The 56,625-nt window shown below is 48.7% G+C and carries 51 protein-coding genes (1 of these 51 only partly in view); 18 read left to right on the top strand and 33 right to left on the bottom strand.

Translation table 11 applies throughout. From position 1 onward, the window contains the following. Positions 1-469: 469 nt before the first annotated feature. The gene (locus tag JTN23_RS18640) at positions 470-2,758 is read left to right on the top strand and encodes a PAS domain-containing sensor histidine kinase (protein ID WP_247236540.1); all 2,289 of its coding nucleotides are present in this window, start codon (positions 470-472) and stop codon (positions 2,756-2,758) included. Positions 2,759-2,832: 74 nt separating this feature from the next. Here the strand turns inward: JTN23_RS18640 and JTN23_RS18635 are convergent, their stop codons facing one another. From JTN23_RS18635 to JTN23_RS18625, 3 genes are all read right to left on the bottom strand, one after another. Then, positions 2,833-3,453 (bottom strand): TlpA family protein disulfide reductase, encoded by a 621-nt coding sequence (locus tag JTN23_RS18635; RefSeq protein WP_247236539.1) that lies wholly within the window; start codon positions 3,451-3,453, stop codon positions 2,833-2,835. Between the two features lie 164 nt (positions 3,454-3,617). Then, positions 3,618-4,217 carry a methyltransferase family protein gene (locus JTN23_RS18630; RefSeq protein ID WP_247236538.1) on the bottom strand — a complete coding sequence of 200 codons (600 nt, stop codon included), beginning with the start codon at positions 4,215-4,217 and terminating at the stop codon, positions 3,618-3,620. Positions 4,218-4,410: 193 nt separating this feature from the next. Beyond that, the gene (locus JTN23_RS18625; protein WP_247236537.1) at positions 4,411-5,136 is read right to left on the bottom strand and encodes an NUDIX hydrolase; all 726 of its coding nucleotides are present in this window, start codon (positions 5,134-5,136) and stop codon (positions 4,411-4,413) included. Between the two features lie 394 nt (positions 5,137-5,530). Here JTN23_RS18625 and JTN23_RS18620 point away from each other — a divergent pair, with 394 nt between their 5' ends. The 3 genes from JTN23_RS18620 to JTN23_RS18610 all read left to right on the top strand — a co-directional run bounded on the left by JTN23_RS18620 (position 5,531) and on the right by JTN23_RS18610 (position 10,748). Continuing rightward, entirely contained in the window at positions 5,531-9,319 is a 3,789-nt protein-coding gene (locus tag JTN23_RS18620) for a ThuA domain-containing protein (protein ID WP_247236536.1), read from the top strand. A 30-nt stretch (positions 9,320-9,349) separates the two neighbouring features. Continuing rightward, positions 9,350-9,730 carry a hypothetical protein gene (locus tag JTN23_RS18615; protein ID WP_247236535.1) on the top strand — a complete coding sequence of 127 codons (381 nt, stop codon included), beginning with the start codon at positions 9,350-9,352 and terminating at the stop codon, positions 9,728-9,730. A gap of 211 nt (positions 9,731-9,941) precedes the next feature. Next, a complete protein-coding gene (locus tag JTN23_RS18610) occupies positions 9,942-10,748 on the top strand; it encodes an SDR family NAD(P)-dependent oxidoreductase (protein WP_247236534.1) in 807 nt (268 codons plus the stop codon). A 128-nt stretch (positions 10,749-10,876) separates the two neighbouring features. On the opposite strand, the gene JTN23_RS18605 is transcribed toward JTN23_RS18610, so the two are convergent. The 4 genes from JTN23_RS18605 to JTN23_RS18590 all read right to left on the bottom strand — a co-directional run bounded on the left by JTN23_RS18605 (position 10,877) and on the right by JTN23_RS18590 (position 15,892). Then, the gene (locus tag JTN23_RS18605) at positions 10,877-11,404 is read right to left on the bottom strand and encodes a hypothetical protein (RefSeq protein ID WP_247236533.1); all 528 of its coding nucleotides are present in this window, start codon (positions 11,402-11,404) and stop codon (positions 10,877-10,879) included. 71 nt (positions 11,405-11,475) lie between these two features. Continuing rightward, positions 11,476-11,970, bottom strand: a complete 495-nt coding sequence (locus JTN23_RS18600) for an RNA polymerase sigma factor (RefSeq protein ID WP_247236532.1) — start codon at positions 11,968-11,970, stop codon at positions 11,476-11,478. Positions 11,971-12,136: 166 nt separating this feature from the next. After that, positions 12,137-14,518 carry an ABC transporter permease gene (locus JTN23_RS18595; protein ID WP_247236531.1) on the bottom strand — a complete coding sequence of 794 codons (2,382 nt, stop codon included), beginning with the start codon at positions 14,516-14,518 and terminating at the stop codon, positions 12,137-12,139. A 624-nt stretch (positions 14,519-15,142) separates the two neighbouring features. Continuing rightward, positions 15,143-15,892 carry a DeoR/GlpR family DNA-binding transcription regulator gene (locus JTN23_RS18590; protein WP_247236530.1) on the bottom strand — a complete coding sequence of 250 codons (750 nt, stop codon included), beginning with the start codon at positions 15,890-15,892 and terminating at the stop codon, positions 15,143-15,145. 95 nt (positions 15,893-15,987) lie between these two features. Between JTN23_RS18590 and JTN23_RS18585 the strand changes: the two genes are divergently transcribed. After that, positions 15,988-17,202 (top strand): MFS transporter, encoded by a 1,215-nt coding sequence (locus JTN23_RS18585; protein ID WP_247236529.1) that lies wholly within the window; start codon positions 15,988-15,990, stop codon positions 17,200-17,202. Here JTN23_RS18585 and JTN23_RS18580 read toward each other — a convergent pair. Continuing rightward, positions 17,177-17,950, bottom strand: a complete 774-nt coding sequence (locus JTN23_RS18580) for a hypothetical protein (protein WP_247236528.1) — start codon at positions 17,948-17,950, stop codon at positions 17,177-17,179. The genes JTN23_RS18585 and JTN23_RS18580 overlap by 26 nt on opposite strands. Before the next feature lie 645 nt (positions 17,951-18,595). On the opposite strand from JTN23_RS18580, the gene JTN23_RS18575 reads away from it, so the two are divergent. Further along, entirely contained in the window at positions 18,596-19,306 is a 711-nt protein-coding gene (locus JTN23_RS18575) for a DUF421 domain-containing protein (protein WP_247236527.1), read from the top strand. Then, complete coding sequence (locus JTN23_RS18570) at positions 19,303-20,004, top strand: YetF domain-containing protein (RefSeq protein ID WP_247236526.1); 702 nt, start codon at positions 19,303-19,305, stop codon at positions 20,002-20,004. Before JTN23_RS18575 ends, JTN23_RS18570 begins: the two co-directional genes overlap by 4 nt. Positions 20,005-20,052: 48 nt before the next feature. Here the strand turns inward: JTN23_RS18570 and JTN23_RS18565 are convergent, their stop codons facing one another. Continuing rightward, positions 20,053-20,385 carry a DMT family transporter gene (locus JTN23_RS18565; protein ID WP_247236525.1) on the bottom strand — a complete coding sequence of 111 codons (333 nt, stop codon included), beginning with the start codon at positions 20,383-20,385 and terminating at the stop codon, positions 20,053-20,055. 292 nt (positions 20,386-20,677) lie between these two features. Here JTN23_RS18565 and JTN23_RS18560 point away from each other — a divergent pair, with 292 nt between their 5' ends. From JTN23_RS18560 to JTN23_RS18550, 3 genes are all read left to right on the top strand, one after another. Next, entirely contained in the window at positions 20,678-22,033 is a 1,356-nt protein-coding gene (locus JTN23_RS18560) for a peroxiredoxin family protein (protein WP_247236524.1), read from the top strand. Between the two features lie 485 nt (positions 22,034-22,518). Continuing rightward, entirely contained in the window at positions 22,519-22,944 is a 426-nt protein-coding gene (locus JTN23_RS18555) for a response regulator transcription factor (protein ID WP_247236523.1), read from the top strand. 161 nt (positions 22,945-23,105) lie between these two features. Continuing rightward, positions 23,106-23,603, top strand: a complete 498-nt coding sequence (locus JTN23_RS18550; protein ID WP_247236522.1) for a hypothetical protein — start codon at positions 23,106-23,108, stop codon at positions 23,601-23,603. A gap of 31 nt (positions 23,604-23,634) precedes the next feature. Here the strand turns inward: JTN23_RS18550 and JTN23_RS18545 are convergent, their stop codons facing one another. From JTN23_RS18545 to JTN23_RS18535, 3 genes are all read right to left on the bottom strand, one after another. Next, complete coding sequence (locus JTN23_RS18545) at positions 23,635-23,997, bottom strand: hypothetical protein (protein ID WP_247236521.1); 363 nt, start codon at positions 23,995-23,997, stop codon at positions 23,635-23,637. A gap of 61 nt (positions 23,998-24,058) precedes the next feature. Further along, positions 24,059-25,111 (bottom strand): L-rhamnose/proton symporter RhaT, encoded by a 1,053-nt coding sequence (rhaT, locus tag JTN23_RS18540; protein WP_247236520.1) that lies wholly within the window; start codon positions 25,109-25,111, stop codon positions 24,059-24,061. Positions 25,112-25,310: 199 nt separating this feature from the next. Next, positions 25,311-26,771: a potassium/proton antiporter gene (locus JTN23_RS18535; protein WP_247236519.1), complete on the bottom strand. Its 1,461-nt coding sequence runs from the start codon at positions 26,769-26,771 to the stop codon at positions 25,311-25,313. A 459-nt stretch (positions 26,772-27,230) separates the two neighbouring features. Here JTN23_RS18535 and JTN23_RS18530 point away from each other — a divergent pair, with 459 nt between their 5' ends. The 4 genes from JTN23_RS18530 (at position 27,231) to JTN23_RS18515 (ending at position 32,190) form a co-directional block, all read left to right on the top strand. After that, positions 27,231-28,730 carry a BCCT family transporter gene (locus tag JTN23_RS18530; protein WP_247236518.1) on the top strand — a complete coding sequence of 500 codons (1,500 nt, stop codon included), beginning with the start codon at positions 27,231-27,233 and terminating at the stop codon, positions 28,728-28,730. Positions 28,731-29,254: 524 nt separating this feature from the next. Further along, on the top strand, positions 29,255-29,821 hold the full coding sequence (locus JTN23_RS18525) for a peroxiredoxin family protein (protein WP_247236517.1): 567 nt from the start codon (positions 29,255-29,257) through the stop codon (positions 29,819-29,821). 37 nt (positions 29,822-29,858) lie between these two features. Next, on the top strand, positions 29,859-30,119 hold the full coding sequence (locus JTN23_RS18520; RefSeq protein WP_247236516.1) for an ACT domain-containing protein: 261 nt from the start codon (positions 29,859-29,861) through the stop codon (positions 30,117-30,119). Positions 30,120-30,372: 253 nt separating this feature from the next. Next, positions 30,373-32,190, top strand: a complete 1,818-nt coding sequence (locus tag JTN23_RS18515) for a mechanosensitive ion channel family protein (protein ID WP_247236515.1) — start codon at positions 30,373-30,375, stop codon at positions 32,188-32,190. A gap of 473 nt (positions 32,191-32,663) precedes the next feature. On the opposite strand, the gene JTN23_RS18510 is transcribed toward JTN23_RS18515, so the two are convergent. Then, a complete protein-coding gene (locus JTN23_RS18510) occupies positions 32,664-33,533 on the bottom strand; it encodes a LysR family transcriptional regulator (RefSeq protein ID WP_247236514.1) in 870 nt (289 codons plus the stop codon). Positions 33,534-33,654: 121 nt separating this feature from the next. On the opposite strand from JTN23_RS18510, the gene JTN23_RS18505 reads away from it, so the two are divergent. After that, positions 33,655-34,152: an ester cyclase gene (locus JTN23_RS18505; protein ID WP_247236513.1), complete on the top strand. Its 498-nt coding sequence runs from the start codon at positions 33,655-33,657 to the stop codon at positions 34,150-34,152. 82 nt (positions 34,153-34,234) lie between these two features. Next, on the top strand, positions 34,235-35,623 hold the full coding sequence (locus JTN23_RS18500) for an aldehyde dehydrogenase (RefSeq protein ID WP_247236512.1): 1,389 nt from the start codon (positions 34,235-34,237) through the stop codon (positions 35,621-35,623). Positions 35,624-35,688: 65 nt separating this feature from the next. On the opposite strand, the gene JTN23_RS18495 is transcribed toward JTN23_RS18500, so the two are convergent. From JTN23_RS18495 to JTN23_RS18415, 17 genes are all read right to left on the bottom strand, one after another. Next, entirely contained in the window at positions 35,689-36,144 is a 456-nt protein-coding gene (locus JTN23_RS18495) for an acyl-CoA thioesterase (protein WP_247236511.1), read from the bottom strand. A gap of 135 nt (positions 36,145-36,279) precedes the next feature. Beyond that, a complete protein-coding gene (locus tag JTN23_RS18490; protein WP_247236510.1) occupies positions 36,280-36,726 on the bottom strand; it encodes a hypothetical protein in 447 nt (148 codons plus the stop codon). Positions 36,727-36,736: 10 nt separating this feature from the next. Then, complete coding sequence (locus JTN23_RS18485; protein WP_247236509.1) at positions 36,737-37,609, bottom strand: hypothetical protein; 873 nt, start codon at positions 37,607-37,609, stop codon at positions 36,737-36,739. A 110-nt stretch (positions 37,610-37,719) separates the two neighbouring features. Beyond that, positions 37,720-38,571 carry a hypothetical protein gene (locus JTN23_RS18480; RefSeq protein ID WP_247236508.1) on the bottom strand — a complete coding sequence of 284 codons (852 nt, stop codon included), beginning with the start codon at positions 38,569-38,571 and terminating at the stop codon, positions 37,720-37,722. A 401-nt stretch (positions 38,572-38,972) separates the two neighbouring features. Next, positions 38,973-39,788, bottom strand: coding sequence for a sugar phosphate isomerase/epimerase family protein (locus JTN23_RS18475; protein ID WP_247236507.1), 816 nt, complete (start codon positions 39,786-39,788; stop codon positions 38,973-38,975). Positions 39,789-39,795: 7 nt separating this feature from the next. Next, positions 39,796-40,827, bottom strand: a complete 1,032-nt coding sequence (locus JTN23_RS18470) for a zinc-binding alcohol dehydrogenase family protein (RefSeq protein ID WP_247236506.1) — start codon at positions 40,825-40,827, stop codon at positions 39,796-39,798. A 1-nt stretch (position 40,828) separates the two neighbouring features. Next, complete coding sequence (locus tag JTN23_RS18465) at positions 40,829-41,776, bottom strand: aldo/keto reductase (RefSeq protein ID WP_247236505.1); 948 nt, start codon at positions 41,774-41,776, stop codon at positions 40,829-40,831. 36 nt (positions 41,777-41,812) lie between these two features. Next, positions 41,813-42,160 carry an L-rhamnose mutarotase gene (locus JTN23_RS18460; protein WP_247236504.1) on the bottom strand — a complete coding sequence of 116 codons (348 nt, stop codon included), beginning with the start codon at positions 42,158-42,160 and terminating at the stop codon, positions 41,813-41,815. 18 nt (positions 42,161-42,178) lie between these two features. Next, complete coding sequence (locus tag JTN23_RS18455; protein WP_247236503.1) at positions 42,179-42,961, bottom strand: DeoR/GlpR family DNA-binding transcription regulator; 783 nt, start codon at positions 42,959-42,961, stop codon at positions 42,179-42,181. Between the two features lie 222 nt (positions 42,962-43,183). Beyond that, positions 43,184-43,912 carry an NUDIX hydrolase gene (locus tag JTN23_RS18450; RefSeq protein WP_247236502.1) on the bottom strand — a complete coding sequence of 243 codons (729 nt, stop codon included), beginning with the start codon at positions 43,910-43,912 and terminating at the stop codon, positions 43,184-43,186. Positions 43,913-44,011: 99 nt separating this feature from the next. Then, positions 44,012-45,946, bottom strand: coding sequence for a beta-glucuronidase (gene uidA, locus JTN23_RS18445; RefSeq protein ID WP_247236501.1), 1,935 nt, complete (start codon positions 45,944-45,946; stop codon positions 44,012-44,014). A gap of 566 nt (positions 45,947-46,512) precedes the next feature. Next, on the bottom strand, positions 46,513-47,118 hold the full coding sequence (locus JTN23_RS18440) for a c-type cytochrome (RefSeq protein ID WP_247236500.1): 606 nt from the start codon (positions 47,116-47,118) through the stop codon (positions 46,513-46,515). A gap of 20 nt (positions 47,119-47,138) precedes the next feature. Continuing rightward, a complete protein-coding gene (locus JTN23_RS18435; protein ID WP_247236499.1) occupies positions 47,139-48,020 on the bottom strand; it encodes an SDR family oxidoreductase in 882 nt (293 codons plus the stop codon). Positions 48,021-48,150: 130 nt separating this feature from the next. Beyond that, a complete protein-coding gene (locus JTN23_RS18430) occupies positions 48,151-49,476 on the bottom strand; it encodes a GAF domain-containing sensor histidine kinase (RefSeq protein WP_247236498.1) in 1,326 nt (441 codons plus the stop codon). 3 nt (positions 49,477-49,479) lie between these two features. Further along, positions 49,480-49,902 carry a pyridoxamine 5'-phosphate oxidase family protein gene (locus tag JTN23_RS18425; protein WP_247236497.1) on the bottom strand — a complete coding sequence of 141 codons (423 nt, stop codon included), beginning with the start codon at positions 49,900-49,902 and terminating at the stop codon, positions 49,480-49,482. Between the two features lie 18 nt (positions 49,903-49,920). After that, the gene (locus tag JTN23_RS18420; RefSeq protein ID WP_247236496.1) at positions 49,921-50,391 is read right to left on the bottom strand and encodes a hypothetical protein; all 471 of its coding nucleotides are present in this window, start codon (positions 50,389-50,391) and stop codon (positions 49,921-49,923) included. Positions 50,392-50,423: 32 nt separating this feature from the next. Next, complete coding sequence (locus JTN23_RS18415) at positions 50,424-51,158, bottom strand: LytR/AlgR family response regulator transcription factor (protein WP_247236495.1); 735 nt, start codon at positions 51,156-51,158, stop codon at positions 50,424-50,426. Positions 51,159-51,998: 840 nt separating this feature from the next. On the opposite strand from JTN23_RS18415, the gene JTN23_RS18410 reads away from it, so the two are divergent. Both JTN23_RS18410 and JTN23_RS18405 read left to right on the top strand, forming a co-directional pair. Beyond that, positions 51,999-53,411, top strand: coding sequence for a sugar MFS transporter (locus JTN23_RS18410; protein WP_247236494.1), 1,413 nt, complete (start codon positions 51,999-52,001; stop codon positions 53,409-53,411). Between the two features lie 37 nt (positions 53,412-53,448). Continuing rightward, positions 53,449-53,856: a GNAT family N-acetyltransferase gene (locus tag JTN23_RS18405; RefSeq protein ID WP_247236493.1), complete on the top strand. Its 408-nt coding sequence runs from the start codon at positions 53,449-53,451 to the stop codon at positions 53,854-53,856. Positions 53,857-53,926: 70 nt separating this feature from the next. On the opposite strand, the gene JTN23_RS18400 is transcribed toward JTN23_RS18405, so the two are convergent. The 3 genes from JTN23_RS18400 to JTN23_RS18390 all read right to left on the bottom strand — a co-directional run. Then, positions 53,927-54,709, bottom strand: a complete 783-nt coding sequence (locus tag JTN23_RS18400; protein ID WP_247236492.1) for a sulfite exporter TauE/SafE family protein — start codon at positions 54,707-54,709, stop codon at positions 53,927-53,929. Between the two features lie 110 nt (positions 54,710-54,819). After that, the gene (locus JTN23_RS18395) at positions 54,820-55,491 is read right to left on the bottom strand and encodes a Rossmann-fold NAD(P)-binding domain-containing protein (protein WP_247236491.1); all 672 of its coding nucleotides are present in this window, start codon (positions 55,489-55,491) and stop codon (positions 54,820-54,822) included. A gap of 248 nt (positions 55,492-55,739) precedes the next feature. Next, positions 55,740-56,625: the 3' portion of an SDR family NAD(P)-dependent oxidoreductase gene (locus JTN23_RS18390; RefSeq protein WP_247236490.1), read on the bottom strand. Its footprint extends 164 nt past the window's final position; 886 of the gene's 1,050 nt are visible here — the last part of the coding sequence; its start codon lies off the right edge, out of view; its stop codon occupies positions 55,740-55,742.

Here is a 56,625-nt window from a genome sequence, read left to right as displayed (position 1 = left end):
CGCCCGGTAAAGTAGGTAGCCGCCACACCCTATCAAGCACAAGGAGTCGCAGCACACGCTGTGGCTCCTTTGCTGTTTATACCTACCACTGCACTTCGTCAACAGCAATAGAGGGCTCTTCCTACAGGGAGGAGCCCTTTTTCTTTATACTTCCTAGCTTCTGGAATAGCCACAAATAGAATGGGTACCAAAATTCTAGAGCCTATACTTTTATAGGATCAGAGATCTTAAAGCTCTGCCTAAGATAAGTTAATTTGTCTTCTCTTTTTGGAATAAGCCCATACTCAACGAATCCCTTATAGCCCGTATCTGCAATCTTCTTCAAATTAGTCGGCTTTGTCTCATCGATTTTATTTCTTCCTGGTACGCCGTACTATAAGGCTACTTAGAGTACATAAAAATTAGTTTTGGCATATAAGTTGCGCGAAAAAGGGGAGTTACTATTGCCTTACCTAACCCTTTATCTGACTTGAATAAGTTAAGCGCATATCTTTCGGCAGCCTCACAAGATACTGAAATAGATACTCCTCACTCTGCTAGTAACCTCAATGAATTAGTCCTGGATGGTTTGCCTGTGGCCATTGGGGTAGTTGACAGAGATGGTAATCTGATCTATATCAATGACACCTGGAGCAGGTATATTGCTCATTATGATATCTCCAGACACCAATTAGTAGGAGCTGAATATCCTCGCCTATGTCGTATATCGGATGAGACGGAAGCCAAGCAGGCCAAAGACGGGGTTGAGGCTGTGCTACAGGGAGACCTACCTGAGTTTGCCTTTGAGTACTTGTGCCCGATTTCTAAGCAGGAGCGTTGGCTCAGGGCTCGTATAGCTCCCCTGGTACATCATGGATCTATCAAGGCTGCTACTGTCATGCATGTAGATATTACTAAAAGGAAACTTGCTGAGCTGAAAATGCAGGTTGTCTTACAGGAAAAGCAGGATGTAATTGATGAAAATCAAAAGATTCTGGATATGTCCCTGGATCTGATTTGTACTTTCGATGCGGAAGGCCGGTTCGTCCAGGTCAATAGTGCCTGCAGGGATATTCTGGGTTATGAGCCTGAGGAACTCCTGGGGGTGAAATTCATGGATCTGGTTTATGAAGAGGATCATGCTAAAGTCAGAGCTATCCGCATGGAAGTAGGGAGGGACCTGAAGAATTTTGAGAATCGTTATATCCGAAAAGACGGGAGCCTGGTACACCTGGTATGGTGTGCCCGCTGGGATGAAGAAGACCAGAAGTTGTTCTGCATAGGTCGTGATAACTCAGAGAAGAAAAGAGCCGAAGATCAGCAAGTGGCTTATAATAAAAAGGTAGCCACTATACTCGATAGTATCACCGATGGGTTTTATATACTAAATAAGGAGTGGGTAGTTACCTACTGGAACCGTGAGGCGGAGCGAATAACAGGATTGTCTAAGAAGGATGCATTGGGCAGGAACATATGGCAGCTGTTTCCGGGGGCGGTAGCGTTGAGGTACTATCCCGAATATCATCGGGCGCTTAACGAGCAGATTCCGGTACATTTTGAGGAGCGGGCCTCTGTAAAGGCACTTTGGCTGGATGTCAATGTGTATCCCTCCGAAGAGGGGCTCTCAGTATACTGCAAAGATATAACTGACCGTAAGCAGGCAGAAGAACAGCTTCGCCTAGCTAATGAACGTTATGAAATAGTTACCAGTGTGACGCAGGACGCCATCTGGGAGTATGATGGCGTTATTGATCAGTTTTATTGGCGGGATGGTCACGAAGCGCTATTTGGACCTAATGCCACTCATAAGATCAACACCCTGGAAGATTGGCTGGCTCTGATTCATCCGGAGGATGTAGATCGTGTATTTGAAGGAATACAACAACGTATACCTGCTGCGGACGTTTTACATTGGCTGGAAAACTATCGTCTTCTCAAAGAAGACGGCAGTTATGTGCATGTAATAGTACGAGCCCAATTGATTCGGGATCACGAAGGGAAATTCTTAAAAGCCATAGGAGCCACCCAGGATGTTACATTACAAAAAGAAAGAGAGCGGGAAAGGGAACAATTGATCAAAGAGTTGATGCGTACGAATGAGGACCTTCAACAGTTTACTTACATTACTTCCCACAACTTTCGGGCTCCGTTGTCAAACCTACTGGGTCTGCTGCACCTGATGAAGGACATTCCTCTGGAAGATCCTCTCCTTAAGGAGCTCATGGAAGGCTTTCATAAATCCACTACCGCTCTTCATGAGACGGTAAATGATCTCATTCATGTACTTATTACCAAAGGCAATCCCTCCCAAAGCAGAGAGCAGATCAGGCTACGGGAGATTTATGACAAAGTAACCCAGCAGATTCAGGTATCGTTAGGAGAAGCCAGCGCTGTCATAGACTATGACGACCAACTGGCGCCGATTGTCTATTTTGACCGCTCCTATCTGGAAAGCATCCTGCTTAATCTGCTGACTAACTCCCTGAAGTACCGATCTTACGAGAGAACGCCACATATCAGTATCACTACCCGCGAAACTGCGGATTCGGTACAACTGCTATATAGTGACAATGGCATTGGCATGGACCTGAAGCGGTACGGCGACCGGCTGTTTGGCCTTTACCAGCGCTTCCACGACCGGCCCGATAGCAAAGGGCTGGGGCTGTACCTGGTCAAGTCACAGATTGAAGCTTTGGGAGGTACTATCCAGGTGGAAAGCCAGGTTGATCGGGGTACTCGTTTTACTATTACTTTGAAGAAGGGGCAGCAGTCGTTATAAATGCTATTTGAAGTTTATTGCTTCTGCCGGCTGAGTACCCGATGACTGCCAATGCCAAAGTACAGTATGAATAGTTACCGGTAAAGGTCTTTCAGGTACTGACGAAACTCATCAGTATCGTAGTTAGCCATTCCCTCAATGCGATGGACCAGTTGCCCGCGGGGATCCAGAATCAGGGTAGTGGGAATCGCCTGCGACCTGAATTCTGGAGGAATAGTACTGGCTGGAACATAAACGGGAAACGAAAATTCAGCCTGCCTGATGTACCGCTCAGCTTTGGCAGGATCTTCATCCAGGGATAGCATCACAAAAGCTACTTTATCCTTATCCATGGACTGGTACAGCTTTTCGATGGCTGGCATCTCAGCCCGGCAGGGGGGACACCAGGTAGCCCACTGATTCAGAAATACAACCTTTCCCCTCAGCGATTCAAGAGTAACTGTTTTTCCATCAAGGGTACTCATTGTAAATGGGTAGCCAGTCTGTGGATAGGCAGCTGCGTTAGCCGCTTCCATTTCAGTGGTTTCGGGAAGGGCTGGGTTCATTAGGCCAGTGGCCAGTATAAGCCGCTGTATATGGCCAATTATCGGAGTATGTAGACCAGTTACGTACAGGAATCCAAAAACAACAAGTATCACCACCCATTCGGGTACTTTACCGATAAAACTCTTCACCTTATCCACTGCTGTTTTCATTTGGAGGTTACCCATACTGGCAAAGCTTCGTTTCTTATTTGTAATCAAATATAGGTTGATCTCCGATGAACTACCACACATGCCATTTAGGAGAGTCCATCTACGGTGATGCTGATGAGCAACCGTAGAGAGTAGTAGTATGGATCAATGAACCCCTTGTTTTACTACGATCGCCGGGGAAGGGGCCATAGCATAGGTACCTGTCTTTGATAGTGCTGGTAGGTTTCTCCATAAGTATCTATCAGCTTTTTCTCTTCAAAGTAGATGCCTATCCGGATGTACAACATGGTGAATAGGGCTAAAAGACTGTTGCTGATCGTAGGGGTGAAGAGAAACAGCCCAATGGATATGAGTATGGTACCACTATAAAGCGGATGGCGAACGTACCTCAAAATCCCGCTCCGTATCAGTGATGAGGCAGAGGAGGCGTGGCTTTTTCGGAATACATCCAGACCGGTAAATTCGCTAAGGTCATACTGCCGTACCGCCATCCCAATGACAACAAGTCCTAAAAGGATCACCGTTGCACCCAGGTAGGACATCCACCCATACGGTACCCAAAGGTACTCAGCCGGTGCAGAACGATGAGCGCCTAATACTAATCCAAATGTCAGCAATGCCAGCAGGTTATAAAGGAGGCGATAGTAGTGATAAAAGCTGACCATTTTTAGACGTACCCATTCCTTCACCCGCTTTGAGGCCATAAGACTGTGTAGTACCCCAAATACAAGCCAGGCTGCAACTATAAACAGATAAGGAGTCATAGGAGTTTATTTTCAGCTAAAAGTAACAGATTCGGATCGTACTGGTATCTGCCTCATTAATAAGTTTGGAGTGCTCAGCCTACTGACTGAGCGGGGACAGGTACATCAGCCGGCGAATCAGACTGTTTTAGATCCAGGCTACAAAATAACAGCTGTACCTTCTCCTACTAATTTTCAATCTTAACATTCAGGTCTATTCCCTGAATCGATACAGATAAGGAGCTTTGTTGGCGGCACCCGTGTACTTTTTATCCAAACGCTCCAGTACGTTCAGGTCCAGGATCTTCTTCTGAAAGTTGTTGCGGGCAAAGGGCTTGTCATAGATGGTTTCGTATAGCTCCTGTACTTCCTTCATCGTAAAGGTTTCGGGAAGCAGGTTAAAGGCAATCAGTTTCTCGTCGAGGTTGAGCCGTAGCGTGTCGAGTGCTTTGGACACTATGTCCTTATGGTCCATGATCATAGGCGGTAACTGCCCGATATCATACCAGCCGATGGATTCATCAATGTCAGCTTTTTGTGGTACCACCTTATTGATATCTACCAGGGCATAGTACCCAATGGAAATAAACCTGCGGGTAACCCATTCAAGATCCTGCTGTCTGAGTTGCTGCTCCTCAGGCTTTCCCTCGTTCATCTCCATGAGTTTTTCAATAATCTTCTGGTTAGAACGTCCTGTGTCGCCAAACGCCCAAAATTGTTCCAGGTAAATATCCCTGATGCCGGTTCGACTTTCCAGAATCCGGCGCGCAGCCTGATCAATCCCTTCATGCTGGTAGGTAAAGCCGCCGGGCAAGGCCCAGAAGTCTCCTTCGAATACAAGCTTAGGTACCAGTACTTTAAGATGATTGTTCTGGTAGCCAAAAATGACGCAGTCAATCGAAAGTTGCTGTATGTATTCCTCTTTATCAATTATCTGCATCGTATATGGGTGGTAATGCCGGTAAGGAAGTCTATCTGATCACTATTACAGCTTCCATACTTCTTACTGGTCATGAAGCTAATAGGCTTTGTTAGTAGTAGTCTCTTCGTCCAGCGTGTATGATCGGGCTATCCTTACTGGCTCTATTTTCCTGAATATTAATAGCCCATTGAAGTCCAAATGAGGATTGTACTACAAAGATAAAATTTTGTCTAAAATTTATTGTCTAAAATATAGACAATGATTAATTTCTTTTTCTACCTTTGGTCGTCGATAGTAAATTTCATGATCCATAAGCAACTACGGTTCCTCAGGATCAGGTGTTTGTGGCTAAGGTTCTGAAGTGCCATTTTCTTGCTTGCGTATATAATCAACAATTATCCAATCAGTACAAATGATCCAGCGTATTCCTACTACTCTCCGATGGTTGGTCGGGACGGTGATGATGAGCATACTGGCCACTACCTTGTGGTCGTATGTGGTCGTCAAAGAACAACCCCGTATTCTTGTATTCAGCAAAACCGCCGCTTTCCGGCATACCTCCATTGAGGCAGGGCAGAAGGCCCTTATGAAGCTCGGTAAAGAGAAAGGCTTTGCGGTAGATACTACCGAGGATGCCAGCCGCTTTTACGAGGAAAACCTGAAGCGGTACCAGGCCGTGGTCTTTTTGAGCACGACCGGCGATGTACTGAATGCCCAGCAACAGAATGCCTTTGAGCGCTACATCCAGGCCGGTGGAGGCTACCTGGGTATCCATGCCGCTACCGATACCGAATACGACTGGCCCTGGTACAACCAGCTGGCCGGAGCCTGGTTTGCCAACCACCCCATGCCGGACAACGTTCAGAAGGGAGAGTTTGTGGTAGTGGACAAAAACCACCCGTCGACCCACTTCTTACCCGAGCGCTGGGAGCGCGAAGATGAGTTCTATTCCTTCAAAAACATCAGCCCGGCCCTGCATGTACTGCTGACCATTGATGAAAAGACCTACAAGGGAGGTACCAACGGCGATAATCACCCCATGGCCTGGTACCAGGAGTTTGACGGAGGCCGCTCCTTCTATACGGCCGGAGGCCACACCGACGCTACCTTCTCGGAGCCTTTGTTCCTACGCCACCTGGCGGCTGGCCTGCAGTACGTCATGGGAGGTGATTCGCCAAAGCCGTTGAACTACAGCAAGGTCAAGACTAAAAGAATGCCCGAAGAAAACCGGTTCTCGAAAGTAGTGCTGGCCGAGAAGCTCGACGAGCCCATGGAGCTGACGGTACTGCCCGATAACCGTGTACTGGTAGTTGAACGGAAAGGGGCGGTGAAGCTCTACAACCCTGCGGCCAAGCAGTTCAAAACCATTACCCGCATTCCGGTGAATACCAAGGTGACCGATAAGGAAGGCAAAGTAGGCGAAGACGAAGGGGGCCTGCTGGGTATCACCAAAGATCCCAACTTTGCCCAGAATCACTGGGTATACCTGTACTACTCACCCGAAGGCCCCGAGGCCAAGAATATAGTCGCCCGCTACGAGCTGCGGGGGGATGAGCTGGTGATGAGCTCTAAGAAAGTGGTACTGGAGGTTGCTTCCCAGCGCGAGATCAGTGGTCATGCCGGTGGCTCGCTTACGTTCGATGCCAAAGGTAATCTCTACATCTCAACCGGAGACAACATCAACCCCCAGCAATCCAATGGTTTCAGCCCATCGGACGAACGTCCGGGTCGTGAGCCATTCGATGCTCAGATGACTTCAGCCAATACCAACGACCTGCGCGGGAAGATCCTCCGGATATACCCCGAAGCCGACGGTACGTACACCATTCCGGAAGGTAACCTGTTTCCAAAGGGAACCCCGAAGACTCGTCCCGAGATCTATACCATGGGGCACCGCAACCCGTTTCGTATTTCGGTAGACCTCAAAACCGGATACCTCTACTGGGGGGACATCGGTCCTGATGCGGCTCAGCCCAAGGAAGATCGGGGCCCGGCCGGACAGGATGAAGTTGGGCAGGCCCGCAAGGCAGGTAACTATGGCTGGCCTTACTTTGTGGGTGACAACAAACCCTACCACCAGTACGACTTTGCTACAGGCAAGTCAGGTCCCTTGTATGATCCTGCTCAGCCGGTTAATAAATCGGTAAATAATACCGGCTTAACACAACTACCCCCGGCTCAGAAAGCCTTTATCTGGTACCCGTACGCGGAGTCGAAGGAGTTCCCACAGGTAGGGGCAGGTGGCCGTTCGGCCATGGCCGGTCCGGTCTACTACCGCGATCAGTTTGCCCAGGCCAAGCGGGCCTTCCCGGATTACTACGATGGCAAGCTGTTCATCTACGAATGGATGCGCGGCTGGCTGATGGCGGTAACACTGGACAAAGACGGTAACTACGTTTCGATGGAGCGGGTGATGCCCAGCTATAAATTCTCCAACCCGGTAGATATGGAATTTGGTCCGGAAGGTGATCTGTACATGCTGGAATACGGCAGTGGCTGGTTCACCCAGAACGATGACGCCCGACTGGTACGCATTGAGTATAACGGTGGCAACCGCAACCCTCAGGTACAGGTGGCTACTTCCAAAAGGGGAGGAGCTGTACCGTTCAAAACTCAGCTTTCATCGGCAGGTACTAAGGACTTTGATGGAGATACCCTTGCTTATACATGGACGGTCCGACGCTCGGCAGTGACTCCTCAATCCGGAGGTACTCCCCGTATATTTAAAGAAGCCAATCCTACCGTCACGTTTGACAAGCCAGGCATCTATAAAGCCACCCTGACCGTAACCGATGGAAAAGGGGGGAGCAGCAGCCGTACCCTGGAGATCATGGCGGGAAATGAAGAGCCGGTGCTGACCTTTGAGAGCAAGACCAGTAATAAGACCTTTTTCTTTCCAGGTCAGGCCTTTGATTACGAAGTGAAAGTAAGCGATAAGGAAGATGGTAGCCTGGCCAGCGGTAAGATCAAACCCAGCGAAGTAGCGGTCACCATTGACTACCTGGCCGAGGGGTACGATCTGGTTACCATTGCCCAGGGACACCGCAGTGCTGACGCTACCGCCCAGGCTGGTAAAGGACTTACGCTCATCGAATCCAGCGACTGCAAGGCCTGCCACAGCCAGGAGAAAAAATCCATTGGCCCTTCTTACATGCAGGTAGCCCAGAAGTACAAGGGAGATGCTACGGCGGCCGAACGTCTGGCTAAGAAAGTGATAGCCGGTGGTAGTGGTGTGTGGGGCGAAGTAGCCATGAGTGCGCACCCCCAACTATCCCAAGCCGATGCCGAGGGTATGGTCAAGTACATCCTGAGTCTGGCTGAGCCCAAGCAGGCGGCACCCACACTACCCGTCAAAGGGAGCTATACCATGGACTTACCCCAGGGCGATAAGGGCGAAGGCCGGTACCTGGTACGGGCTGCCTACAAGGATAAAGGTAACCAGGGTGTACCCTCCATCACGGCGGAGAAAACGCTGGTACTACGCAGCGCGAAGGTGCCCGCTGGTAAAGCCGATAAGAGGGAAAACGTAATGATATACGGCACCGTCGTCATTGCTTCGGTCAATAATTCAGGCATTGGATTCAGTGACATTGACCTGACGGGTATTTCTCAAATCAAATTTACGGCCACGGCTCCCAAATCCCAGTTGAATACTGCCGGAGGAATCATCGAGGTACGGCTGGGGTCCCCAACCGGCAAGCTAATCGGTCAGACCTCTTTCATTGCACCAGCCGATGCAGGCCCAACCAATATGCCCCCACCGGTAGTCGCTAAACTGTCGGAGGTAACGGGACCGCAGGATGTGTACATGGTATTCAAGAATGACAAAGCCGCTACCGGACAGGCACTGTTTGTAGTCATTGATGTGGAATTCCAGAACGAGCAATCCGCAAATACCAGCCTGAAACCATCCGGTACCAAGGCCTATCCAGCATCAGGTCCGTCAGCTCAGCAGTTGGAAGGCTATGCAGGTAAGTACAAAATGAGCGGACTTCCCTTTGAATACATTGAAATTTCGCCCCTTGCGGGAAAGCTACTCATGAAGGCAGGTACCAATGAAGGCGAACTCTCTCCCGGTGGAGAAGCTGATACGTTTAGTGGAGGAAATGGAGTAATTATCCGGTTTGGCCGCGGGGCTGATCAACAAGTTACGTCAATAAGCTTGGATGTACAGGGTATGTCATTCAAGGGAGTTAAGTAAGAGAGTTTCACGTTTAACCATTTTTATATCATGAAAAAAGTAAGCTTGTTTCTGTTCATTTTTCTTCTGGGCATTTGTGTCAAAGGCTTTTCACAAACTACTACCGGCCCTGACTTTTTTAGTGGCCAATGGGAGATTACGGTGAAGGATACTCCTAATGGTAATGCAAAGTTCATCACCGACCTGACCCGTAAAGACGGTAAACTGACCGGCGAACTAAAAGATCCGGATGGTAACCGTCCGGCAGTACCTATTACTCGGGTTGAGGAGCAAGGCAACACCATTATCATTCACTTCGATAATGATCAGGTAGGTGATATCGGAATTGAACTGGCCAAAGTAGACGATAACAACCTGAAAGGGCAACTGATGAGTATGTTTGAGGCCGTGGCCGTGCGGAAAGGAAAGTAAGGAGTAAGAGCGGTATCTGTACACCTGGTACCCTCAACGTTGGCTACTTACTGAATTTGTAGCACCTTTAGCTCAACAGTATGTCTACGTAGCAACCGTCGGCCGGACTGTAAAGCCGGCCGACGGTTTTTTTACGGATACCTTTGAGTATCTCACCAGTTTAATTCTCACTAAGTCTATACAAGGGTTTCAATCACGTACTTACAGAAAAATGAAAGTCCAGAACAAAGTCATTGTCGTAACGGGCGGAGGAAGTGGTATGGGACGCGAAATCGTACTCCACCTCCTGTCCAAAGGGGCCAGAGTAGTGGCTATTGACATCAATGAACCCACCCTGCAGGAAACGGCAGCCTTAGCCAGCCAGTGGAACAAATCGCTAAGTACCTTTGCGGTTGACATCACCAAAAAAGCATCCGTCGAAAAGCTGTTGGGGGATGTCCTTACCAGTGTGGGCCCGGTGGATGGTATTATTAATAACGCGGGGATTATCCAGCCATTTGTGAAAATAGATCAGCTGGGCTACGAGGTAGTAGAGCGGGTATTTAATGTCAACTTCTACGGTACCCTGTATATGACCAAGACGTTCCTGCCGCATTTGCTTACCCGCCCCGAAGCACATATCGTCAACGTGTCGAGTATGGGAGGTTTTCTGCCGGTGCCGGGCCAGACCATTTACGGCGCCTCTAAGGCAGCCGTAAAGCTCTTCACGGAAGGATTACATTCAGAGTTGGCTGATACCCGGGTACGCGTAACCATCGTTTTTCCAGGTGCGGTAAAAACCAGCATTACCCAGAATTCGGGAGTAAGCACGCCACACCGGACCACCTCCGATACCAAATCAATGAAAGTACTATCAGCTGACAAGGCCGCTGAGATTATCATTGAAGGCATGGAGAATGACCGGTACCGGGTGCTGGTGGGCAATGATGCGAAAATGATGGATTGGTACTACCGCTTCAACCCGGCATCGGCAGCCAGAATGATCGCTCAAAAAATGAAAAGTCTACTAGCTATTTAGGGGGAGAATAGTAGCATTCATATAAAATCCCCAACACTAGTACAAGCATCATCTGCACAGATAGCATTCGTATGTATACTCACTTGCAGGTAGTTGCTCGTGCCCGGCCGGGCACGGGCAACTACCTGCTACTTCATTTCATTCAGCAGGTTCTTCAGGTGGTCAAGGTGCTTCCCGAACTTCTTTTGCGTTATAGCCCGGCTAAGGTAGTACTGAAACACCAGGTAAGCAGCATACGAAGAGAACCTGACGACAGGAGGTAACGAGTGCCAGGTAGCCAGCATCCGTACATGCTGATACAGCGGGATCACCTCTAGCAGGAGGATGAAAAAAATGATCACTACCCTGGCTACAATGGATTGCCACTTCATACGCTGCTCCAGCATCGTTACGTGTTGCTCCAGAGTGTTCTTCACGGTTTCATCCATGCGTTCCATCTTGCGGGTAAGCCGGTAGTTGCGGAATAGAGCAGCAATCATCAACAGACAGAAACCGACGTAGGTCCAGAATAAAAGGTGAGAAGATACGCTCTCTACATTCTTCGCGTGTATTACCATGACCGTTGACATTAGTACAGCAACGGCGGCCATCTGGCGCCGGTAAGCATTTTGCAGTCTGGCAATAGGTCCCTTACTTCTTTGGTGAATCAGTTCCATAATAGCTGGTGTTATTGGTTGTTTGGTATCTTCCTGATTCCAGGCTTGTTTTAAGTCTTCCAGTTCCATAGTCACTTATTTTTGGTAAGCTGCCGTAATTTGTCTTTGATGCGGGTCATCTTCACCCTGAGGGTACCCTGCGAGATGCCCAGAATCTCTTCCATCTCGTCGTAGTTTCGGCCTTCCATGTACAGCATCACTATGGCCTTCTCGATTTCGCTGAGCTGAGCAATGGCTTCATATAGTTGTATCCACTGCTCTTCTTCTGCTCCTTTTTCATCGGCTACATGGTGTGGCAGGTGCTCCGCTTCGTAAGAGGTAATAAATTTTTTCTGCTTCCGCAGGCCGGTTACCGCTGTGTTGAGAGCCACCCGATACAGCCAAGTACTGAACTTTGACTCATCTCTGAACTTCGGATATGCCTTCCACAAATGGATTACGATCTCCTGAAAGAGGTCCTGGCGGTCGGCTTCTGTGTATGCATACATCCTGCATACTTTGTGGATCATGGCGCTGTATTCGCTGATCCGCCTTTCAAATTCTTTTTCTGTGTTATGGTCTGCCACGCTTACGAAGCTTTTGGTAATTAGTCGCGATGGGGTGCTAAATGTTACACGTGCAGAAAAATATTTTGAACACGATTAGTAATCCAAAACAGAACAGCCCCGGCTGATTGGCTGGGGCTGTTGGAGTAAAAGAGATGATATCAATTATCTATAATCATAGCCTGTTTCAGGATGTTGCGTTTAGATTTTTAACCGGATTAGCATTGGCCGCTTTCAGGGTTTGTGACAGGATGGTCGACAACCCCAGAAACATCATGATCGCCAGACTAATTGCTATCTCTACAAATCCAATCTCCAGACTGTAATGCTGGGCACTAACCAGGAGATGATCAAAAATGAAGTACATGACAGGAATGGTGATAACGCTGGCAATGATCATCAGGAGTACGAAATCTTTGGAAAGTAGCAGCACGAGGTTTTCTGCTGATGCCCCCATTACCTTTCGGATACTTACTTCTTTGACGCGTTTTTTGGTGGTGAAGGATACCGTACCTAATAGCCCCAAACATGCTACCGTAATGGCTAGTATGCCCAGAAAGCCCCATAGCTTCACAATCATTATATAATATCGATAGGCATTCCTGATCTCTTCGGAGAAAAGCTGGGCCGTGAATTTACCTTCACCACCAATCTTTTTCCATAAGGTTTCCATCGCCGTCAGACTGCCTGCCATATCCCCTCTTTCTATTTTCAGATTGGCGTAGGTGAATCGATCAGGATTATAATCAAAATAGAAAGGCTCAATTGCATCTCTAAGATCTGAATAGTGGAAGTTTTTCAGGACGCCGGCGATACGTACCTCTCTTCCATCCGGTAAGACGAACGATCTGCCAATAGCCGCGAATGGATTTTTCAGATTCAGCTTATTTACAAACTCTTCGTTGACAATGATAAGTCGTGAGTTTTCCAGGGCATTGGTGCCAAACCCCCTACCCGCCAGCAGCTTTAATCCCATGTTTGAAACGAAAGCCTCATCAGTTGATAGGGAGGACGCCTCTAGCGAGTCTAACAGATGAGAAATTTGGATGTACTGTTTAGAGTCCGAGCCCACCCCCAGAAGATGCGATGACAGGGAAATTCTCTGTACCGAGGAGAGCTTTCCAAATTCGTTTTTGAAAATCTGAGGGTCTACATTCTGCAGCTCCACGTCGAGAAGATTCTGTTGTTCAAATCCCATATCATAGGATACCGAGTACTGATACTGTCGCATCATAATGACAACGGCCATGATGAAGCCGAGAGAAATCATGAACTGGGTGGTCAGAATGATCTTACGGAAAGATAAGCGGCCAGTAGACTGTACTTCTTTCCCTTTCAGGGCAGTGACGGGCGAAATCCTGGAGAAGTACAGGGCCGGAATACTACCGGCGGTAACACCAACCCCTACTGCGAATATAAAAAAGCCGATGAAGGTACCTGGGGTAGGCGACAAATCCATGGGATCTGTTTCTACCATCTGATCCAAAACATCTGTTCGTACCAGGTCATAGATCACATAGGAAAGAAGCAGGGCCAGCAGGGCAATGATGGTAGATTCCACCACGAACTGGAGAATGATCTGTTTCTTCTGTCCTCCCATTACCTTTCTCACCCCTATTTCTCTCATGCGCTCCAGAGATTGAGAAATAGAAAGATTGATATAGTTTGAACACGCGGGTATCAGTACCACCAGGGTGATCGCGCCCGTGATAAAAAGGAGCAGAAAATCCCATGTCATTCCCAGAGAATCATGTAGCTGAGGACCCGGTACTATATCATCCAGAGCCTGGAGCCTGAAAGTGGCTTTTATACTCTCTTTCCTGTATTTCTGCTTCCCAATCGTATTCAGAGACTGTTCAATAGTTTGGGGCTTTGACCCCTCCGAGAGAAGCATGTATACATATGAACCATCAAACTTTTTCCAATGCTCTTCCTTTTCCACGAAGGAAGCACCCTTATAAGATAGTAGTGTAGTATAGGAGGCAATGGCACTGAAGTGCATGTGTGAGTTTTCGGGTACATCTTTCAGGATACCGGTAACTATAAATTCTCCATAACCTTCCATTCTGACCATTTTCCCCATCGCATCTTTGTCGCCGAATATCTTGGTGGCTTCGGTTTGGGATATGACAAGAGAGTTAGGCTTGGAAAGCGCCGTTGCCTTATTACCCTGGAGTAAGGGAAAATTAAAAATCTCCAGAAACTCCGGATCAGCGAAGTACCCATAGAGTGGAATCTTCTTATCCTGATAGACCGCCTGCCCTCCCAGCGACCGATAAATGCGTACCACTTTCTCTACTCCGGTAATATCTTTTTCCAGATGTTGAGCAAGGTTTACCGGAGCTGATGCGTAGTGGGGATTTTCGTCATTGTCATAGACCTGCGTTGTTACCCGATAGATCAGATCCTTTTGCGGATGGAAATCATCAAACCGGTGCAGGAAGGTAAGCAGGGCAATGAATAACAAACTGAGCGACATGCCAAGGGCCAGGCCAATGACGTTTAGTATCGTAAAGAATTTATTCTTGGAAAAGCTACGGATAGCGGTCTTGAAGTAGTTTTGCAGCATATCAGTAATCAAGGGCTAGGGTAGGTAGAGTAAGATTTATGTCTATTATGAGGGCTTGTTGTTAGGCCGGAGCTGTATATGTAAGGCTCTGTGGTAATCGTTCTGTTCGTATCTATGCAAGTGCAGAGCCACTACAGCAGACGGTCAGCCTTAGTGACCAGGCGTGAGCATGAAGTACATCATCCCCACCGACAGCCTGAGTTCATCCAGGGCCGAAAAATTCGTAGGGTGAGCAATGTTCAGCCGGGATACTGTGTATCAGCCCTTAACCATGGATGAATGTAAAATGTATGGTTTCGTCAACAGGAGTAGCCGTTACAACATCGTGCCAGATGTGGATTCGTCTGATGTACAGATACTTACGGGTGGATTATCTGATTAGGTTGTCCGTAGTCGAACAGATTTGTCCGATTATGGACATTTCAAGTACATACGCATGGCTGCCGGACTTACTCTGCCTGATGTAGCTTTCGAGGCAGTACTGATGTAGTTTCAAACCCAATCTTTGGTGAGGGGGGAGTAGCGGGTAGACACTCCCATAGTACATGGCCTAGAGTTCAGGTGGTATATGTCGCAGCTATTTTACTCCTATCTGCTACATCTTTAGATAAATTTAATTTCTAATTAGATGATTTCCAGGTCCCTGCTTTGATAGGGCTTCAGTAGAGGGTCACTGGAGAGTAGGTCAGTGATCAGTACATCAATCCTGTTTATACCGCATACCTTGAAGTGGTCTGTACTACCTAGCTTTTCCTTGCTGCTGAGGGCAACGGTTTGTAAGGAAGCTTCTGTCATCGCCTGTTTTACTTCACCGTCCTCCCTTACAGCGGCCGTGATACCATACTGGCTGTCAATGGCACAGACGCCCATAAAATACAGATCGGCCATGTAGTTTTTTGCGTCCTTACAGGTTTGGGCTCCCACTGTTGTTTCGGTATTACGATCATAGTATCCACCAAGTACTATCAGCTCTATTTTTTCAAATCCGCGGATAATGGGTACCAAAGCCTGATTATTGGTTACCACGCGCAGAGGGACATCTTTAGGAAAATAGTGAGCTACGGCACACACAGTAGTACCTCCATCCATAAAAATGGTCTGCCCCGCTCTGACCAGCTGTTGCGCTTTTTGAGCGATAATATGCTTGCTCTCTGAATAGATATTTTCCCGATCCTGAAAAGTGAACGGATTCAAAGATCGGATAATAGCCCCCCCTCTGACCTTGGTTAATAGCCCGTTTTTGTAAAGCACATCAATATCTCGCCTAATGGTATCTTCTGAAACGTGTAACTCATGCGTTAACTCTTCAAAAGTGACCTTGTGCGACTGGCTTAACTTACCCAGAATATAGTTTTGGCGTTCTTCTTTTATCATGATGCGATATTACGCAAAATTCGCGTAAGTTTGCAAAACCAATTTTGCATGTATACATAGGGATAATCAATGCTGGTCGAAAACGTACTGAATGTATGGGTAATCATAAATCTTTCCTGGTCCTGATCTGTTTTGTGGCTTTTATCAGCCTGGGGTTACCCGACGGTTTGATAGGAGTAGCCTGGCCCTCCTTGCGTGTGGATTACGGAGTTTCCCTGGATTCTCTAGGAGGGCTGCTCATAAGCTTTACTGCCGGTTACCTCTTTGCCAGTTTCAACACTGGCTATATTATGTCTAAGATGCAGTTAGGAACGCTGCTCGCCTTCAGCTGCCTGGTTACAGGAGCAAGCCTGTTAGGGTACGCATATAGTGGGGTATGGGTAGTTCTATTGGCTATGGCGTTTTTTCTGGGAGCAGGAGGGGGAGCAATCGATGCCTCTATCAATACTTTTGCCGCCTCCAACTTCAGCACCAGTGTCGTAAATTGGTTACATGCCTTTTATGGGATCGGAGCTACACTAGGGCCTGTGATCATGACCTTTTACCTCGTGCGAGACTCCAGTTGGGCACTGGGATATACAACCGTTGCTATTGTTCAGCTTGTACTAGCTTTTATCTTTTTTCTAACACTTAAATGGTGGAAGGGCGCCAATAACAAAGAGGAAGAGGTAGTAGCGCCGGCAAAGCCCAGAGAAACCCTATCCCTTACAAGTACCTGGTTAAGCATACTGCTTTTCTTTGTGTACACCGGAACCGAAATCAGCGTTGGTCAGTGGATATTCACCATACTTACCAAATCACGGATGCTACCCGATGCTACTGCCGGATTCTGGACGAGTGTATATTGGGGGAGCTTAACGGTTGGGAGAATCGTGTTTGGCTTTATTATGGTAAGATTTTCTGTGCACAAGGTATTAACCGCCTGTCTGATCGGAGTCGTAGTAGGCGCCTGTCTGTTCGCCTTCAATTACTCTGAGTTTATCGTCCTGGCAGGTATAGTCATAATCGGTTTTACAGTTGCTCCTGTTTTTCCCAGCCTCATTGCTATGACGCCTGACCGTATCGGGGACCGCCACGCCGGAAATGCAGTGGGGTACCAGGTGTCAGCAGCCATGATTGGGGGAGCTTTACTACCGGGATTCGCTGGACTGATGATAGATTACTTTGGCGTTGAAGTCATAAGCAAAATCCATATTATAGAGGCAGCTATCATTCTACTAATATACTGGACCATCTCACGGCTCTACCCGGTTCCGGATAAGAGGGAGAAAGCTCCTGTTTTGTCTAGTTCATCAGAGCCGGAAATATGATTGAGAGCGGAACAAAAATGAGTTCTACGACGATAAAGATGGTCACCCATATTTTAGCTCGTCGACTCAGCGGTGGCGCCTGCCTGAGCACACGAATACCCAGGGGAACCAGCGCAATACACAAACCCAGTATACCCACTGCCCGTATTTCTGTGCCTTTTAGGGTCCCAAAAGGAACAATGACCATCATGCCCAGCGCAATTGCGCTAAACATGTTAAGTGTGCGGGAACGATATGATGCGATGGCTATGCAAATCCACCCAAGCATGATGTACCCATTCAGGTAGCGAAAAACATGAAACGCCCGATAGGAATCAGATACAGCCTTAGTTGCTAACTCTACATTTTGAACACGGACCAGTTGAAAGGCCATGTGATCAATTCCAGCATGAAAGGTTCGTGTAAAAAGACCTGATACTACCAGCACTCCCGCCCATATAGCCCACACTCGATTCCACTTTCCAATCATTGCTACTAAATACAGAATGCCAAAACACAGGATCACATTTCCGAGGGAATAAAGACTATAAGCGGCTGTGATCAATGCAGGATGGGTTGCAAATGCGGCTAATTGTTGGGGGAAGAAGAAATGAAACTGGATGCGGAGTAATGCTCCCGTAAGAATTAGTAGCGGACCTAGTATCAGACTTACACCACCAATCCAGGGGCCGGGAAAGGCTAACTGATCATTCAATTGGCTGTAATATACAGTATCAGAGGTCTCAGAGGGCTGTTGGTGGTGTATCATTGGATAAGGTATAGTATATAGCTTAAAGTTAGGCTTGCCTTCAATATCCTATTGATATTTGGTAGGAGTGGAAGAATGAACCCATAAATGGTTCATTTATAGCCAGAAAGGTGCCTTTATATACCTTACTGTATTAGTATATTTGGTATGTAGCTAGTACCTGGAAATACTAATTGACTACATATCCATTCCGAGAAATTTTCGCAGTAGTGTACTCATACTTTCTTCATCAAATAGTCTTGTTCGTTTTGTATTTTTTCAGAAGTTCTATAAGCTCTACTATGTAAAGATGGATACAGGCCCTTCATAACTGGGTAGTTATTCTACGCTATTATCCTCTAATAAGAGAATTCATGGCTGATTTGAAAGGTAGAAGGGTAGGTAGATACACTATTTAATACCAGTGAAGCAGATATAACATCTATTTTCCACTGGGATCTTCCTGATTAAGTGGCCTGGATCCATACTCCCCCACTTCCTACTAAAGCTCCCTGGAAGCTTCCAGACGTATATAGTACAGGGTCATACCTGGCAGTAACTACACCCGGGGGTATAATGTACTATTTATCAGGTCATTAGTATGCCTGATGCTGGCTTACATATTTAGTGAAAGAATAGGGTTCTAAATACGAGGGGAATTATATCATGAAAGAAGAGGAGATCCACCTGGGAGATATCAAGCGTTGGCTCTTCGGGCAAACAACGCCAATGTTTATGGTTGAGGTCCTGATCAGGACCATTCTTATCTACCTCATCTTGTTACTGGTAGTCAGGCTGATGGGAAAACGTATGTCAGGACAGATAACACTGACCGAAATGGCTGTGATGATTACCTTGGGTGCTATCGTATCACCCGTTATGCAGCTGCCTGACCGGGGTATTTTATTCGGTGTAATTGCTTTGGGTTGCGCACTTATTTTCCAGCGTCAGATTAACCTTTGGGGCTTTCTAAGTCCGAAGGTAGAAGAAATCACTCAGGGTGAAATAACGCTGGTGGTCAAGGATGGAAAACTAATAGTGGAGGAGTTGGAAAAAACGGCACTGACCAGACAACAGCTATATGCGATGCTTCGTGAGAAGAAGATATATAATCTGGCCGAAGTGGATCGAGCCTACCTGGAAGCATGTGGTATATTAAGTGTTTATACAACGCATGAAACAAAGCCTGGCCTTCCCATTTATCCGGAGTTTGATAAACAGGTACAGGCTACACAAAAAGATGTAGAAGGTGATGACAAAGCGTGCTGTGGTTGTGGAAATGTACAACGGGTAGCCGATGGCAGTATTGAGTGTAATAATTGTGGTGCAAGTGAGTGGAGTAAAGCCTACCTGTCCAATAACCTGATAAATCTATGACTCCTGATGATATCCGACTTTCTGACTGGAAAAGAATACTTCTTGGTGAAGTACCTCCCGAGTTCTATCTGGAACTAGTCATACGGACATTTTTTATTTACCTCCTTATTATGGTAAGTATGCGCATGCTGGGCAAGAGAATGTCTACTCAAATAAGCAGGCTGGACTTATGTGCCCTGGTCGCTTTAGCTTCCGCAGTCGGAGTACCTATTCTTGTTGCTGACAGAGGGTTAGTTCCCCCTTTTATAATAGCGGCTGTAGTAGTGGGTATAAATAGATTCGTGGCTGCCCGAAGCTTCAGAGACCAGAAGTTTGAGAACTTAACCCAAGGCGATATTGATGTACTGGTTGAAGATTCAGTCATGCGAATGGATCGAATGAAAAAATCAAGTATCTCCCGCGACAGACTGTTAGCTCAGCTGAGGTCTGAAAATTTACATCACCTGGGCATGGTAAAACGGGTATACCTGGAAGCTAGTGGTACCTTTACCCTAATAAAACAAGCCAATCCCCGACCGGGACTACCCGTCATTCCCGCCTGGGATAGCGAATTTATCAACAAGAAAATCAGGACAACGGATACCATTGTATGTAGTAACTGTGGAGCCACCAAGCCCACAAATGGCTCAGCTCACGGTGATACCAGATGTACAAGTTGTGGGGAGTCGAACTGGACAAAGGCTTATGTAGAAATATAGAACCTGGCCTGACTAGTGAATACGGGTCTTACCTCTACAATCCACCAGTCAGGCTTTAAGTATGTAGTTAGATGACACTTTCATCAATACAATTCCACCCACTAGCAATAAGGCAGCCAGTATCCGAAGCGCAGTCACGGGTTCTCCCAGCACAACTATACCTACCAGAAAGGCCCCCACGGCACCAATACCCGTCCAGATTGTATAGGCTGCTCCCAGGGGTAACGTACGCATAGCCACAGCTAACAGACCGAAACTGGCAGCCATGCTTACCATTGTGATCAGGGAAGGGGAGAAGCGAGTGAATCCTTGCGATTGCTTCATGAAGTAAGCCCAGACAACTTCTAAAAGACCAGCAATGAACAAATAAAACCAGGCCATAACTTGGATGTAGTTAAGCCGGGCCGTCCCGGGTTTTTCCACTGAGGGGAGGTCGTCCTCCTAAGATGACAAAGGTATACATGATGATTTAGTAGAGCAAGATCTACTAATCCTAATAAGTGACTTTACTACTTAATCATCAGTAAACATGCATTCTGCTTACTGCCTCTCTATGTAAAAAATGAGTTGTTTTGTTATAGGTCAACATTCAGTATATCAATTAGCAATCACCTAGACTGTATATCAGTATGTAGCAGTACTTCAATTCTTTTTTAATAAAAAAGATCCCTATATGAAGTATTCTGTCATCATACAGCTCATTTTTTGTGGTTGTATTTTAGGATGCGCGTCAAATACGGATGAACAGGAAGACGAAATACTACAGCTCCCTATAACTTTTGTAGAAGGCTTTGGTCCATTTGCCTATGACTATGGTGCTGTAATAGCTGAGCATTCTCCAGATGACCCCAGCGGAGCTGCGTGGGTAAAAACCTACAAAAGTATTGAAGGAATACCCAAGCAATGGAAGAACGTTACCAAGTCGATGGTCGTGATAAATTGGTATCAACTAGTATATCAGAACTTCCATCAGGGCAACATTAATTCAAGCTTTTATAAATCTCAACAAGAGGGCTGGAACTGGACACCAGATGAAAAACGCCTATCCAAAGAACCAATCCGCTCGTATGTGTATGTAATAAGTGGCATCGATCAGTCAGGGAAGCTCAGTGTTATGATTGACACAAACAATAATTGTGATTTCAGTGATGAAAAGGCTTTCCATCCTAAAATAGGTAGCTCACGCGAAGCTATGCGGGACCTACAAGACAGTCAGGAAATCGAGTATGATATTTACCAAGAGGGGCGCGTAGTAACTACCCGGATGCCTATGGTAGTCAGATACCTGCCTCATCAACCGAAAAAATATCAACTTGCCTATTCGTTTCCCCGATATGCCAGTACGGTAATCATGATCGGAAACACACAGAAAAATCTAGCCATTAATTTAGGATTTTCATCTCCCTCCGGCCATGAAGTTTCTGAGCTGGCGCTGATTGATTCAACAAAAGAAACTAAGGAGATTAAGTTGGATGATGGAATCAAAGTTGGGGAGTATGTTGACTTAGAAGTCAATGGAGAAAAAAGAAGGTTCCAAAACCTAGGTTATGATGAATACTATGGTGTATTGCGACTGAAAGGGGAGTCACTAAAAAATGTCTATTCCACCCAACAGGGATACAAGTTTAAACCGTTTGCCAGTCAAGAGTTTTCCAGCGGTAAACCAGTGTCAATGAATGACTATAAGGGTAAATATCTGTATGTTGACTTTTGGGGTACCTGGTGTAAGCCCTGTGTTGAAGATATTCCTAAATTAAGAAGCTTATATCAAAAAGTGGACAAGGACCGGGTTGAATTTCTGGGGATTGTGGGCCAGGATAGTCAGGAACGGCTGACAAACTTTCTAAAAAAGAATCCGATCGGCTGGCCTCAGCTCTTTTCTGACAGTACCAACAAGCTGGTTGAAACCTACAACATCAAAGGCTATCCATCCAGCTTCCTCATTGGACCCGACGGTGCCATAGTGGACAAAAATCTTCATGGAGAAATGTTGGAAGCTAAGTTTATAGAAATGGAATTATTAAAATAAAGGTACCAGAAGATGTTATCTGAAATAAGGTTAATATCTGATTGCACTAATCACAGTTCTGAAATGATCCGGGTACTGTTCCTGATCAAAAGCCAGACAGCTCTGTACCAGAACCTGCAATAGGTTAATTGATATGCTTATTGTTCAGTCAGATTTTAAATAGTCAACAAATCGAACACGTACCAGTGTCCCCTTTTCAGCTATACCTATAAAAAGTAAATGCGGTCGGGCATGTAAACATTGAAAAGCATCAGCCTGTTAACTATTGTATTAGTAAATCCTGGTAGGAAGACCTGGCTGACGAATGATGCACTACCCGCACATGCAGTATGCTCAATGACTGAGGTGTTAGTGAATAGAAAGCAACATTAATCAAGTTAGAAGCCAGACCAAAGCCCGCTGGGGGAGGAGCTAATGCCCGAATCCCTTACTGGAAGTACATTTTTCAAGCCAGAGCGGCTTGTTTCAAATGTTGACTCTGCCTTATGATAAGAGACCTGCTTATAATTGATGACGATCCTTCTTCTCTTTACGTATTAAAGATGATGGTCAACAAAGGCCGATTTGCTGACAATGTTATTACGTTACGAAATGGAAAAGAGGCCATAGAGTACTTTGAAAGGTTAGCTGCCGGCGAAGAGCAGGTAGCGCCGGAACTGGTATTTTCAGATATCAATATGCCAGTCATGAACGGTCTGGAGTTTGTGGCTGAGTACTCCAGGCGCTTCGCACACCTATTCCCAGCTATTAAGATCTGCATAGTTTCAGCCCTTATAGATTCCGATGAGAGAGCCAGGGCTCTGAACTACTCCAGTGTGATAGATGTGTCGCAAAAACCGATTTTATTACAGGATCTGGATAGACTGAGGGGGCTGGAAGGGATTAGAAAGTACTTTATTGGCGATGCATAGGTTTATAAAGTAGGGCAGGCCGGATACTACATCAGGTACTTTATGTATAGTTAATGCCCTTCCCCCGGGGCTACTTTATCATCTGTAAAGTTGGAACAGTAATTGCAGCGGATGCACTGCCAGCTTTTTCATTGTGATACAATAGTAGTAGTAGCCCCTGTATGTTTGACCATTTAGTGAGAGTACCCTTACATGAACTGACCCCGGGATTTGTAGCGGCTTCGGGATCCAGAGAGTTAACCAAATTGATCAAGGTAGCCTTATCCAATAAGGATAATTCTGTCATACTCCTGAAAGATGAGTATCAGGTAATGCAGGCCAGGTATCAGAAAAAGATAAAAACCGAACAGGATTTTGACCTGATAGCAGGTAAGCGGGTCACCGCCCTTGAGCTCGAGACGCAGGGGGATATGGAGGGAGCCATTGCCCTGTATGAGGAGTGTATATTCATTGGTGAATGCGAGGAGAATCACCTGGGCATCTACCATTTCTCGTATGAGGTAGAAAGGCTCCTGTACCTGTATAAGAAGACAAAACAGCAGCAAAAGGAGCTCAACCTGCTAAGAGAATGTGTAGACAAGTATCCGACCTATAAGTACATCCATAAGTGGAAGGACCGGCTGGATAGATTCGTTAGCAATGAAGTTAACCCCTCTTGATGCAGATTACACCAGGCCATTGGAGCTACGGCTACTCATAGTACCTTACTTCATCGATCAGGTTGCGCCGGGTGCGGTTATAGATATTGACCTTGTATCGCTGGCCTTCATGCACGATGACCCAGGCTCCTAACGGGGCATCACGCAGAGCCGACCCGCATGACTGCGGCGGAGGCTGCTGGCCGGGTGGCCGCCCCGGAAACCAGACCTTGCACTCTCCCGGAGGGGGGAGGTGTCCTTTGGGAATACCTAACTCACTTAATCGGTAGTTGCGTACCTCTCTGTCTCTATCCCTGTCTGTGTCGTCCGGTGGATAGGGATAACGCATTGGAGCGCAGCCGCTGATAAAGATCAGCAGTAGCAGGGAGTACGCGTATAGGGTATTTCGTGTCATCGTCAGCTTCTTTGTTCTTTAGAATGAGCAACACACAGACTACTACCGGGTCTTGTTGCTGTTACAACGAATTTCCAATCCCTACCAGCACAATCGAAACAAGTATTACAACAATACCTGCTACAAAGGTTCGAAAGGTTCTGGCGGATACCCCCGACCATTCTTTGAGATACAAGCCCCACATATTAGCCGTCAGAATGATGGTAGCCATATGCGTAATCCAGGAGGAGGCCCCATTGCCGAGCTTGCTCTCGCCCATACCATAGAAAAAGAACTGGAGAAACCACATGGTTCCGGCAATACCGGCAAATAGTACATTAGAAGCTATAGGGGTACTCTTATTGGTGTAGTCGCCAAAGGTTCGGTTCTTGGCATTCAGGTACATACACCACAGGAAATTGGTAGTGAGTCCGCCCCACAAGAGTACCACATAGGTCACATTGTTCTGGAACAGAGGGTTGCTGCCCTGCGCTACAGCTTCATCAGCCAGGGGCTTTCCTGCCTCTATGCCATAGTTAAAAAAGGCACTCAGTATGCCCGATATCACGGCTATGATCAGTCCCTTCGCCAGGCTGAACTCCTTAACCGAGGCTTTTTTGTCTTCTTCGGAAAGTTCGGCTTCTTTCAGCATACCCGCCCGGCCTGATATAGCAATGCCCAGTAGGCATACGATCACCCCCAGCAGCACCAGCTGTCCACCCGCGGATGCCAGCATGTCGGTAAAGGAAGCCTTACCCTCAACAGGATGAAAGTTGTAGTAGATAGGAGGGACCAGGGCACCAAAGGCCGATGAGAAACCCAATACCACCGAGTTGCCAAGTGACATGCCCAGGTACCGTACCCCCAGCCCGTAGGTGAGGCCACCGATGCCCCACAATAATCCCATCATGAACGTGATGGACTTGGTACCAAAGTCAGCTGAGGCAATGATGGCGGGAAAGTCAGGAATGGTCAGGTAGGCAGCCAGGGGAGGGACAAGGAGCCAGGAGAAGAGTCCGCCCACGATCCAGTAGCTCTCCCAGGACCAGCCCCGAACTTTGCTGAAGGGCATGTAAAAACTGCCCGAGAACCCACCACCGATCGTGTGGTAAATGATACCTAATACAGCTTGCATACTATGGAGTTATCTTTCTATGTACCTAACCCCGAAATATATCATTTAAAAGTGTCGCTTGTACGTGGATCACCAACAAAGAGTGTAGCAGGCTGGTATAGAAATAGGTATGCAGAGGGAGGGTAGCTGGAATGAATACTGGCATGGAGCTTCCCGATGCAGGTATATCAGGTAGTAGTCATTCCTCCGGGTTAGCTATTTAGAATTTCAGTATTCCGGATATGGCCTCCAGGCTTTCGGGATCTTCTGCTATTATGGTAAGCACATCATCCTTTTCCAGGATAGTACTACCACTGGGAGAAATGTATTTACCGTTCCTCTTGATCAGGGCTATTAAGGATGATTGAGGAAAATGCAGGTCTACAACCCGTTTTCCACAGGCCGGAGAGCCTTCAGTTACCCTAAATTCCGCAAATTCAGGTTTAGCGGCGCCCTCTATATATTTCACATTAATAGTGCTGGCCATGTCTTGTTCGGGCTCTGCAACCTGCAGCCAATTGGCTACCATGGGGAGCGTTGTACCCTGAATAAGTACTGATGTTAGCGAAATAAAGAATACCATGTCAAAGATTATCTGTGATTTCTCTACTCCTGCCAGTAAAGGATAGGTAGCAAATACGATGGGTACCGCTCCCCGTAAGCCTACCCAGGAAACAAAGAGCAGACTCTGGGAGTGTAGCCTGAAAAACCAGAGGCTTGCGAAGACGCTGAGTGGCCGGGCTACCAGAATCAAAAACGCCGAGATCAGCAGCCCGATGCCAATGAGGGGTAGTATCTGAGTGGGAAACACCAGCAGTCCCAGCGTAAGGAACAACACGATTTGCATGAGCCAGGCAAAGCCATCGAACGCCTTGATAATGGTCCTCTTATGGAGTAAGTCCTGGTTACCCAGGTAGACCGAGCAAATGTAGATGGCCAGGAAGCCATTCCCACCTGTGGTATCTGCTACGGAAAAGGTAAGGAACATCAGAGCAATGACCAGTACCGGGTAAAGGCCTTCTGAGCCCAGTTGAATCCGGTTGATTATCCGCTTGCTGAGCTCTCCAAAAAGAAAGCCAAACAAAACACCAATGGTAATCTGCTTGACGAAGGCCGGAATGATATCGATAATAGAAGCATCCTGATTGACGACCAGTCCGGTAAAGGCAATGGTCAGAAAGTAGGCCATGGGGTCATTGCTTCCACTCTCCAGCTCAAGGATAGGCCTCAGGTTATGTTTCAGATCCAGATTATTCGATCGTAGAATAGAAAATACGGCGGCAGCATCGGTGGAGGAAACGATGGATCCCAGTAGTAGCCCCTCGTAGATCGTAAAGTCGGTGATGTACCAGACAAATACTCCAACGGATACAGCCGTGATAAGTACACCAAGCGATGAAAGGGTGAGTCCTTTCCAGAGAATGGGGCTGATGGCGCGCCAGCGGGTATCGAGTCCGCCCGAAAACAGGATAAAGTTAAGTGCGACAATACCAATGAACTGAGCTGTTTTGGGATTATCGAAGTAGATGCCCCCGATCCCCTCTGAGCCCGCCAGCATGCCCGTAGCCAGAAAGAAGACCAGCGTAGGTACGCCGAAGCGATGAGAAACTTTTCCAGCCAGAATAGCAATGATTAGAAGTAGAGATCCAACTAAAAGTATATTTTCGGTAGTTATGCTCATTCATTACAGGCTAGGTACATACTGGATTTGGCAATGGTGGTAGTAGGTAATCAGGAATAATTAAATAATTAGAAAGCGGCTTTCTATGTTTTCTGATTTTTCAGAAGGAGCCAGCCGGGTACTATTCGTACATGTTATTTTCTACCGGACTCCTGACTTCGATCAGGCTTAATGGTACCATTATCTCTCCAAAGTAAAGTGAGAATAGATGTATCAGTTCATGGAGCGTAATCAGGGGACAAGTAAGATTGTAGGATCGCCTTACGTCAAATCTAGTCAGTAATCACTTTTTGACACTATCTTGCAAAACTCTCTTATGCGAAGTAGCGATCAATAGGAGGGAAGTCCTGAGTAAGAATTGATACAGGCTCTGCTCTCACAAAAGCTCAGCCTGGTGTATATATGCTGATTTCTGCCTTTTGTGAGGAAGGGCGGGCAAACGACATAAATCCAAGAGCTTTGCAGAGATCGTCACACCAATCCTTCGTTTCCACTTTACGCACGAGTCCACCCATACTTGTAGGTATTTTGCTGGGGGGGCTCATCCTGCTGTCTGGCCTGGTCTTCCCGGAAGGTTTGAGCCAGGTGCTCAGCCAGACCAACGCCGCTCTGCTTGCCTGGTTTGGTCGATACTACCTGGTGGTCGGGCTTCTGGTGGTCGCTGTTAGTGTGGGATGTCTGTTTTTACCCTTTGCCAAAGAACGGCTGGGGAGCGGGCCGCCGGACTACTCCCTGTTTAGCTGGATTGCCCTGCTCTACAGCACGGGCATGGGGTCGGGGCTGTTGCTGCGTGCGGTCCAGGAACCGGTATACTACTACCAGCATCCGCCAGTATCCTTGGTAGAAAGAAAACAGGTGGCACTGCAGTACACCTTCTTTCACTGGGGACTTACTCCCTGGGCCATGTACAGTCTGTTCGGACTCATCGTGGCCTACCGGCTCCATCGGCGCGACAGTACCACGTTTCTGCACGCGGCCTGTCCATTCGACGGTCAGAAATCCGCCGCCTTAAGTAACCTGTTCATGACCCTGATTACGCTGATCGGTGTAGTCGCCTCGCTTGCCCTGGGAGCTAGTCAGTTTACCGGTGGTCTGCAGGCGTTTTTGCCCGTTGCCGGGGGGCGTACCTTCCTGTTGCTTGCCGCTACCGGCATTGGACTGGTGGCAACTGCCTCTGCCCTGACCGGCCTCAAGCGGGTTATTCGGTATCTGGCTGATTTTGATTTGGCCGCCTCACTTCTCTTACTGGCATACATAGCCAGTTTCCTGGACTGGACCCGTTTTTTTCCTGATGTAGCAGGGGCGATGGGATCATATCTGGTGCATTTTGTAGATATGAGCCTGTCCACCGGCTCGTACAGGACTGATGTATCATTCCGCAACGACTGGACCGTTTTTTACTGGGCCTTCTGGCTGGCTTGGGTACCATTCACCGGTATTTTTATGGCGCGCATCTCCCGGGGGCGCAGTATCAGCCAGTTTTTAATAGCTACGCTGATCGTACCGTCGGCGGGTACGCTGCTCTGGTTTTCGATATTTGCACATCAGGCCTTCTCACTGATCAGTCAGAATGGTGCCTACGGGGGCGAGTTTGACAATGTGTTCACTTCCCTGTTCAGATTCCTGGAGTACTTTCCCCTTAGTAGCCTCACCGTTGCTATGGCTATGGGACTGGTACTGATCGCAGTGATCAACTCGGTAGATTCGGCCATTTTTGTACTGGGGATGTTCAGCCAGGATGGTAACCCCAATCCGGCCGCTGCTCATAAGCTCTGGTGGGGCGGGATCATTACCATTACGGCCGTGGGGCTGGTAGCTGTCGGTAGTCAGCAGGTGATACAGGCCGTCAGCAACCTGCTCATCATTATGGCCTTACCTTTCAGTGGGATATACCTGTACCTGATCTGGAAGTTTGTCAGCATGATCCGGCGCCAAAAAAGGAGTAAGAATATAACCTAGCTGGTATCTGAGATATTTGGGGCTAATTGGAACGGCTGAAGCCGTAAGTACTTGGGATTACCAGTAGGTACTCGGAGCTGGTTTGAAATGCAGTAGTTAGGCTGTTCCCCCTGGCGCAGCAGCATGCGCACCGCCCGTTATAGATAATATTTATTTGAATAAAAGTTTGGAAAGTTAAAATTGTCTATTCACTTTTACCCATCAGTACAAGTCGTACAACCACTTATTTGATGAGCATGATAATCGCACAGTACATTCGTACTTCATCCGTAAGCACTGGCCAGCATACCGTTAGGTCTGCCAGCATGCCGCGCATGTTGTCGGCTTCATGCTGTTGTTGTAGGTAATCTACCGACCCGTTCAGGCCTCACTTTTCCTTCGTTCAGTAATCTAATTCTTATACCTTGAATACCCACTACTGCCAGGCAGACTATTTAGTTTAAACAATAACTCTACTAAACTAGTAGATTAGATAGAGTATAATGAAAGTATATAATCCATCTCTGACTAACATAAGTATAGCTATGATACAAGACCTTGAAAAGCCCATAGGCCACTTCGGTTCCCCACGCTCCGGGGAGCCTCAGTCCGCTCAGCTGGTCCGTCCGCTAGTCACTGGTGATCAGTCTCCTTTTGCCGACCAGATCGAGCTGGTGGATGTATGGCAACTGCCCGGATTTGTCGACGGAGAGCCGCTGGTGGTAAGTTTTTACTGCCCGTGCTGGGGACGTTACGCCCGCCCGTACTTACTGCAGCTCATTGAACTGGCGGATCAGCTCCGGGCGCAGGGGCTCAACCTGCTGGTATTCTCCAACGAGCCGGTCAAAACCCTGCTGCGTCAGTTCCCGAAGCTGAATTTCCACGTGGTGTATGACGTGGGCTTTACCGTAGCCAGTCAGTTTGGGGTATACTCCGAAGCCTTTCCGATCTGGGACCGGGTGTCGGGTATTTCGGAGGAGGTTTTTACACCGGCGCTGTACGTGATCAGCCCCGACCAGCAGATCCGATACCATTTTCTGGACGAGGACTTCGACAAAAGCCTCCCGGCCGATGCGGTAGTGGATGCAGCTTTGCAACTGAAGCAAGCGTAATAAGTATAGTACAACCCATCATCAACAACTGATCATTATGTCAGCAACCCATTTAACTGAACATTGGCTCCAGACGGTCTATCAGGTCGTTGGTCAGGAACGGCTGGCTTTTGTGAGTGATATCGCCCAGGCCATACAGCAGGACGAGACCTGCCGGTTAGCAGACCTGCACTTTGAGACGGACGGGGTACAGGTACGGGGTCGCCTGACGATACGGACACTGGATGCCCGGCACCTGTTTGATATCCCCCGGCGGCTAAGGGCTGTACGGGGTGTAGTGAGTGTAAAAAAAGTATAATTACCCGCAGAACCTCACTAGTAGAATAAGGTAGCGTATCAGCGGCAACTGGTGCGCTACTCATAAAAAAGCCCGGAGCGGCGGCAACCGTCCCGGCTGGTTTAGAACAAGGTACCCAGAAACTTGAAAATAGGGTAGGGCCATTACTCATGATCTGAGTGAAGGCAGCAGCAATATAGCCCAATATTTGGGGAAGTAACTAGATGGTACCAAAACTAGTTAACAGCTAACAATATTTCAGCCTGTTACTACGATGATACCATACCTGAAGAAGTACTTTATTAAGTACCCTTATTTTTTGTTGCTGGTAGTAGGGAGCTTTTATCTGCTTTTTTGGAGCCCTGTCCAGGTATATGCGCAACTACTACCTTCCCCCGATACTACCGATAAAAAGTCACAGGCCAATGAGCCTGCCTGGCCCAGTGATTCATTAGGCCGACGCACCCCACGCGGAACCGTGAGAGGTTTTATACAGGCCATTGCCCAGAAGAACTACGTCAGGGCCGCCTATTACATCCGTATAGACTCAACAGTTCAGAATAATCAGAATGGGGTTGTGCTGGCCCGGGCTCTGGAAGGACTGCTTAACAAGAATGGAAATATTTACCCCTATTCCTGGATTAGCGATGACCCGGGGGGTATGAACGATGATAACCTGGGGCCTACACTGGATCGGGTGGGTGAAGCTACCATTAACAATGAATCTTTTGATTTGGTACTGGAGAGTATTCAGGGACCCGATGGCGGACCTATCTGGTTATTCTCCTCTGAGACCATCCAGAGGATTCCTCCTGACATAGTGGGAGAAAACCTGGTGCCGCTTGTCAATAAAGTTTCGCCTGAGGTTCTGGAGGAGTATAATTGGATGGGAGTACCCATTGCGCACTGGTTAGCGGTGCTGTTACTGGTGGTAGTAGTGTACCTGCTGGCCTGGGGAATCATTAAATTGATACTATTCCTACTTCCTTCCATCTGGCATAAGTCCAGACAGGAGCCCATAGCAGGAATCATCAGGGCGTTCTCTTTGCCCATACAGATTTGTCTGGCCCTCTGGTTCTTTATTCTGGGGAGTCAGCAGGTAGGTATATCCATAGTACTACGTCAGCGCTTTAGTACTCTGACCCTAATAGTGGGGCTCATTGCCCTCTTATTACTACTGTGGCAACTGATTGAAACCATTGCCAACACCTTTCAGCAGCGGATGGTACTCCGTGGCCACCAGGCGGGGGTGTCTGCTGTTCTTTTCCTGCGCCGCGCGGCCAAAATTGCTATAGTGTTGCTGGGAATTATACTGATTCTGGATTCATTCGGCTTTGACGTTACAACCGGACTGGCCGCACTGGGAATTGGAGGTATTGCGTTGGCACTGGGTGTACAGAAGACAGTGGAGAACCTCGTGGGGAGCGTGGCCCTGATTGCTGATCAGCCGGTGCGGGTAGGCGACTTCTGCAAAGCGGGCGACATCATCGGTACGATCGAACAGATTGGAATGCGGTCTACGCGTATACGTACCCTGAACCGTACCATTGTCACAATTCCTAATAGCGAGTTTTCTACCCTAAAAATCGAGAACTACGCCCATCGCGACCGCTTCTGGTTTCATCCTATATTTAGTTTACGCTTTGAGACTACTCCGGAGCAGATCCGTTTTCTCCTGGTGGAACTTCGCTCTATCTTATACGCCCACCCCCATGTAGATCCTAACCCTGCCCGTATACGCTTTATCGAGATAGGAGCCGATGCCCTGAAACTGGAAGTATTCGCTTACATCAATGCCAAAGATTATGATCAGTTTCTGGAAGTACAGGAGGACCTGTTTCTGCGTATGATGGATGTAGTGGAAGCCAGCGGTACCGGATTCGCATACCCTTCACAAACCCTTTACATCGCACGCGATAAGGGCCTATCCGAAGAAAAGGCCGCGGAGGCAGAAGAGCGGGTCCGAAAGTGGAGGGAAAAGGGTGACTTACCGATACCTAACTTCAGTACTGAGCGCATCGAAAGCCTAAGAAACTCCATTCCTTACCCACCAGAAGGATCCAGTATTCGTACTGATAATAATGGAATATAAAATTGATCAGGGATAGCGAGTCATTGAAAAGGTGAAGCCTAGGCATCCTTCTGTTGCGACTCCTGGTGTGAGTGATTTCCTGATCATCCAAACCATGTATATCTAACGGATCAGGTAGGTTGCTTTACTAGCCCTTATGTACTGCATTGGTTTTTTATGAGCTACCTGCCAAACAGAAAAAGCGCCGCCATCGATACTCCGAGGCGGCGCTTGATTCCCATGAATCAGTAAGTCTAATTGAGTTGCCGCAAGTAACGTGCCAAAACTGCATTGTACAATATTTTTTATATGTTATCAGTTGACTGACAGTATCATAATCGTTATGTTTGTACTACTTGTAATAGTGGTATTGATTAATGATGTGGATATAGTAAAAACAGCCTGCAGGTACCTATCTGTAGGCTGCTTTGTTTTTATCTATCTTACGCTATCTGTTACCTTTCCTGCTACCATTAGCAGGTACCTGTTTCAAATTACTTCAGGTGCAACTTCAACTTGTGTAAAGTCGGATTGGGATTTTCCTTACGGGTAAGCATGAGCAGGGGAATACTTTCGGTAGCATCTTCCAGAGGGACATAAGCCACTTTGAGATTATATCCATTCTGAATGCGCTGGGGTAACAGCGATACCCCAAAGCCACTTTCTACCAGCCTCAATACCGAGTTCAATTGGGAAGCATGATGCAGAATCTGCGGTGAAAATCCGGCTTTGGCGCATAAAGCGACGAAGCTATCAAAAATAGTAGGTCCACATTCGCGGGTAAAGGTGATAAACTTTTCCTGCTCTAACTCTTCAACTCGCAGTGAGGCCCTGTCGGCCAGGGGATGGTGAGCGGGCAGTACCGCTACAAAGGGCTCGCTCCATAACAAATCCTCCTGCAGGTTCTCAGTAGGTAGCCAGGTCCTGACGAAGGCGGCATCGAGTGTCCCGTTGTTCAACTCATACAACAGGTTCTGGTTGGGGTACTCTTCAAAATGTAGCTGAACATCGGGGTTGTCTTGTGAAAAGCCTGCCAGTTGAGTGGGTAAATCACTGTGCATGACGGCTCCCACGTATCCCACTCTGATACTACCTGTCAGACCCTGCCCGTGGGTAGCCAGGCGCTTCTTCAGGGTTTGCATCTGCAGTACCATCTGTTTAGCATCCTTCCACAGTTCAGTTCCGGCGGGTGTCAGCTTTACACTCCGCTTGTTACGCTCAAAAAGTACCACGCCCAGATCTGACTCAATTTGCTGGATCATGCGGGTAAGGGGCGGTTGCGAAATGTTGAGGCGTTCGGCGGCCCGGCCAAAGTGTAGTTCTTCCGCCAAGACGAGGAAGTAGTTAAGGTGTCTCAGATCCATATGATACCTATTTGGTATTAGTACTTGACAAAAATAGTATTTCCGGTATTAGTAGCCACCCATTTCCTTTGTGGTATAATTAGTCATAGCTATGAAGAAAATCTTAACCATTATTTTCCTAATGAACAACTTAGCTGCGCCAGCCCAGGATACAGGCTACCTGAAAGCATCCCCTGCCTACAACAGAGGTAAGTCAAATAAAGAGATTGTCAAAGCATTTCTGGAAGAGGTACGTTCCGGCAGGCAGCCTGAAAATACGTCTTTGTACATGGCGGAGCGGGTACTTGCCCACCAGCTCAACGCCGAAAACGAGACGGTGGTAGAGCGAACGCCGCAAAACTATGCAGACCATGTGCGGGAGTTCCTGGCAATGTACGGAGACTTCCATTTTGAAATATCCGAGCTGCTGGCCGATGGAGATAAAGTGTACGCCCGCTGGAGACAGACGGGCAAACATCTGGCCTCTTTGCATGATCATGAGCCGACCGGCAAGCCACTGGTTGAGATTGCCAGTGCTACCTACAGGTTAGAAGGAGGCAAAATCGTTGAATACTGGATTCAGGTAGACCGGTATGGTATGGAAGAGCAGCTAAAACGCCACGCGGCAGGCAAGAGGTAAAAGGGGCGCTTCTAACATTTGGCTACTACAGGCGTTGTAACAGACATACGTACTGTATGTTCTGGTAAACGATAGATGTAAGATGGTAGCTAGCTCAACGTATTCCGCCCTTTTTGCTGCACAAAAGCAGTTTTTTGAGAGTGGGGCCACCAGGTCCTACAGTTTCAGGAAAAAGCAGCTTAAGAAGCTCAAGCGGGCTGTTGAGGTGTATGAGGACCAGATCACCCAGGCGCTGTACGACGATCTGCACAAGGCATCGGCCGAAGCCTACGCGACCGAGATTGGGTTCCTGCACGAGGAAATCAACTACACGCTAGACCATCTGAAAGAGTGGATGAAGCCCGGAAAGGTCAGGAGTCCGCTGGTAGCGCAGCCTTCTACAAGTCGAATCTACCGTGATCCGCTGGGGCTCACCCTGATCATTGCTCCCTGGAACTACCCCTTTCAGTTCCTGTTTAGTCCGCTGGTGGGGGCGATCGCCGGGGGCAACTGCGCTATCCTGAAACCATCCGAAGAGGTACCTCATACGGCGGCCGTCGCGGAAGCCCTGGTGAAGGAGTTCTTCCCGGAAGAGTACATTGCCGTGGTTCAGGGACAGGGGCACGTGGTGGTACCTGAACTGATGGACCATTTCGCCTTTGACCACGTCTTTTTTACCGGAAGTGTGCCCGTTGGGAAGATCATCATGGCAGCAGCCGCCAAGCACCTGACGCCGGTTACTCTGGAGCTGGGCGGGAAGAGCCCCTGCATCATAGATAAAACCGCCGACCTGGAGAAGTCGGCCAACCGCATAACCTGGGGTAAGTTCGTGAATGCGGGGCAGACCTGCGTAGCGCCGGATTACATACTAATACATCATTCCCGGAAGGATGAGTTTATACGACATATGGCCCAATCCATCCGGAAGTTTTATGGAGATGATCCTGCCGTGAGTCCGGATTATCCGAGGATGGTCAACAGGAAACGTTTTGATGCCGTATCGAAGTACCTTGGTCAGGGCAGGATCGTTCTGGGCGGGCAGGTCAGGGAGGAAGAAAAGTACATTGCCCCTACACTGATTGATGAGGTAACGCTGGATGACCCGATCATGCAGGAGGAGATATTCGGGCCGGTGCTACCTATCCTTACGTTTGACAAGCTTAGTGAAGTACCTGCCATCGTCGGACAGAATCCGTACCCGCTGGCGTTGTACTTCTTCAGTGATGACAAGAAGAACCAGGAGTACATCCTGAACACAATTCGCTTCGGAGGTGGCTGTATCAACGACGTGCTCATGCACCTGGGTAATCCTTCCATTCCTTTCGGCGGGATTGGTACCAGTGGCTTTGGCGCCTACCACGGCAAGTACAGCTTCGATACCTTTACCCACGCCAAAGGGGTACTTAAGACTTCCACGCTACTGGACATACCTTTTCGCTATCCTCCCTATACCGAAAAGAAGGAAAAGTACCTGAAGATGTTCATGAAGTAGCAGCACCAGCCAGCCCGTTGTAGAGAGTATGCTGATGTCTACTACTTATATGCAAATTAAAGTGGCTATTGAGCCTTACCCGGTACATCAGTTTGCTTATAGTCTTCGCTCTTGGGTAGTCCGAGCAGTTGGGCTACCACATTATCAGGTGGGATAGTTAGCTTTCTTTTGGTCAGATCCAGCCAGGCTCCATCCACGTTGACGACTGCCGCTTTTACACCATCCGATCGGTACAACTCGTGCCGGAAAGACCAGCGTGACGCATCGGCGGTTGAATGCGTTAAAGTCGTCTCCACGGAAACGGTTTCATTCAGTACTACTTCCCGCAGGTAGATCAACTCCTCCCGGAACAGAATAGGACCTAGCTGAAGGGAGGTAAAGGTTTTGTGGTCCAGACCTATTTGATTCAGGATTTGTACACGCGCGTGAGCCGCAATATCCGCATAGGCCGAATGACGCAAATGCATATTGCCGTCAATCTGGGCCCAGATAATTGTAGTTTGAAAAGTTTCTAATTTCATAAGTAGATATCCTCACTCAAAACTACATGAAGTATCCGGTATGTCCTAGGATTCTCCTGTTCAACTATGGTTAGGCATTCAGCTTAGCTGCGGATGAACGTGGATAAGGTAGGCACTGCTGGTACCTGATCCTGCCTAGTTCTTGCGTAGTACCAGATCCCCAAGGGTTGGACTTTTCACAGTAATAAGATTGGATTCATCATTAATGGTACCTTTGAAGGATGCCCCTTTGATCGGACAGTCCGAGTTCTGAATACTTTCTGGATAAAACCACTCAATGTGGTGGTTCTTAAAATACCCTGCCATACTACAGGATGAAGAAACGTTACCCTGCCGGTAGCTGTCCGATCCGGTAAAGTACCCTTCGTTTTTACAGGGGGCAGGCGTTGGACAGTTAGGGAAATAGGACCAGGTGATCCAGTGCTTAAACGTTACGCCATTGTCGACACTGTCGTGCCAGAGTTGCGAAAGGTTTGGTACAAACTCAGGCTCAGGACCGGCACCAGGAGAGCAACCCAGAAAAAAGCAGAGGCTCAATCCATTCGCGACGGCTTTCCATGTTGGATAAACGTTGGGTTTCATAGATGAAAAGTTAAAGTGTAAAAAGCTTCTGAAACTCACTGACTCGCACTAGTAACTCGTTAATTTCGGGCTCTAACACGGCCAGTTTCTTCTCAATGTCAAGCTGGATTTTTTGCTTATCGGCATTGCCTATTTTCTCACCGTTTCGGAGCCTCTGCCGGTAGTCGTTGATCTGGTCAATGACCGCCATCAGGGACAGGATGTGTTGCTCGTGCAGCGTATCTAGAGCAAACCGCATCATTGCCTTGAAATGATTTCCTGCCGAAACGTCCCTGCTATCACTCCAGTACTCCGTTACATTTTGCTCGTATACATTACGCCTCGGGCTCAGCCTTTCGAATATCGCGTTGTACTTCATCACAGCCGTATTCAGTTCATTAGCGGTAAGGCCGTTTTCGTAGGCGAACCGGGCTGAGTGTTTCAGGGCAAGTCTCAGGTTAGCTGCCCTGATCGAGTACTCCCGGATATCGCTGCTGATCTCCTGAAATATCTTTTGTTTTGCATCTGCCCGGGCCTTTTCTTCTTCCAGTGTCCGGTTCCGTTTTTCCAGGGTTTGGATCAGCAGGGCCAGCGAGTCGAACTGTTGTCTGTTGCTTTCGATCAGCGCATCATTGCTCTCCTGGATCATTTTCTGAATCACCGACACGTACTTTTTGTGCAGGAGCTGGCTATCTTCCGGACTGCCCAGTACTACTTCCAGTATTTCGTTTTCGTCTTTCGGTATAGACAAATGCCCCCTCACCGGGTAGAGAATCGAAATTTTAGAAGAGTTTAGGGCTTCTATGGTTACGTAGGCGTTGGTAGTCCTGACGGGGAAGTAAATAAAGCCCTGGCCGTCCGTGAGTGCCTGCTGGCCATTGATCAGTAGGGGGTAGTTAGGCATAAGCCCAGTCTTGAGGTGCTGTACCTTGCATTTAAGGACGAGCGTATTCTGCGCCTGCGTCAGCTGAGAGGAGGTGAAAAGGGTGATTATACAAGATATAAGTAGTGTCCTCATATATTCACCAGCATAAAGTCCCGATTACCCTTTTCCGAAATAGTGGTGTGCCCGTTAAATTCCAGCTTCTTGCCCAGATAGATTTTTACGTTGCGCTCCTCGCCGTCCTTACAGGGAATAGTTACGGAGTACATACCCAAACTGTCCGTAACGGCCTTACTCTTTTCATTGCCAAAGTACAGGATAGCATTACTGATTGGTTGCCCTTTCTTATCAATGACCGTCCCATTCATAACTACCTGATCGGCGACCTTGTCCAGATAGATGTTGATAGTACTGTTTTCCCGCAGGATAGTTACTCGTTGCTTTTGGGGTAGGTACCCCTCGGCTCGCACCAGTACCAGTAGTGGTTTGCCTTTATAATCGGCGGGGATCTCTTTGAAGGTGGCTTGTCCTTCACTCAGCGGCCTGGGCAGAGAGGACTGCCCATATAGTAGATTGACCTGCCCAGCCGCTACTGACTCGGTAGAATCGGCCTTTGAAAAAACATTAACTGTAGCTGTGAAGGGGCTTTCGCGGGTTTGGGAAAATGTAAAGTAGACAAGGGCCAGATAAAAAGCGGCTGCCCCTCCCAGGTCTAGACTCCCACCCAGTACTTGAATCCCTGTATATTTTGCCGTGGACTTTAGTCCGCCAAACAGCAGAAACGTTGGTACCAGCGCAGCAATTAAAATGATAATAGCAGAGTACTGGGGGGCCAACTGGTAAAGCTCTTCCTTATACGTAACAAACAGGTAGAAAGTTATAACAAACGCACTACCCAGAAAAATAGCCCAGCTTAAGGTACCAAACTCTTTTTTACCTTTTCCGGCGCCTGTCGCTGACGGAGGCTTTCTTGTTGCTGCCATAGGTAGGTTGGATTAGCATATAACCTATACTCATACTTCAAAGGGAAGGGAACCATAACGTAGGCAAGAGCGGTATAGCTCAGCTCTTAGTAATCAGAAGCATAATCGCCGGTACCTCTTCATGCCCTCCTGACTAAGGCTTCATGGATCAAACAATACGTGACGCGTAAACCAGTTGTATGGCTAGAAATGGGAGGGTACTTCTCTGCATCCCGATCAGCCAGTACCTATTGGAGCAATCCATTAAGATCTCAGCATCCGGTAGGAGCGAAGTAGTATAAAGTTACAATGTATCCGTATGTCTTCCAACAGATACATGTACTTTTTATTGAGTGGAAGCAATCAGGCAGGGAAAATAAAGGTACCTGGAAGCGCTGCTGCGCGCCGCCAGGTACATGGGCCTACTCGAAGGGGCCGAACTGCGCGCGGAATGACTCCATAGTCTGCCGGGCGGCCGCATCGGGGGAGGGCCAGGGAAAAGCCTCCGCAGACACGTAGCCCCGGTACCCTATGGCCTGTAGGGCCTCCACCACGGGCGGTACCTCAGTATGTCCGGTGCCCATGGGACCGCGGTGGCTGTCGGCGTAGTGGACGTGGCCGATTAGGGCACCAGCCTCCCGGATGCTGTCGGGAAGGGAGGTTTCCTCAATATTCATATGAAACAGGTCGGCCAGCAGACGAACGTTGCGACTGCGAAGACTGGTAAGAAAACTAGCTCCATCGCCCAGGCGGTTGATGAGACCAGTTTCGTAACGGTTGAGGGGTTCGTAGATCAGCGGTACACCCTGAGTTTCGGCGTAGCTCCCCAGCTGGTCAAGCCCTTGGGCCAGCCAGTCCAGCGCCAGCTCCCGATCGAAATCCACCGGCACGTTGCCTTGCATGGAGCCAATGATAGCCGGTGCCCCGAGTTGAGCCCCAAAATGGATCATGTCCCGGATAAAGTCAGCGGCCTGTTGCCTCGCGGTCGGGTCGGGGTCGGTGAGTGTAAGCCCATGCAGTACCTTACCGGCGCCGGTGCCCACGGCGGCTATTTGCAACCCATACGTCCGACACAGTTCGCTGATCCGCTCTGCATCCAGAGGTGAAGGAGTGAATAGTTCTACGGCCGGGAAGCCAAGGGCGGCGGCTTTCTGCATACTGGTTTCGAGGTCGTCCCAATAGATCCAGGGGCCTTTCCGGATCTGGGGTACCAGCGCAATGGTTACGGCAGGTTTCATGCAAAGACTAGTTTTGTTCGAGGTCTAACATCATTTTGATGATCGGGCCGGGCTGCGCCGACCACTCCGCAAGGGCCACTCCGGCCTCATCCAGCGTGACCGTCCGGCTGATAACCTCCTGCACGGGAAACTTACCCGCTTCCAGGTACTTGATTACCTCCGGAAACTCACCCAGGCAGTTGCGGGAGCCCAGTATTTCTATTTCCTTCCGGACAAAGGTACCCGTGGCGTATTCCACCGGCTGTTTGGCGTACCCGATGTACACGACCCGTCCCGTATAGGCCACGGCGTCCACGGCAGCCCGGTAGGTAGCTGCCTGCCCTACCGCCTCAATGATCACATCAGGGCCGTCACCTCCGGTCAGATCACGAAGTGCTGCCTGCATGTCAGTAGTAGAGGCATTGATGGTATGGTGCGCGCCCGCCTTACGGGCAATGGCTAGCTTGTCGTCGTCAATATCCACGGCAATCACCGTCGCCCCCTTGTGGGCCGACGCGGCCAGAGCCCCCATGCCTACGATGCCACAGCCCAGTACGGCTACCGTATCGTCGGCCGTAACCTGTCCGCGGTTGGCCGCGTGAAAGCCTACCGTCAGGGGCTCTACCAGCGCCAGCTCCCGCAGGCTGAGATGGTCGGAAGAGTGTAGTTTTTGCCAGGGTACCGTAATGTAGTGTGTCATGGCGCCCGGTCGGCGTACACCCATGGTTTTATTATCCTGGCAGGCGTTGGTACGGCCTTTGCGGCACGACAGGCACACGCCGCAGTGCTGGTAAGGATTGACCGTCACCTGCAGGCCGGGCTGGAAGTCAGAAGGTACACCGGGCCCCACCGCCTCGATGGTAGCACCAATCTCGTGCCCCAATACGTTGGGGTACTCCTGCAATTCAAACAGTCCCCGGTAACCGTTCAGGTCGCCCCCGCAGAAGCCCACCTGGCTCACCCGGAGTAGCGCTTCTCCTTCGCCCGGCACGGGCACCTCTATGTTTCTTACTTCGGTCAATCCGGGCTCGACCAGTACAAAAGCCTGTTGCTGGTTCATATCAGGGTAGGGGTTTGGATAGGTTATTTTCGGGCTTGCCCTCGTACCACATCTGGTTTTTGACGGGAGCGATCGTTTCCATGAGTGCTTCTAGCAGACCATCGGGAGGGGTAAAGTCCAGAACCCGCAGGTTTTGGGCTACGTAGTCAGGCTCGGCCATACCTACAATCGTGGTGGCGATATGGGGATGGTCAAGGGCGTAGCGGAGGGCTACGTCACTCAGGGCGACGCCATACTCCCGGCACAGCTCCAGCAGCCGGGGCCGGATGGCCTTCACCTCGGGTGGCGACTGCTGCCAGGCCGGTACGGGCGCGTCGGACAGGATGCGTTGCATGAGCGGAGCCGCGTTGAGCAGACCAAAGCCCCGCTGCTGCGACAGGGGTACCAGCTCGTCGTTGATCTCGTCGTTGAGCAGGGTGTAGTGTCCCCACGACAGCACCGTATCCACCTCTACCAGACGGGCGATATCGGCCAGGTACCTGACCGGCAGGCCCGAGAAGCCCACATAGCGGGCCTTACCCTGCTCCTTCATCCGCAATGCCGCGGGTATGGCCTCGTTGAGTACCTGCTCCCGATCGCCAAACTCAATGTCGTGCACCTGATAGAGGTCTACGTAGTCTGTTTGTAAGCGGGCCAATGACTCGTCGATACTGCTCATGATCCGTTTGGCCGAAAAATCGAAGCTACCATCCCCGTAGCGGCAACACTTGGTGGCCAGGTATACGTCGGAGCGCTTGCCCTTTAGGGCCTTGCCGAGGCGTGTTTCGGCCAGGGTATCTCCGTAGAAAGGCGCTACATCGAAGAAATTGATGCCGCCATCAAGGGCGGTATGTACAGCTCGTGCCCCTTCGCGCTCGTCGGTAGTACCGAACACATCGCCGAGGGGAGAGGCTCCGTAAGCCAGGATCGAAACCCTCATGTCCGTACGGCCTAATTGTCTATATTCCATAGTATACTATAGGGTAGTTGTCAAAAGGAGTTGAACTTAGGATTCCAGCACGGGGAATTGGAACACCCGCTCCATTAGTACCCACTTTTCGCCTTCACTGGCGCCGGGTACGGGCTTCTGGAACTGCCACATTAGCTCCTCCCATTTTTTGGACACCGGATGCTGATGGACCTGCTCCATGCGCTCAAAACTGAAAGAGTCGTCTACATCCATGATCATGAACATCCGGGTACCGAAGCGGTAGATTTCCATGCTCAGGACCCCCGATTCCCGCAGGAGGGTTTGCAGCTCGGGCCAGTGGTTTTCGGGCGCGTGGTGCCAGATGTACTTTTCAATCAGGGCGGGATCATCTACCAGATCCAGGGCGCGGCAGTAACGTTTCATAAGGTTAGTATGTCAGGATTAGTTGGTTTGTACTACATGGAGGCCCCGGCTCCGCAGGTTGTCGATCAGGTCAGCCTGGCCAGGTGGCGAGTCTGTGATCAGCAGGTCTATCTCACCGATGCCGCACAGGCGGCACAGGCTCTTTCGGCCAAACTTGCTGTGATCGGCCAGCAGGACGCGGGTTTCGCACTGCTCCATAATGGCTCGCTGCGTCTCCACCACCAGTTGGCTCGAGTTGGTGACCCCTTCGGCTTCGATTCCACCCACCGACAGAAACGCCCAGCGGGCATAGTACTCACGGATGTTTTTGATGGCCTGTGGTCCTACCAGCATTCCTGCTTCCGGATAGATCAGCCCCCCCGTCACCAGTACCTCCGCCCCGTACTTACTCTGGCGTTCCAGGTCTATCTGGTGGGCGATGAGGATTGAGTTGGTAATGACGGTTACCGGCCGGTTGGCCAAGTACCTCGCCATATGGTAGGTGGTAGTGCCACCGTCGATCATCACCACGTCGCCGTCCTCCACGAGGGAAGCGGCCGTCGCGGCAATCTTTTTCTTTTCGTCGGCAAATAGTGTTTCGCGCAGCCAGGCCGGCTGCCCCGCCAGATCCGTAGCCTCCTCTTCCTTCCGCGAAATACCTCCCCAGGTACGGCTGACGGCCCCCTCCTCCATAAGCAGGCTGAAATCGCGACGGATGGTGGCCGACGAAGCTCCAAATAGTTCGCAGGCCCGAGACACAGTTAGCTCACCGTGCTTCCGTACGTATCGGGTGATCTCGTGCAAGCGCTGGCGCTGGGTCATGGATGAACTTAGATTTTAATTGACTCAGTCTACTTATTCCTAACTACCTATATGATACAAGAGTAAGCTAAATTTACTCATGTTATGCAGTGAAAATTTCATTAATTTTTAAATTCGATCATATAATGATTTATTTATAATAAAATAAAAAACCGGAACGGCAGAAGCATAATGCTTAGGCTGTTCCGGAAACTATGGTGGTCTCTGATCAGTAAGTACTCCCTAAGACCTCTGAAAGCGGTACAGGTAGGGAGCTTTGTTGGCGGCACCCGTGTACTTCTTTTCCAGACGTTCCAGGACATTCAGGTCCAGAATCTTTTTCTGAAAATTGTTACGGGCAAAAGGTTTGTCATAGATGGCCTCGTACAACTCCTGTACTTCCTTCATCGTAAAGGTTTCGGGAAGCAGGTTGAAGGCTATCAGTTTTTCGTCGAGGTTGAGCCGCAAGGTATCCAGGGCTCTGGCCACAATCTCATGATGGTCCAGGATCAAAGAAGGTAAATGCCTGATATCATACCAGCCGATGGATTCATCTATCTCATTTTGCTGAGGCGTCACTTTATTGATATCTACTAGGGCATAGTACCCAATGGAAACGAAGCGCCGGGTAAACCATTCAAACTCTTTCCGGTTGAACTGGTCATCACCCAGTTTATCCTTATTTAATTCAATGAGTCGCTCTAAAAAAGTTTTGGTAGAGCGCCCCGTTTCGCCAAATACCCTGAACTGCTCGAGGTAGATGTCCCTGATGCCGGTCCGGCCTTCCAGGATCCGGCGGGCGGCCTGATCTATACTTTCGTTCTGATAGATAAATCCACTGGGTAGGGCCCAGAAGTCGCCTTTAAAATTAAGCTTCGGTACCAGTACTTTGAGTTGCTTGTCCTGATAGCCAAAAATGACGCAATCAATGGATAGTTGTTGTATGTAGTCCTCTTTGCTAGGAGCACGCATAATATATAGGGTGATACCGGTAAGAAGTATATCGAATCGTAATTGTTGAGCTAAAATACAGCTTCTGTACTTCTTACCGGTAGTAAACGGGTATGTTTTCTAAAGCGAAGGCTTCTTTGTCCAGCGTGACCTCAGGTAGAAGGCTGCCGCCTTAGGCTTGCGATCGCGGGTGAATACCCCTTTGTAGTTGACCCCACCGAAGCGGATGATACCCTGCCCGGTCTTGAAGTCGGAGAAGGCCCACACATGCATACCTGCTACGTAGTCTTTGGTGGCCGCCACGTCAAGGTAGGCCTTGATGAAGTTGGTCTGGAACTCCTCGGTAAACATCTCCGGCTCATCAGTGTGCATACCAGGGTAGGTATCAGCCCCGAATTCTGTGATCATTACGGGTTTATTAAATTTCTTGTGCAAGCCATCCATCTCCATGGACAGCAATCTGACGGCGCCGTTCATGTCACCAGCGTGGGTATACCAGCCGTAGTACCGGTTGATACAGATCACATCCGACATACCCACCCATTCCGGGGGACCGCCCATCACGCCCACCAACACCGCCAGCCGGGTTGGGTCTTTTTGTTTGACCAGGGTGAACATTTCCTTAAAGAGCTCGATGCTTTTGGGCGTTGCCTCCCGACCACCGGGTCCTCCGGTGACACTAACATCTCGTGGGAAAGGCTCATTGGCCACGCACCACATGATTACCGACGGGTGGTTCTTATCTCGGGTAATGAGCTCGTTGATGTACTGCTTCACCATAACCTGGCGCTGGGCCAGCTCGGTGGTATCGCCGTGGAAGTAGAGGCCTACCGCCGGAATCTCATCAATGACCAGGAAGCCCTCACGGTCGGCCATCCGCATAAATTCTTCGTCGTAGGGGTAGTGAGAGGTACGGAAAGAGTTAGCGCCGGTCCACTTCATCAACGAGAAATCCTTCACAATGACCGGATTGGAAGTACCTCTGCCCAGCACAGGGAAGTCTTCATGCTTGCCAAAGCCTTTCAGGAATACCGGCTTGCCGTTGAGCAGGATCTGCTTATCAGTCGTAGTAATGGTACGTACGCCGGTTTCGAGGGAGTAGCGGTCATAGGTTGTTTTACCATCACCTATTGTCACCTCTACCTGATAAAGATGCGGATCTTCCGGCGACCACAGCCGCACATCCGGGATGGAAACAGTAGCCGTGGCGGCATTGCCCGCCAGGCGGATCGGAGCTTCGTATTTCTTGCCATTGCCGGTAATGGTGATGCTGCCCCGCGTAGCTTTTCCTTCGGTAGCTACCTGCACTTCTACACTGCCCGTAGTACCCGTGAAGCTAGTCCTGACAGTGATATCCTTAATTGATGCTACCGCAGGCAGGGAGTACAGCCACACGTCGCGGTGCAGACCCGCGTAGGGAAAGAAGTCGTAGTTGGACTTAGGGAAGTTGGAGAAAGGGCCGCCCTGTACATTACCCGTAGGTACCCGGCTGGGCTTCAGATGGTTTTCGATCTGAATGGAGATGCGGTTGGCGGCACCCCAGTTGATGAACTGGCTCACTTCGAACGCAAAGGGCAGATGTCCTCCTTCGTGAGTACCTGCCAGCTGGCCATTGATCCAGAGCTTAGCGGCGTAGTTGGCCGAGCCGATGCGGATAAAAATGCGTTGCCCCTTCCAGGTGCTGGGTACGTAGCTTTCCTTCTCGTACCATACCATGCCGAGGTAGTCACGCATATCGGTAAACTGTTCGTTCCAGCTACCCGGTACCGCAATAGACCGGGTCTCGCCAGACCGGGTCTCGCCAGACCGGGTCTCGCCGCTGCCACGGTGGCCAGAACGTGTCTGTGTTAGCCCCTTCTGCCACCCTTCTTTTTCGCCTACTTCCAGGGAGTCTTTTCTGAACTGCCACATCCCCGACAGGCTCAGGGTATTACGATAATCATTCTGCTGCGGGTACAGTGCGATTCTGACAGGATCAGCACTACTCACTGACTGCGCCAGACAGGGAGCCAGGTTCAGCAGGAGGAGGATTGGTACCAGGAATATAGACTTCATTTTCTTGATTGGTAAGGGTACGACATGGTCCGAAAGAGATTGGATTACAAAGGTATATAATTGACTAATACTTATTGTCTATTATTTAGATAATAGTCGACTTCTTTTTCTTCCTTTGGTCGTCATATGAAAAATCAATGATTCTGACAGGTCGCAACCTCTCGTTTATAAGTACTTACGCCAAGGCCTGATCTATAAACAGGTTTTGGCCACAAGCCCTGAATGTTCTGTTCCTCACTTACGAGCCGATTTGCCTGTATAGATGACATCAAGCACAAAGAACATCATCAATCGTGGAGAACTTGGACCCCCGAAATCTTTTAAATCATATAGGTACTTCTGTATGATAGGTTTATCTGGTTATGTACTTGATCTGAGCAGAAAGATCCAGCATAAACCAGTCCGGTCTACAACAGGGGAGCCGCTACATAGTAGAATGTAGCGGCTTCCCTGTGCCGGTAATACTTCTAATCTGAATGTAGAAGGTAGCTTATCGTGGTAGATAGTAATGTGTCATGGCTACTAGGTGAGTATTCTAATTACCCCCGTTCTTAATAATATACGGGTTACTTACTGATGTCCTTCAGGCGCATAGGAGCAGGTACAACATTTTCTACGGGTGGGATGGATTTCAGATAAGCAAAGATCGCTTTGAGGTCTTCGTCTTCTAGTTTGGAGAACATTGGCCACGGCATAGGAGGCAGGATGTCCCTGTTATTGGCTATTCCTTTAGCCTTTCCTTCCCGCATTGCTCTGAAGAACTGCTCTTCTGTCCAGCTTCCGATACCCGTCGGATCTGGTGTTAAGTTAGCGGCAAATGATACTCCCCATGGACCGACCGTAGCGGTATTGTGTTGATTGAACAGGACCCATCTACCAATCAGCGTGGTATCAACCTTTTCAAGTGCTAGATCTGCCGGATGGCCCGACAGCAGACGCTGCGGGTCAGGTACAGGCCCTTTGGGGCCAAATCTTTTAGAAGAATGACAGTCATTACATCCCATAATTGTCACCAGATAGTCTCCTCGCCGAACCTGATCCTGGGTATACTGCTCATGCGTATTGCCAGAAATGACCTTAGGACCTTCTTGTGATTTTGATTGAGAGCAGGCAACAAGAATACTACTTGCCACTCCCAGTAGTGATAGGTATAAAGCGAATTTCTTTTTCATTTTAGATGGCCTGTTTAAAATTAAACAAGTGATGGGGCGGGTTGAAAAAATGGAATATGCTCTTTTACAAAGCTGGCGTAGCTTCTGGGGACACTTCCCAGTACCTTTGTAAGTAATTCCAGCTCCTGTTCCGTAGCCACTGCCCCTCTAAGCTGAAACTGACTGTACATGATAGTCCAATCGTCAACTATCCAATCCGGCATGATCTGTCTGGTCTGTTCTGCCCACGGTACCAGGTCATTACCTGCGTAGTTCACCTGTATCCCAATCTCTTCGCTAAGGATTCGGGCCGTATCGGCTCCATTTAGAATATCAGGACCTGCCAGAGGAATGGACTGGCCATCGTACTCCTGCGAAAACATGGCTGTAACAGCTACTTCAGCTATATCACGTACATCTATCCTGTTCATTCCCAGATCTCCGATAGGCTGCGGGTAGATGCCATACTGTAGTATAGCATCTTTAAACCAGAAGTCGTTCTGAAAGAAGTTGTTGGGGCATACAAACGTGTAGTTCAGGCCGGATTGCTGAACCAATTCCTCCACCTGCACTTTGGTGGCAACATGCGGGATAACCTGGTACTCATGCGCTCTGTGTATACTTTGATATACCAGCTTTTGAACACCTGCTCTTTTTGCGGCTGCAATGGCATTACCTGCCTGCGTAAGCTCCGTTTGACTGTGAGCATTTACCATAAACACCTTATCCACGCCTTCGAAAGCTGTGGGTAAGCTAGCTGGCTGGGCTAAGTCCCCTAGTACTCCTTCCACTCCCTTTGGCAAGGCAGCACATTTCTCCTTTGAAGTGGTTAATACACGCACCTGCTGTCCTTTTTTCAGCAGCTCTTTTACTACCTGGCTACCTACTGTTCCGGTTCCGCCAATTATCAGTACTTTTTTCATGGTTCACTTTGCTTTTAGTTGAATATGAACCAAAAGTACAGGAGGCAAAAAGGACCCCGGCGGAAAAGGAATGAGTGGGCCGGAAAAAGGAGTGAAATGATGGCGGTCCGGCGCGAGTGGAAAAGAATACTTACAAGGAAAGCGGCAGATGAATAGTAACGGTAGTGCCTTCGCCCGGCACACTTGCCATAGACAGCTGCCCTCCATTCAGGTGTACCATCTCTTTTACCAGCACCAGGCCTAAACCGGTGCCCTTTTCTTTGGCAGTGCCCGGGGTGCTCTTGTGGTCTTTCAGCTCGAAGAGTGCAGGCATATTTTCAGGCGCAATACCTAACCCGTTGTCCCGGATGGTTATTTCAGCGGCTTCATCCTGTTGCCGGACACTAATCGTTACCTGGCCTCCGGGCCTGGTAAACTTAAGGGCATTGCTGAGCAGGTTGCGCAGAATGGTAAGAGTAGCATTGCGGTCCGAAAGGGCCACTATATCAGCAGGAGTATGTAATTCTATACTGATGTTTTTGGTATGCGCAGCCTCCTCAAATATTTCCACTACTTCTGTTATCTCAGTGGCCAGATTTATCTTTTCTGGCTGCATCCTCAGATCTCCGGTTTGTGTTACTGACCAGTTCAGCAGGTTATCCAGGGTTTCGTTGATACTTTTTGCAGCCTTCACAATATGGCTGGCCGTAGTGTTTAGCTGCTCCGGAGTACCTTTCTTACTGTAGTACTGAATGAGCCCTGCCACTTGCTGCAATGCAGCCGCCGGACTGCGGAGGTCGTGGCCGATAATGGAAAAAAGACGGTCTTTACTGGCATTCGCCTTCTCGAGCTCCCCTTTCTTTTGCTCCAGGGCAAGGGTACGCTCGAGCACTTTTTGCTCCAGCTGATCCATTATAATGGCGTTCTGAATAGAAAGAGCCATTAGTTGGGAAAGCGTCATCAGGAACTCCTCATCTTCCGGGCTGAAAAAGTTAAGGTCCCTGCTCTCCGCCGACAGTACCGCAATCAGCTCCTCCATTACCAACAAAGGAATGGCCACCTGGCTTTCCACGTCCGGCAGGCCCGGCAAAGCCAGTGGAGCCTTTTCTATTTTGTTATCGGTTATTGTGTGCAGGTACTTGCGCTGCCGTGAAATATTGGCCAGGCGCAGTTTCTGCTTTCGGCTTGCCACCACGCCAATTATTCCTTCGCCAAATTTTACCTCTGCTCCAATGCCTCTCTCATCAAAGCCCCTGCTGGAGAGTACCTTCAGTTTTTGCTGGTTTTCGTCAGGTATAAGTAGCATGGTATGCTTCAGAGCAAAGCGCTGATCCAGCACCGACAGGATGGCATCAAGTTTTTCTTTCAGAGAGGATGGCTTGCTTACCTCTGTAGCCAGCTGCCGGATAATCTCATTTTTCCGTTTCTCTATTTCCAGCTCTCTGACAACCTGATTGAGTGGCTCAATATCTGCCATATCTTAAGCAGAATGAGGATGGTACAAACATTTGACCTGCTCAACTTTACAGATAAGGGCAGATCGTATTTTATAGAGCCCCTCCGGCACCCCATGCAGCGAGGCAATGGCTGCCAGTTGCATGTCCATCTCCTCAAAAACAGGTCCCTGGGTTTGTGCCTCCAGATAGCGAAGCCGCAGTTGCCAGAGTGTAAAGGTGGCAGGACAGGTAATTATGACGACGGCCTTTGGATTTTCCTGAAGGTTATGCCAGGTTTTGTTCATAAACTGGCAGGAAAGAGCTACATGGGTTTCATCTACATAAAAGACCTGTGAAATGTAGGTAACATTTGCCATTCCGTCTTTTGAGCAGGTAGCCAGCGTGCTAGGTACTACGCCCTGCAGACCGGCCATCATCTCCCTGGATATTTTCGCTTCGCTTTCCATAGCTCCATTCAAGTAAATCTAAAGCACTTTTTCTCCTGCTCCTATCTTGGGTGTCTGTTCATAGGCTTCACGCACCAGCATACGTACTGCCACACTGGGTTGATGATAATAGGCATTGAAGGCGCTTTCTCCGGGTAAACCCTGGTATTCGGATATGGCAGTACTAAGGCCTGTCATGTACTCTTTCTGAAATTCTACTTCAGCACTGTTGCAGGGGCGGTGGGACAGATAAGATCCTTTTAGTTGATAAGACTCATTTGTAAGTACAATCGCGAGCAAAAAGGTAAGCTTATCGGTATGGGTAAAGTTGTGTAGTAGTCCTTCTCCATATTTCAGGGGCAGAAAAAAAAGGATATGCTCTCTGTCAGGTTCAACCTTAGTTCCTAAGAGCCGCACCATTTCTGGTTCCAGCTCCTGGTTGCAATTGCTGGCCCAAAGAGCTGCTGACGGGGTATTTATCAATTCTATGAAGCGATCAGTTAAGATCATTTCTATATCTGGTTTGTATTCCGTACCGGAAATTATAGCATTTTGAGCTGAGAAAAAAGCAGGTTTCGGTAGGTTTTACTTACTGGCACAATTTTACCCGCCACTTCCAAATCATTTTGCGGAAGTCTCACTTTTTCTATGGCTTCCAGGTTAACAATATAGGACCGGTGTACCTGTATAAACTGATCGGACGGCAGGTGCTCACACAGGCTTTTGAACTGGAGGTTAAGAAGGTGTTTTTTTTCTTTGATATATATAAAGCAGTATTTATCGTATGCTTCAACCAGGGCTATTTCCTGTAACTTTACCTTGACTAAGGTATTCCCCTCTTTCACGAAGACAGTACTGGCAGGAGCGGAGCTTTCAACTGTTTTTAGAAGGCTATTTATCTCCTTTTGCTTTTTTAAAACAGCCAGTTCTATGGCTGCCCTTAGGTTTTCGGCTTCATAGGGCTTTGTCAGGTAAGCTTCCGGCATAGTTTCCCGAGCCTGCCTGAAGACAGCATCATCTTTGAATGATGTCAGGTAAATCACAGGTATGTCGGTTAGACTATTTATCTTCCTAACCAGATCAATTCCTGACTCTTCTCCATTCAAGTCAATGTCCATCAGCAGTACATCAGGTTTAGTAGCTTTCAGCAGGCTCATTACTTCTCCAGAAGTAGAAGCAATATTGATCAGCTCGTAGTCAAGCTGGTCCAATACCATACGAAGGACGTCTGCATGCAACTCATCGTCCTCTACTGCTAATACCCGTATTTTTCGCATCAGTGTTACAGTCAAAAAAAGATGATACTGGCTTAGACTCTAGAAGTGCCAGTGTTGACCAGGAAATACTTAATTCGTTTGTCGATTAGTTTTAGTTAAATATAATTGTTTTCTGGCAGACCCTATAACATTGTGTACTCCTATAATATGTAGGGCCGATTCGGTATGAAAAGTGATTTACATAGCCTACCATTGGATGCATTTCTTCTTGACATAGACGGGACAGACAACAATTGTGTTTCTACAGGTTTATACTTCCTGTCAGTATCAGCACAATCTCAATAAAACATCTCAGTTAATCATCCTACTCTCAGCAGTTGAACAACTGCCGAAGGGAATGGATGGGGTCATCAGACCAGTGGACAGAATCTGCCGTTGTATTTGCCCGATTACTGGGGTGTAAAGACCCGTTACGTTCAGGAATCCAAAAACAACAAGTACTACCACCCATTCGGGTACTTTCCCGTCATTGAGCCACTCCTGCTTTTGGTTCAGTAACTATCATCCAAATGTAGCTTACCCTACCGGCCTGAGGAGCCCAAACAGAATAAAAAGTAGTAGTGGAGTGAACCAGGTTGATTAGTAACCGAATGCAAATATTTTGTCTTGCAGGCATTCGAAACAAACCGGTGTGGCTAAATTTGTAAGCGTAGTAGTACAAAAGTGGGAGGGTTTTGGATAATCCATTGAATGTCTTTTGGTGCCAAAGCCGCGGCAATGATCCTTATTTATCGGGTAGATCAGTACCTCCCTCTGACGTTCTAAAATAAGGTGTTCCTTTTTGCATACCTGAATCTAACCTAATCATTACCTAACTAATCAACTCCAAATTAAAGTACAATGGCTGGAATAGCACCTGTTACCAATGCTCCTGCTGACCGGGTAGGAGAGTTACAACCCAAGAATTATACCGGCCCCCTGATGACAGTGACCCTGCTGTTTTTTATGTGGGGATTCATCACCTGTATGAATGACATTCTTATACCTAAGCTTAAGGATGTATTCACCCTGCAGCACTGGCAGGCCATGCTGATCCAGACCGCCTTCTTCGGCGCTTACTTCTTTATTTCACTCATCTACTTCATTTTTTCGATTACCAAGGGCGACCCGATCATGAAGATTGGGTACAAAAATGGAATCATCATTGGATTGCTGGTGTCAGCGGTAGGATGTCTGCTCTTCATTCCAGCGGCCAACCTTACCAGCTACTCGTTTTTTCTGGGTGCTCTGTTTGTACTGGCATCGGGTATTACCGTTCTCCAGATTGCCGCTAATCCCTATGTAGCTATACTGGGTACTCCCGAAGGGGCCTCCAGCCGTATGAACCTGACCCAGGCGCTCAACTCCCTCGGTACTACCATTGCTCCCATCCTGGGTGGGTACCTTATTTTTGAAGAAGCGCAGTCGCTGGCTGCTCCCAATGCCGACTCCGTAAAGATGCCCTACCTGGGACTCGCCGGTGCGCTGCTGGTGATAGCGGCCATTATCAGGATATCAAAGCTGCCCCACGTGACGGGCGAAGGTAAAGTGGTGGCCGATGCCGGTGCCCTGAAGTACCGCCACCTGGTACTTGGGATCATCTGCATATTTGCTTACGTAGGAGGGGAGGTAAGTATCGGTAGCAACCTGATCAGCTACTTTGAGCTGCCGCAAATAGCCGGACTGGCCGAATCAGAGGCTAAGTACTACCTTGCCTTTTTCTGGGGAGGCGCCATGATCGGTCGTTTTTTTGGAGCGGTTTCTCTGTCACAGTCGGGTACCCGATCTTCCAAACTAGCTATCATTGCGGGTATCTCGGTAGTTACCTTCCTGACCATTTATAGCCTGTACGATCTGAACCTGGCTATGATTACGCTGGGCCTGATCGCCCTCAACCTGCTTGTGTTCTTCCTGGGACGCTCCATTCCCAGCCGTACGCTGGGCTTGTTTTCGGCCGCGGTGATAGGGTTGCTGCTGCTCACGATGTTTGCGGAAGGACAGGTAGCGATGTGGTCGGTGGTGGCCATTGGGCTATTCAACTCTATCATGTTTCCTACTATCTTTACACTAGCCATTGACGGATTAGGAAGGCACACCAGCCAGGGATCGTCGTTACTGGTGATGGCCATTGTAGGTGGTGCCATTGTACCTCCCTTGCAAGGGTACATCGCTGATATTACCGACAACCTGCAGTTTTCTTTCCTGATCCCTCTGATATGTTATGTATATATCCTGTTCTACGGTTTCTGGGGCAGTAAGCGGGTGGAAATCTAATCAGAGGTACATCAGTCGGATTAAAAACAAACGTATTTTGACTATACAAGAAATAACTCCGGAAGATACCTGGTCCATCAGGCAGCGGGTGATGTGGCCTGATAAACCCATTGACTTTGTAAAGATCAGTGACGACGACCAGGGGTTGCATTACGGCCTGTTCAGGAATGAGAGGTTAGCCTCAGTCATCTCCTGCTTTGTAAACCAGGATGAAATGCAATTCAGGAAGTTTGCTACGCTGGTGGAAGAGCAGGGGCAGGGGCTGGGTACCCATCTGCTGAACCATGTACTTGATGTAGCCAGGGAGAAGGGCATCAGGCGGATATGGTGCAACGCCAGGCGTGACAAAACCAGCTTTTATGCCAGGTTTGGACTACATACTACAGGTACCTCCTTTACCAAGGAAGGCATTGAATACATTGTTATGGAGCGTAGCCTTGAGTAGTGGTATATACCTTACTAATACAAAAGCCAGCGCATCAAGCGCTGGCTTTTGTGCTTTATAGATTCAGCTATTACAGCATTGGCTTCAGAAACAAGTCGTAGGCAAAGCGAAGTATAGTACCAAACACCACTATCAGGAAGAACGTCCGGATGAATTTGTTGCCTTTGAGGAGGGTGAGCCTGGTACCCAGAAAGGAACCTCCTACGTTGAAAATTGCCATGGGGATCGCGTACTGGTACAGGATATGCCCGGACTGACTGAAGTAGATGATGGCTGCCACATTGGTAGCGACATTGACAAACTTGGCGTTGGTAGTGGAATGCAGAAAGTCATTGCCAATCAGCGTAACAAAGGCCAGCATCAGAAAAGCGCCCGTACCCGGACCAATCAGTCCGTCATAAAAGCCAATGGCGAGGCCGAAGGCGAGTCCGATCAGGATCTGCTTAAAGGTAGAGTAGCCTTTCTCCTGGTGGAGGCCAAAGTCTTTCTTGGAGTAGGTATAGATCGCCACCAGCACAAGTATGGCTAGTATAAAAGGCTTGATAAACGTACTGCTGATGAGGGTAATGCAGTAGGCACCCAGCAGTGCTCCCAGAAAGGCTATGAGGATAACCGGGATGAGTACCTTCCAGTTGATCTTGACCTGGCTGGCGTAGCGGAACGCCGCCAGGGTAGTACCACTGAGCGAGGGGATCTTGGTAGTACCCAGGATGGTAGCCACCGGGTACTGAGGTAGTATGATGAGCATGGCAGGAGTCTGCAGCAGTCCGCCACCACCCACAATGGAATCTATAAAACCGGCCCCGAACGAGGCCAGGCACAACAGTATTAATTCAAACGGAATATCAGGCATAGTAGGAGGTTAACAGCATAATGTGGCTGCAAAAATAGTTACTGGTAGGGTGACTTTTGTAGTTTCTCTGCTCTTCCGGTAAAGTTTTGTCAGCAGACTTTACTGCTATGTTAGAGTTTAGCGGCCAGAATAATATCATCTCCTTCCAGAATATTCTTAGGATACCCTTTTTTGACGACATGGATCATGGCAAGGGCCAGTTCATCCAACCTACAAAAACCTTTCGGGTACAGGGCTCTGCCTACCGGAAAGAGCCAGGTGATGTAAGTGTAGTAGCTATGGGTATGCTGCATGCCTTTGAGGGGCTGGATAAAGCCGGGGCGAAAGGCAAATACCTGGCGGAAGGGCAGCTTTCTCAACTCATTTTCGGTCTTACCTTTTACCCGGGCCCAGCCGATGCGGCCCTGTTCGGTACTGTCGGTACCGGCGCCGGATACGTAACAAAAGATCATTGCAGGGTTCAGCCGGCTCAGGAGCTGTGCGAACTGTAGGGTAAGGGTATAGGTAAGCCGGTAGTACTCGTCGGCCGACATACCTACTGACGACACACCCAGGCAAAAGAAGCAGGCGTTGTAGCCTGCCAGCTGATCTTCGATAGGAGTAAGATCAAAGAAGTCTGAATGGATGATTTCTTTAAGTTTAGGATGTACTACCCCGCAAGGCTTCCGGTTTACTACTAGTACTGCTTCTACGTCGGGGTGGATTAGGCAGGTATGCAGGACGCCTTCTCCAACCATGCCGGTAGAGCCGGTTATGATCACTCTGAGGGGCTGGGTATGCATGGGAGTAGTAGGGTAGGTGTTGGTAGCAAATATAAAGTGCTGCTACCAAATAAGTAGTCCGTCAAGGTAAACTTAATCAGCAGTAGCGCTTTATACATACCTATTGCTATACCAGCCCCTTGTCCGGCGTACCGGGCAGGATTGCCGGTAGCAAAGAATAGGGCTTCTAACCAAGTGGGGGGAGCCATGTAGTCAGGGGAGCCAGGCAAGGCCGGTGATGGTCCGGCCTTGCCTGGCACAAGTAGTAGCTAGGAAGCAAGTGTGCTGGAAACGGTAGCTTTTGCGTTAGCCAGTGTTTCTGATAACGATTCGCTTACGTTGTTCAAAGTTCTTTTGGCTTCGCGGCTGGCCCGGCCAAACTTATAGCGGTACCTGGCTTTGTCGTACTCGCTCAGGTTGGTGAGGGTATTGAAAATGGCATAGCCTACCAGACTGACTACGGCCAGACCAAGGCCAACCGCCAGTTGCTTTTGCTCCTTTTTGGACAGGTTGATAAGGGGAGATCCTTTGGGTTCCATGTTCTTGCGCATCATAGCTGCCAAAGCCTCCTCAGGAGCCAGATGAGCTATTACTTCATACGATTTATTCATGAGTCCGCCGGGTATTACCTTGGTCTCCCCCTTCATCAAAGCCTTATATCCTTCCTCGGCCACCATCACAGCGTCATCCAGCATTTCGGTAACGCGGGCGTTTTCGGCCCCGGCTTTGCGGAAGAAGTCGGTATCGGTAGCATTGGGTAGTAGGGCTGTAATGGTCACGTTGGTATCTTTGAGCTCGTTGACCAGCGATTGCGTAAAGTTGTACACGTAGGCTTTGGTACCGGCATAAACGGCCATTAGCGGAGAAGGCATAATGGAAACAATAGAAGCCAGATTCAGGATTTTACCCTCATTGCGGGCTACCATCTCTTTCAGATACAGCTTGGTCAGGTGAGTGAGGCTGAGCGTATTCAGGTGAATCATCGCACTTTCCTTCTCCCAGTCGGTTTCGGTCGCAAACATACCGTGAACACCCACTCCCGCATCATTGACGAGTACATCCACCGTAATGCCCTGTTGCTTTACTTCATTGTACAGCTCCTGGGCCGCATTCTCCTTGGCCAGGTCTTTCTTAATGACGATAGCCTTATGGATA

This window comes from Telluribacter roseus, from assembly GCF_017355915.2.
In the GTDB taxonomy this organism is placed as follows: Bacteria; Bacteroidota; Bacteroidia; order Cytophagales; family Spirosomataceae; genus Telluribacter.
This window is presented reverse-complemented; position numbering and strand designations above follow the sequence as displayed.

What these genes read in the sequence shown, in the direction of transcription:
- JTN23_RS18635 (WP_247236539.1), bottom strand. Translation starts at nt 3,453, where the DNA reads ATGAAAACAGCAGTGGATAAGGTGAAGAGTTTTATCGGTAAAGTACCC.
- JTN23_RS18630 (WP_247236538.1), bottom strand. Translation starts at nt 4,217, where the DNA reads ATGACTCCTTATCTGTTTATAGTTGCAGCCTGGCTTGTATTTGGGGTA.
- JTN23_RS18625 (WP_247236537.1), bottom strand. Translation starts at nt 5,136, where the DNA reads ATGCAGATAATTGATAAAGAGGAATACATACAGCAACTTTCGATTGAC.
- JTN23_RS18620 (WP_247236536.1), top strand. Translation starts at nt 5,531, where the DNA reads ATGATCCAGCGTATTCCTACTACTCTCCGATGGTTGGTCGGGACGGTG.
- JTN23_RS18615 (WP_247236535.1), top strand. Translation starts at nt 9,350, where the DNA reads ATGAAAAAAGTAAGCTTGTTTCTGTTCATTTTTCTTCTGGGCATTTGT.
- JTN23_RS18610 (WP_247236534.1), top strand. Translation starts at nt 9,942, where the DNA reads ATGAAAGTCCAGAACAAAGTCATTGTCGTAACGGGCGGAGGAAGTGGT.
- JTN23_RS18605 (WP_247236533.1), bottom strand. Translation starts at nt 11,404, where the DNA reads ATGGAACTGATTCACCAAAGAAGTAAGGGACCTATTGCCAGACTGCAA.
- JTN23_RS18595 (WP_247236531.1), bottom strand. Translation starts at nt 14,518, where the DNA reads ATGCTGCAAAACTACTTCAAGACCGCTATCCGTAGCTTTTCCAAGAAT.
- JTN23_RS18590 (WP_247236530.1), bottom strand. Translation starts at nt 15,892, where the DNA reads ATGATAAAAGAAGAACGCCAAAACTATATTCTGGGTAAGTTAAGCCAG.
- JTN23_RS18585 (WP_247236529.1), top strand. Translation starts at nt 15,988, where the DNA reads ATGGGTAATCATAAATCTTTCCTGGTCCTGATCTGTTTTGTGGCTTTT.
- JTN23_RS18580 (WP_247236528.1), bottom strand. Translation starts at nt 17,950, where the DNA reads ATGATACACCACCAACAGCCCTCTGAGACCTCTGATACTGTATATTAC.
- JTN23_RS18575 (WP_247236527.1), top strand. Translation starts at nt 18,596, where the DNA reads ATGAAAGAAGAGGAGATCCACCTGGGAGATATCAAGCGTTGGCTCTTC.
- JTN23_RS18570 (WP_247236526.1), top strand. Translation starts at nt 19,303, where the DNA reads ATGACTCCTGATGATATCCGACTTTCTGACTGGAAAAGAATACTTCTT.
- JTN23_RS18565 (WP_247236525.1), bottom strand. Translation starts at nt 20,385, where the DNA reads ATGGCCTGGTTTTATTTGTTCATTGCTGGTCTTTTAGAAGTTGTCTGG.
- JTN23_RS18560 (WP_247236524.1), top strand. Translation starts at nt 20,678, where the DNA reads ATGAAGTATTCTGTCATCATACAGCTCATTTTTTGTGGTTGTATTTTA.
- JTN23_RS18555 (WP_247236523.1), top strand. Translation starts at nt 22,519, where the DNA reads ATGATAAGAGACCTGCTTATAATTGATGACGATCCTTCTTCTCTTTAC.
- JTN23_RS18550 (WP_247236522.1), top strand. Translation starts at nt 23,106, where the DNA reads ATGTTTGACCATTTAGTGAGAGTACCCTTACATGAACTGACCCCGGGA.
- JTN23_RS18545 (WP_247236521.1), bottom strand. Translation starts at nt 23,997, where the DNA reads ATGACACGAAATACCCTATACGCGTACTCCCTGCTACTGCTGATCTTT.
- rhaT (WP_247236520.1), bottom strand. Translation starts at nt 25,111, where the DNA reads ATGCAAGCTGTATTAGGTATCATTTACCACACGATCGGTGGTGGGTTC.
- JTN23_RS18535 (WP_247236519.1), bottom strand. Translation starts at nt 26,771, where the DNA reads ATGAGCATAACTACCGAAAATATACTTTTAGTTGGATCTCTACTTCTA.
- JTN23_RS18525 (WP_247236517.1), top strand. Translation starts at nt 29,255, where the DNA reads ATGATACAAGACCTTGAAAAGCCCATAGGCCACTTCGGTTCCCCACGC.
- JTN23_RS18520 (WP_247236516.1), top strand. Translation starts at nt 29,859, where the DNA reads ATGTCAGCAACCCATTTAACTGAACATTGGCTCCAGACGGTCTATCAG.
- JTN23_RS18515 (WP_247236515.1), top strand. Translation starts at nt 30,373, where the DNA reads ATGATACCATACCTGAAGAAGTACTTTATTAAGTACCCTTATTTTTTG.
- JTN23_RS18510 (WP_247236514.1), bottom strand. Translation starts at nt 33,533, where the DNA reads ATGGATCTGAGACACCTTAACTACTTCCTCGTCTTGGCGGAAGAACTA.
- JTN23_RS18505 (WP_247236513.1), top strand. Translation starts at nt 33,655, where the DNA reads ATGAACAACTTAGCTGCGCCAGCCCAGGATACAGGCTACCTGAAAGCA.
- JTN23_RS18500 (WP_247236512.1), top strand. Translation starts at nt 34,235, where the DNA reads ATGGTAGCTAGCTCAACGTATTCCGCCCTTTTTGCTGCACAAAAGCAG.
- JTN23_RS18495 (WP_247236511.1), bottom strand. Translation starts at nt 36,144, where the DNA reads ATGAAATTAGAAACTTTTCAAACTACAATTATCTGGGCCCAGATTGAC.
- JTN23_RS18490 (WP_247236510.1), bottom strand. Translation starts at nt 36,726, where the DNA reads ATGAAACCCAACGTTTATCCAACATGGAAAGCCGTCGCGAATGGATTG.
- JTN23_RS18485 (WP_247236509.1), bottom strand. Translation starts at nt 37,609, where the DNA reads ATGCCTAACTACCCCCTACTGATCAATGGCCAGCAGGCACTCACGGAC.
- JTN23_RS18480 (WP_247236508.1), bottom strand. Translation starts at nt 38,571, where the DNA reads ATGGCAGCAACAAGAAAGCCTCCGTCAGCGACAGGCGCCGGAAAAGGT.
- JTN23_RS18475 (WP_247236507.1), bottom strand. Translation starts at nt 39,788, where the DNA reads ATGAAACCTGCCGTAACCATTGCGCTGGTACCCCAGATCCGGAAAGGC.
- JTN23_RS18470 (WP_247236506.1), bottom strand. Translation starts at nt 40,827, where the DNA reads ATGAACCAGCAACAGGCTTTTGTACTGGTCGAGCCCGGATTGACCGAA.
- JTN23_RS18465 (WP_247236505.1), bottom strand. Translation starts at nt 41,776, where the DNA reads ATGGAATATAGACAATTAGGCCGTACGGACATGAGGGTTTCGATCCTG.
- JTN23_RS18460 (WP_247236504.1), bottom strand. Translation starts at nt 42,160, where the DNA reads ATGAAACGTTACTGCCGCGCCCTGGATCTGGTAGATGATCCCGCCCTG.
- JTN23_RS18455 (WP_247236503.1), bottom strand. Translation starts at nt 42,961, where the DNA reads ATGACCCAGCGCCAGCGCTTGCACGAGATCACCCGATACGTACGGAAG.
- JTN23_RS18450 (WP_247236502.1), bottom strand. Translation starts at nt 43,912, where the DNA reads ATGCGTGCTCCTAGCAAAGAGGACTACATACAACAACTATCCATTGAT.
- uidA (WP_247236501.1), bottom strand. Translation starts at nt 45,946, where the DNA reads ATGAAGTCTATATTCCTGGTACCAATCCTCCTCCTGCTGAACCTGGCT.
- JTN23_RS18440 (WP_247236500.1), bottom strand. Translation starts at nt 47,118, where the DNA reads ATGAAAAAGAAATTCGCTTTATACCTATCACTACTGGGAGTGGCAAGT.
- JTN23_RS18435 (WP_247236499.1), bottom strand. Translation starts at nt 48,020, where the DNA reads ATGAAAAAAGTACTGATAATTGGCGGAACCGGAACAGTAGGTAGCCAG.
- JTN23_RS18430 (WP_247236498.1), bottom strand. Translation starts at nt 49,476, where the DNA reads ATGGCAGATATTGAGCCACTCAATCAGGTTGTCAGAGAGCTGGAAATA.
- JTN23_RS18425 (WP_247236497.1), bottom strand. Translation starts at nt 49,902, where the DNA reads ATGGAAAGCGAAGCGAAAATATCCAGGGAGATGATGGCCGGTCTGCAG.
- JTN23_RS18420 (WP_247236496.1), bottom strand. Translation starts at nt 50,391, where the DNA reads ATGATCTTAACTGATCGCTTCATAGAATTGATAAATACCCCGTCAGCA.
- JTN23_RS18415 (WP_247236495.1), bottom strand. Translation starts at nt 51,158, where the DNA reads ATGCGAAAAATACGGGTATTAGCAGTAGAGGACGATGAGTTGCATGCA.
- JTN23_RS18410 (WP_247236494.1), top strand. Translation starts at nt 51,999, where the DNA reads ATGGCTGGAATAGCACCTGTTACCAATGCTCCTGCTGACCGGGTAGGA.
- JTN23_RS18400 (WP_247236492.1), bottom strand. Translation starts at nt 54,709, where the DNA reads ATGCCTGATATTCCGTTTGAATTAATACTGTTGTGCCTGGCCTCGTTC.
- JTN23_RS18395 (WP_247236491.1), bottom strand. Translation starts at nt 55,491, where the DNA reads ATGCATACCCAGCCCCTCAGAGTGATCATAACCGGCTCTACCGGCATG.